A 57,671-nucleotide genomic window follows, 5' to 3' on the forward strand; every position below is an offset into this window, starting at 1 on the left:
GTTACCAACGAAACCTTTCGCTTACTCAACAGCCCCGCTTGGAGCCCAGATAGCCAATTTATTGTGGCGCGTAAACACTTTACCGCCAGCCGCTCTTTAGGGGCGGGTGAGGTATGGCAATACCATATCAGTGGCGGTAGCGGTGTGATGTTAACCGAGCGACCTGATGATCAAAAAGATCTGGGTGAGCCCGCCTTCTCACCCGATGGCCGCTATATTTATTTTTCACAAGATGATACGCCAGGCAAAACCTTCCACTACAGCAAAGACTCAGAATCGGGTATTTACACCATCAAACGTTTTGAACGTGAAACCGGTAAAATGGATATCATTTTAACAGGCCCGGGCGGTGCAATTCGGCCAACCCCCTCACCTGATGGCAAATATTTGGCATACATTCGTCGTGTCGACTTTCAAAGCACGCTGTTTTTATATGATTTAACCAGTGGCGAACACATCAAACTCTATGATGGATTAGATCGCGACATGCAAGAAACCTGGGCCATTCACGGTGTTTACCCTACCGTCAGCTGGACACCTGATAATAAACATCTGGTCTTTTGGGCAGGGGGCGAAATTAAACGCTTAGCGCTTAGCGATAAAAAAGTGAGCACCATTCCCTTTGAAGTGAATACCAGCAAGCAAATTCAAACGGCAGTACGGGTTAAACAAAACTTAGACCAAGACGAATTTGACGTAAAAATGTTACGTTTTACTCAGATTTCGCCTGATGGTAAACAAGCGGTCTTTACCGCGCTTGGCCATCTCTACATCACCGATATTAACGATCCTAAACCGCGTCGTTTGACCCGTCAAACGACCGATTTTGAGCTATACCCGCAATTTTCTCGCGACGGCCGCGAGCTGGTTTTTGTGAGCTGGAATGACCAAACGCAAGGTGCAGTTAATATTATCAACTTGCGCAACAACCGCGTGACCAAACTGACCAATGAGCCAGGCAAGTATATCGAACCGACGTTTAGCCCAGATGGCAAAACCGTGGTGTATCGTAAAATCGGTGCTGGCGGTATTTTGCCACTGCAATGGTCGCTACAAACCGGTTTATATAAAATCAGCAATCGCGGCGGCGATGCCACCCTGATCGCTCGTAATGGTCGCAGCCCCATGTTTGGCGCCAATAATGACAAAGTGTATGCGATGGATTATGGCAGTGCCCCTAGCTTAATCAGCATTGACCTGCAAAAACACACGCAACAAACACTGTACACCGCAAAATTTGGTACAGAATTTAAAATCTCGCCAGATGGCAAACATTTAGCCTTTGCCGACCGCTTTAAAGTGTTTGTTACGCCGTTTACTGAACGTGGCAGCGCTATCGCGATTGGCGCCAACGATAAGCAATTCCCAGTGAAACAATTGTCGGTACGCGCAGGTGAGTACATCAGCTGGAATGGCGACAGTGACAAACTGTATTGGACATTAGGTCCTGAGTTATACCAAGCTAGCATCGATGGTCTGTTCGCCCCAAGTGCACAGCAACACAGCCCCACCGAGCAAGCCGTATCTTTAGGTTTTAAAATGCCCGTTGATATGCCTCGTGGGATCGTAGCTTTTGTCGGTGGCCAAGTGATTACCATGAACGGCGATCAAGTGTTACAAGACGCGGTGGTTGTAGTTGAAAACAACAAAATCCAAGCCGTTGGTAGCCGTGCGGATATCGCTATTCCCAAAGGCGCCAAAGTGTTCGACATTACTGGTAAAACGTTGATGCCCGGTATTTTTGATGCCCATGCTCACGGCAGCCAAGGTGTGCAGCAAATTACCCCGCAGCAAAACTGGGAAAACTATGCCGGCTTAACCTTTGGTGTCACCAGTATTCATGATCCGTCTAATGATACGCGTGAGATCTTCAGTGCCAGCGAGTTACAACGCAGCGGTCAAATTGTTGGCCCACGTATTTTCTCTACGGGTACGATTCTTTACGGTGCGGAAGGCGCAGGTTATACCTCGCATATCGATAGCCTAGAAGATGCGAAGTTTCACTTAACGCGCTTACAAAAAGTCGGCGCCTTTAGTGTGAAAAGTTACAACCAGCCACGCCGTAATCAGCGCCAGCAAGTGATCCAAGCCGCGCGCGAATTGAACATGATGGTAGTACCTGAAGGCGGTTCATTAATGCAGCACAATCTCACGATGATTGTCGATGGCCACACCACTATTGAACACGCTTTACCTGCAGCAAAAGTTTATGATGATATTAAACAATTGTGGCAAGCCAGTGGCACCGCTTATACCCCCACATTAAACGTGGCTTATGGCGGTATTTGGGGCGAAAATTATTGGTACGATAAAACTGAGGTTTGGAAACACCCTCGGTTAAGCCAATATGTCCCGATGGATCGCCTAGCGCCGCGCAGTATGCGCCGGCCAACAGCACCAGAGCATCACTATAACCACTTTAATGTGGTAAAAACGGCAAATGAACTGAAAGACGTCGGGGTGATTGCTAATATCGGTGCCCATGGGCAACGTGAAGGTTTGGGCGCACACTGGGAAATTTGGATGTTTGCGCAAGGCGGTATGACACCGTTAGAAGCCTTACGCACCGCCACGTTAAACCCTGCCAAAACCTTTGGTATGGATCATCTACTTGGCAGTATTGAACCAGGCAAATTGGCTGACTTAATCGTCATCGACGGTAATCCACTAGAAAATATCCGCGTGACCGATAAAGTGGTCTACACCATGGTCAATGGTCGCTTATTTGATGCCGCAAGCATGAATGAAATTGGTTTACGTGAGCGCAAACGTCAGCCGTTCTACTTCGAACCACGTTAAGTTAGTTTTCAGCGGAGTGTGTTGATCACACTCCGCTGATGCTTTACCCGCTTCTTCCCCCCTTCTTTATTTACGTGCTAATGACTGAGCATTTGCGAAGTAACCTCAGTGCAAACTCTGCATCACAGTTTAGAAACCATGCTAAATTTAATTTACATCAATTTTTCTGCGGTTTTTTTCAGCCGTTGCCGCTTTTAATGCTCTAACATTAAGCCTGATATTGTCACAACGCTATCGGGGAGGTGTCTTGCTACACCCTTTTTTACAGCAGCTTATTCATGCGCTTAAAAACCTGCTCCCCATCGTGCTGGTCGTATTGCTATTTCAGTTAGTCATCTTCCAAACCTTGCCAGCCGAACCACTGAGCCTGCTAATAGGTTTATTAATTGTTGCTGTGGGTATTGCCTTATTTTTACTGGGGTTAGAGCTCAGTATTTTTCCAGTAGGAAAAAATTTAGCCAACCAATTTGCGCGTAAAGGCTCGCTACCGCTATTAATGTGTTTTGGCTTTGCCATTGGTTTCGCCGCCGTCATTGCTGAGCCAGCCTTAATTGCCGTGGCCGAGCAAGCCGAGCGAATTAGTCAGGGCCGGATCCAAGGTGTAACACTGCGCCTTATTGTGGCCAGCTCCGTTGGCTTTGTGATGGCAGTGGGCGTATTACGCATTATTTTAGGCTGGCCAATCCATTGGCTGATGATTGGCGGCTATGTGCTAGTGATCTTAGTTACCTTCTTTGCGCCAGCCGAAATCGTTGGGCTGGCCTATGACTCTGGCGGTGTCACCACCAATATCGTGACTGTACCGCTGATTGCGGCCTTGGGTTTGGGCTTAGCTAATTCCATTAAAGGCCGCAGCTCGCTTACCGACGGCTTTGGCCTGGTGGCGCTGGCCGTGATGGTGCCGATGATCAGCGTGCAGCTTTATGGTATTTGGGTGTATCGCTTTGCTGAAACCGCCAGTACGCTTAGCCTTACTCTTCAAGTGGAAAACGGGCATTGGTTGCTCACTGCGCTAGTTGATTTAGCCACCTTAGTAAAAGATATCTTACCCATGATGCTGGTGGTTTTAGTCTTTCAGTATTTCATTTTACGCCGACCACTGGCTAACCCATTAAAAATCACTATCGGTTTTATGATGGTGCTCTGCGGTTTGTATGCTTTTGTGCTGGGTTTAAAATTAGGCTTATTTCCTATTGGCCAAATGATGGCGGAGCAATTAATTGCTCGGGGCGCGGTTCAGTTAATCTTACTTTTCGCTTTTTTGATTGGGTTTGCTACCACCATGGCAGAGCCCGCGTTGATCGCCATCGCTCAACAAGCTGAAGAAGCAGCACAAGGTAAGTTACGGGCCGCCGTGATCAGGCTCATTGTTGCTTTAGGCGTAGCACTGGGCATCACACTGGGGGTGTATCGCATTCTTAGCGGTGATTCAATTCATTACTATATTATGGCAGGCTACTGCATCGTGGTGATATTAACCGCATTTGCACCACGCTATATCGTGGCGCTGGCCTTTGATCTCGGTGGGGTTACCACCTCAGAGGTCACCGTGCCTTTGGTTACCGCCTTGGGTATTGGTTTAGCCTCAGCGATTGACGGGCGAAATGTGTTAATTGATGGCTTTGGCTTAATTGCCTTCGCCTCAATTTTCCCCATTATAACGGTTATGCTGTATGCCATTATTGTTGAACATATCAGGTTATCCAGGAGTGCTGACGTATGAAATTTTCTGCCATTTTGGTCATTGCGCCAACAGAGCTTGAACAACAAGCAATCAGCGCAGCCAAGGCTGCTGGTGCCAGTGGCATCACATTGCTATCAGGCCGCGGTATGGGAGGTGCAGAGAAAAAAACTTTTTTCGGTATGATCTTCGAAGGTAGCCAAACCATTTTACTCATGGTTGTCGCCAAACATTTATCACTGCCTATTTTAAAGCAAATGCAGGCATTGTTGGTGCAAGATGGCGAGTCACGAGGCATTGCCTTTACCATGCCGATTGATCATCTAACCGGCTTGGATATGGGGCAAATCATGCAGTTCGAGCAACACCTTCGTGAACAGCAGTAGGAGCGGAATATGTCGTTAAAATTGGTTAAAGATTTAATGCAACAACAGGTCATCACTATTTCCGCCTTTAGCAGTTTGCGAGATGCGCTAAAGCTAATGAAACAGCATAAAATTAAGTCGTTAGTGGTCGAGCGACAAAACGCACATGATGCTTTTGGTTTAATTACTTACAGCAACATCTTAAAAACCATTATTGCTGAAGATGGCGATATTGATCTGATCAACGTTTACGACGTCTGTGTGAAACCGACCCTGGGTGTTCATCCCGAACTGGCGGTAAAACACGCGGCGGCCATTATGAGCCAGCATAACTTAAAACGTTTAGTCGTTACCGATGCCAATCAATTAGTTGGGCTCATCACCATGAATGATGTGGTCAGTGATATTTTTAGCTTATTAGATTAAGACTGTTGGCAAGACGTTCGTGCTCAGAGTATGGATAAGGGGCAAGCACGCTTGCCCCAAAAAAGGTCAGCCGCGCTTAACGGCTGAATAGTAAAATCAGTTGATTGCGTAACTCGGCATCATCTAAGCTATCGAAAGGTAAAACCAAATCTTCTTTGTTATCCCCGTTCAGATCAATAACCTGTACCCGACTGGCATCACGAGGTAAGGGCATCTGCACTTTATCACTATTACGCTTAAACAAACGGCTGCCATCTGGTGCAAAAAAGCGTAATTCATTACCCCCCTCGCCTAGTAACAACGATTTACGACCATCGCCATTCACATCAATCAGTTTAAATAACGGCATGTCGAAGCGCAGATTGCTGATGCTAACATCAATCTTGGCTTGTTGTCGAAAATCGGCTTTCGCCGCATAACTCCGGTTTTCAGATAACAAATAAAAATCGACATCTAAATTGGCACTGCCGCGCAGCAGCACACGCACAATGGTGCCGACACCAATCTTGGTGGTCGGAATATAAAAGTCTTTTCGACCATCGCCATTAAAATCGCCAATCACCACTTCTGTAGGCACTGAATCAATACTGATTTCGGTATCGGCGACGGTTGGATAAGTGACACCATCATCCGCTGCTCGCCCAAAAAAGATTTGAAAGCGACTGCTGCGCTCTAAGGCATCGGCTATTTGCTCCACATTCAGTACCAGATCGGGCAGCCCATCCCCGTCTAAATCGGTGATATCTTCTAAGGTGGTGATATTTTGGCCCGAGTAGCTGCGCCCCGCATCCGAGCGTTGGTCAGCTTGGCGTTCGGTTGAGAGCAACACCGGCCAACTGGGATAATAAGGCTCTAGTGCGAAACTGCCATCCGCTTGCTGCAGAAATACACTAAAACGGCCTTGTTGCACAAACACCAGATCTAATAAACCATCTTGATCCACATCTATCGCATAATGGCGGCGGCCTGAGTAATCGGCTCGATTATTGCCCCAAGTTTGTATTCTTGCGCTAACGGGTAACGCATAATGCACAAACTGCCCATCCGCTTGCTGGCGATACAGGTGCATATGTTGAAAATCGGCAATTAAAAAGTCGCTGCGCCCCGACCCCAAATCAAGGGCAAATTGACGTTCGCGTAAACGCACCTCATCAATCACTCGAAACATTGAACTGCTGGCCAGCAAAGGTTGAAAGCGCCCGGTGGATAATGAACCGGCACTGGCTTGTTGGTAATGCACAATGCCGTCAGCGGTTAAAAAAACTAACTGCTCGGCCTCATAGCCGACTAATCGCGCTTTACTGAAAAACTGCGCGTTGGCTGGAATAGGCACGGCTAACGTTTGATATTGCTCCAGTTCCACGAGGGTTAACCAACGCTCGAATTGACTAAAGCCAGACACCAGTAATTGATTTTGGCCTTGCAGCATCATGATACTGCCATTTGCTGGGTGGTTTAGGGCCACATGTACCCGATCCATTTCAAAGGCTGCACTAAAGGGGGCATAAATACCCGGGATAGCAAGCGTGATCCATATACCCAGCGCGGTAATAAAGCGCATAATGTTCTTCCCTTAAATAATCTGCGTTAACTACGTGTCATAGAGCCAAAAAGTTTAACTTTGCACCTGGGTATCAGCGGCGGTGTCAGCAGTTAAGCTGCGCAACACTCTACCGGGATTACCTGCCACAACAACATCAGCAGGCACATCTTTAGTAACAACGCTGCCTGCAGCAATAACGCTTCTTGCTCCAATGCTCACGCCAGGACAAATAATCACACCCCCGCCGATCCATACATCATCGGCAATGTTAATGGGTAACGCTTGCTCGATACCGCTGCGCCGCTCATCTGCCGCTAAAGGATGATTAACCGTATAAATTTGCACTGCAGGACCGAAAAACACGTTGTTACCAATTGTCACCCAACCGACATCCAGCACCACGCAGTTAAAGTTAAAAAACACCTTATCGCCCAGTCGAATGTGCTGACCATAATCACAGAAAAAAGGCGGTTCAATAAAGACATCACGGCCCACTTCAGCAAATAAATCTTGTTGCAGCGTGCGTCGAATTTTCACTTGTTCAGGCGAGGTTTTGTTAAATTTATATAACAGATGTCGAGTGGCTAAACGCAATTCACGTAAGGTTTTATCTAATGGGTTATACCATTGAGCATTAAGCATTTTCTCATATTCAGTCACAGCGGCCATCTCACTATTACAAAGGCCTAGACTAACAAAGTTATTTGAGTTTACCCAGTAAAATTAACAAACCGTCAGGCTTTGCACCGCACTAAAAAAGCCCCGCACTATAGAGCATAGTGCGGGGCCTTATTCGTAAATACGATGCTTAGCGGGCGTTGGTGCTTTCAAAAATCTTGTCGGCTGAAGCCGCGACAAAACCGGTGTACAGCTTGCCATTGGGCAGTGTATAACGGCGAGCAAATTCATAGAAACAGCTTGGGATCTGCGCTTCACCATCGCTAAACTGTACCGGCACAATATCGGCTAACGTTGAGGATTGCTCTAAATACACCTCTGGCGTACCTTTAATTTCGCCGCCTGACGTATTCAATAAAAATCCTGCGCTTTTTAACGCTTCATTCACTTGTTCTAGGCTATCGAACTTCTGTAAATCATTCACGTTAACCGTAAAATGATTTGCGCGATAACCCCAAGCGGCGGTCCATGCTGCGTATTCGCTCTCAGCTAATAAAGCGGCATAGGTGGCGCTGTCAATTTGCCAATGCGTACCCGAGTATAAAAAGTTATCCGCGGTTACGGCATCTTCAGGGATCTGTGCCACTAATGCGGTGATCCTATCACGCAGCGAGGCAGAGCACTTATCTAATAACAATTCAGAAATAAACACTTTGGGTAGGCTGGTATCCGCATGTTCAAAATGCTTGGCATAAAGCTTTTTAGCTTCAAAATGGTACTCACCACACTCGGTATAGCCCAGCGCCAGAAAATGCGCTGCCAGCTTATCTAAACTGACTTTCGGTAAATTAAAGGTACGTAGCGCAATATGGTCATTAATCACATCATCTTTTTGTGATGAACCCAACAACTGGTGCACTTGACGAGCTGATGGCGTTACCGTCAGGTAATTTTGCCATAAATTTTCAAATAAGCTTTTTACACAAGTATGCATTGCAACTCCCACTAATGGCTAGGCTGGCACAGCCGCGTGTGTTGATAGTAACAAACGCGGCTGCACCGACATTAATCTAAATTAATAAAACGTGCAAAATCACCTTCGGCCAATTGCAAGGCGGCGGCTAACTCTGCGCTGATCTGTAACTGTTGTTGTTGTTCATCAAACTGGGCATTTTTACCAAAACTGGCTCTAAACTCACTCAGGGCAGTGTTCGCCACAGCTAAAGTGCGCTCACCACGCACTTCTTTAATGGTCACCGGTACACGGCGACTTAACGCGACCGAACGAATATCTTGTAAGCGGGCTTCTACCGTTGGGCCAGCATCAAACAAGTCAATGTACCCCCGATGCTTAAAGCCTTCTTTTTCCAGCATTTTTAACGCTGGCTTAGTATTTTCATGCACCTGACCAATCACTTGCTGCGCCTCAGTAGGCAGTAAGCCAACATAAATAGGATGACGCGGCATCAACTCAGCAATAAAAGCCTTTTTGCCGACACCAATCAGTTTATCGGCCGTAGGAAAGTCGATGGTTAAAAACAAGTTCTGCAACCAATTCCAAAAAGGCGGCTTGCCCTCGGCATTGGTGGCACCCCGCATTTCGGCAATCACGATGTCAGAAAAGCGCTGCGGATGCTCGGCCATAAATAAAAACCGCACCTTAGACAGAAAGCGCCCAGCATGGTTACGTCGATAACTTTCACGTAAAAATAAAGTACAAATTTCTGATGCACCGGTGTAGTCGTTACATAGCGTCAAGGTTTTTAATTGGTTTAATACATTCAACTCTGCGCTGTGATGGATCACGGTGTTTTGTTGAAAGTGATACAGCGGCGTATGCAAGCCAACGGCCGCTTCAATACCGGTGGTACCGACAATTTCACCTGTGTTGCAGTCTTCTAACACAAATAAATAACCGTGATCGCCTGGTGCAGAAACATCCACATTAAAACTGTGCGAAGCATGGGCAATTTTGTGTTGTAAACGCTCATCATGCACCGGTAAAGAGGTAAAGCCAGGGCCGGATTCCACCGCAATTTGTTTTAAGGCGGCAAAATCAGCCGTCGTAATCGGTCGGATCAATAACATACACAAAGCCTCAGCGAATAAGCGAGAAAACAGTAACTCGTCGAAATGCCATTATATTCGCCATAGCTGACATTTTGCAGTATCATTTTTAACAGAATAAAAGAGTTATATTGCAATTTGCTAAGGACATAATACAAAGTGATAAGCAAAGAAGATGAAAAACTGCTCGCACTGCTGCAAAAAGATGCACGCGCGAGTATTTCCGATCTGGCACGAGCCTTATCCTTGTCTCGCGCCACGGTGCAAAATCGTTTGCAAAAATTGCAAGAAACCGGCGTGATCAAAGGCTATACCGTTGAGGTGGGCGAAAACTGGTTAGCCAGTTTAGTGGCAGCACACGTTAGCATCAAAGTGAAACAAAAGCTGACAGCACGTACCAATAACGAATTGAAACACATTCCACAAATAGCCGCTCTTTATGCCATCAGTGGCGAGTACGATTTAATTGCGATTGTGCAAGCTCAGAGTACTGAGCAACTGAGTCATTTACTTGATGATATTGGTAATTTAGAAGGCGTTGAACGTACCACCTCGTCGGTCATTTTAGAAACCAAATTTAAACGCCAAGCGTTTTAAGTCTTATGAATGAGAGGAACGGCCCTAATATGAACAGCAGCAAGTTGCCTCAGCGTTGTTAAATTTACAGCATCCTAAACAAAAGCAAGTGCTATTGATTGCACTGCCCATGATTGCCTCCAACCTCACCATCCCATTACTATCGTTGGTCGATACCGCCGTGGTAGGGCATTTAGCACAGGCATGGTATTTGGGCGGTGTGGCGCTGGGGAGCAGTTTAATTAGCTTAGTGTTTTTGTTACTCGGCTTTTTACGTATGAGCACCACCGGTTTGACGGCACAAGCTTTAGGCCGCAATAACCAACAGGCTTTGCGCCAAAGTTTACTGCAAGCAGGCTTAGTGGCGCTCTGCTTAGCGATACTTTTGTTAATCGTGCATCCATGGGTAATGCCAATCGTCTATAAGCTCAGCAGTGCGAGCACGGAAGTGTTAACACAGGCTGAGATCTATTTTCAGATCCGTATTTGGAGCGCCCCTGCCGCCCTGCTGAATATGGTGTTACTCGGATGGTTTTTGGGCCTGCAAAACGCCCGTTATCCCATGTGGCTACTCCTGCTGAATCAAACCATTAACATCTTGCTTGATCTGTTATTTGTCTTAGGCTTTGACTGGAAAGTCAGTGGTGTCGCGGCAGCATCAGTTTTGGCCGATTACAGTACGCTGGCCGTTGGGCTTTACTTGGTGCGCCGCTTATGGCGACAACAGCAACTGGGCACTTTAAACTGGCCGCAACTGCTCTCAACCGACGGTTATAGCCGACTCTTTGCTTTAAACCGCGATATTTTTATTCGCAGCCTATGCCTACAACTGGTGTTTGTATTTATCGCTTTTCGGGGTGCCAGTTTTGGCGATACTATAGTTGCGGCAAATGCAGTGCTGATCACCTTTTTAATGCTGGTATCTTATGCCTTAGATGGCTTTGCCTATGCCGCAGAAGCACTGACAGGTAAAGCGGTTGGTGCAAAAGATCAAAGCGAGTTGCGGCTGTTGCTTAAGATCTTGGCCGGCTGGGGATGGTTATTAGGGATGCTATTCAGCGCGCTGTTTTGGCTGGCAGGCTCGACGATTATTAGCAGCTTAACTTCTATTACCGCGGTGCAACAGCAAGCAAACCTGTATCTGCCTTGGCTAATTGGACTACCACTGTTAGCCGTTTGGGGCTACTTGCTTGATGGCATTTATATTGGGGCAACTCAAGCACGCGCGATGAGAAACAGTATGTTGCTTGCCTTTAGTGGCTTTGTGCTGTGCTACCTGCTGCTACAAAATTTAAATAATCATGCGCTTTGGCTAGCCTTGTCGCTATTTATGTTATTACGCGGTTTAAGTTTAGCCTGGCCGCTGTATCGCCAAGGCATCGTGGTGCTATTTCGTTAAAGCAAAAAACCGCTAAATTGTGCTATGCTGCGCCACTATTTTTTATTCAATGACGAGCAGCAGAGTTGTTTATGCGTGTGATCATCCGTTTATTTTTTCGCTTTATTCGTTTGGTATTAACCCCTGTTATGTTACTGGCTGAAAAACTCAGCACCCCAAGCCCTATGCCTCATAGCGCCGAGCAACAACAGCAATTAACTCAAGCCTGCCAGCAATTGGCGCTGTATCAATTTGCCGCCTGCCCTTTTTGCATTAAAGTGCGTAAAGAGATGGCCCGTTTAGGCTTAAACATCCAAAAACGTGACGCCCAGCACCATGCCGAGTACCGGCAACAACTGCTTAGCGGTGGCGGTAAAGTGAAAGTACCTTGTTTGCAGATCAAAGATGACTTGGGTGAAACGCAGTGGCTGTATGAATCTGATGCGATTATCTTACACTTACAAAACCTAGTGGCCGCCAGCCGTTCTTAATGATAATAGCGCATTGAATATGCGCTATTTTGAAATCCCCAATGTGATGAGCTGACGATGGCCTTACTGGGCATCGTTGACACAACGGTTTTAACGGCTAATCAACTGTATGCACATAATTGCATTGCTGCTCAGCCTTAGTCAGGTTTTTAGAACCACTGACCGTAAAATCAAATTGGATTGAAGTTAGCACCGGTTGTTTAGCACTGTTCTTTGCACTGGCGACCCATTGCCAGTGCGATAAGGCTTCTATAGCGTTTGCATCAAAAATGCCCTTGGGATAAGACGTGATAATCGATACCGCTGTAGCTTTGCCGTCTTTATCAATACCCACAAGCATATCGACACAACCTGATAGCTGGTTAAACGCAGCATCAAGCGGATAACGTGGTTCTTGTTTTTTTTCGGCTATCCAATATTCATCTAATAAATCTTTTTTATCTTCAGCCGTCAGATTGAGATAATTCAGCCCAGCCAGTGCGGCGGCGTGATCAGTACCTTGTACCGAATCATTGGCTTTACAACCGATTAAAAGCACACCTAACACGCTTAAACACACGACTTTTTTCATCACTAATTCCCTCTAGTTTTTGATTTATGACGCCAAACTTCGGCTTAAATTGTTTCACTGATATGCTTTATGCTAAATGCTTAACGCCGCTTGCGTATTACCGACACAGAACTGTGCAAGCTGAAGGCAGCTTGCTGTGTGCATAAACACAAACTTGCCGCCCGAGCTATCGCGGGGCTTGAGCACCCTCTGAACTGCCGTAAAAATTTATTAACAACATATTACAGTTAAGGGTGGCAAATGCAACAATACAATCCGTTAACAACTCGGTAGGTTTCAAAATCATGCTTGTCAGTTGAACACTAAACTGATCGCAATAACCAACTAGCGCAGGTTTTTGCTTCGATAAACTGAAAAAGTATTGATAACCGCACTGCACGTATTGAAGGAAGATAAAATAATAATAACGTTTTCTTCATGTTAATATGCAAAGTGATAAATATACTCATTTCATTTAAACGAGACGGTTATGATTAATCAGTTACAGCAAAAATATCAACTGTCGTTGCTGTTGTTACTTGGTGTGGTTGCTGTGCTGGGCGTTTTACCTTTCGCCGTAATACGTTACCTAGAAGGTAACATGATAGCAGCGGTCATCGATATCACGCTGGTTTTGGGCATTATCGTGTTAGTTGCTTATGCCTATTTCAGCTTGCATATTCGTATGGTCAGCATCATCATTGCCATCTTTATTAATGCCGGGGTTGTTGCTATTGGCAGCGCTAATGGTATAGACAGTTTTTTATGGATCTACCCAGTTTTCGCCAGTACTTTTATTTTAGTTAAGCCAGTTGAAGCCTTTAGTATTAATATGCTCGCCGGTATTGCGCTGGCGCTGCTCTCCGACATTTTTGTGATTGTGTCACTCGACTCGTACATTATTTCCATTTTAATGTTGTCTCTAAGCTCCTTTGTTTATGCCAGCCATAGCGCTAAACAATTTAGTTTATTGGAAACCCTCAATACAGTCGATGCACTTACCGGCGCCTTTAATCGCCGAGCCATGAGCGTGGATATAACAGCCGCCCTAGCAACCGCAGAACGTAACGGTGGCAAACCCTTGTTAGCCATTCTCGATTTGGACTATTTTAAAGCTATCAATGATCGGTTTGGCCATGCGGTCGGCGATCAGGTACTCAAAGATTTTGTGGCTTTTACCACGTCGCAAATAAGGCAATATGATCGGCTGTATCGGTTCGGTGGTGAAGAATTTGTGTTATTGATCCCGCAAATCAATGAGCAGCATCACACCTTTATTCAACATCTGAGAACGGCGATTAAAGGCGCGTTAAAAACACCTGATGGCCAAGCAATCACCGTGTCATTTGGCGTAGCAACATGGCTGCCAGGTACGACGGAAGATAGCTGGTTAAAACGTGCCGATGAGGCGCTATATTTAGCTAAAGCTAACGGGCGTGACCGTGCAGTGTTTAGTGACGAGTGAAAACGGTGCTCAGCCTATACTAGCCAGAAAACCACTCGCCTTTAACGCGCTTTGCGGCATAAAAAATAGCTCGCACTCAATCAACACCAATACCTGGACCATTCTCGTGCTAGGTTTTACAGTTGCACAGCAAGGATTGATGGTTTATTGTACAAATCTGTAGGGTAATTTAAGCGGCTTAAAAGCGTTTACCGCCCCGTTACTCGCAGTATCACCATCAGCAGCAAACACACCTATCGTGTTAGTGCTCTCCTCTCTTTCTGACTGTCACTAACGTATTCCTTAGATTATTGGCTATTACAGTTGCATACCAATGATCCAAGGTAATCCCGCACCTAAACCAACGGAAAGAATACCAGGAATGAATTTTTGGGTATTCATCGAACTACACTTAGAATACATATACACACCCGCAATAATAGCGGCAACAGACCATAAAACAGTAGCAAGAAAATACACGGCAACCGCCCCCTGATTGATTGACGTGGAATAGCCTGGCCCAACGACTAGGTTCAATAAAATAGTAACAATCAGGCCTGCCACGGGCAAAGTCGCCAGCATCATTATTCTTTTCTTGGTCATCCAATTACGCATTTGTGAACTCCTTTAAACTTTACACGCCATATCCGTCATAAAGCAACTTGCTATCTTTTAATTAACCATCATTAACAATATAGCTCAACGCGATTTTTTAACAATTTTATTAATGAAACAACAACAAAAATCGACGATCATTTAAACAATTACAGCTCTGAAAAGTGTTCAGACAGAAGCTGTACCACCAACAGCATATAGCTTCTAACTATGCTATATAACAAAATGGCATTACTAACTCTCTTGTAGTAACCAATACGCATATTAAACTAACACCCCTGATCATGAAGGAGTGAATGACAATGCGTAACCTATTATTGGCTGTGGTGCTTAGCAGCAGTGTATTAAGTCCGGCGTTAGTGGCTAAAGAGTTGCTCAATAGCAGCTATGATATCGCCCGCGAACTCTTTGCTGAAATTAACCCGTTGTTTGTGGCGCACTGGCAAGCTGAAAGCGGTGAAACATTAACCATTAACCAATCGCATGGCGGTTCTTCACGCCAAGCGCAAGCCATTATTCAAGGGCTGCGGGCGGATGTCGTCACCTTTAACCAAAGTACCGACATCGATATTTTGTACAAGCGCGGTAAGTTACTGCCGCAGAATTGGCGTGAACGGCTGGCCAATAACAGCTCACCTTACTACTCCACCATGGCGTTTTTGGTTCGGAAGAGAAACCCAAAGCATATTCAAGATTGGGCCGACCTCACTAAAGACGATGTCGCCTTAGTCTTTCCTAACCCAAAAACCTCTGGCAATGCCCGTTACACTTATTTAGGGGCCTACGGTGCAGCCAAGTTGCGGCTTGCTGATGATCAAGCCGCGCGAAATTGGATGGTCGATTTTTTACGCCGCGTAGTCGTGTTTGATACCGGCGGTCGCGGCGCTACAACCTCTTTTGTTGAGCGGCAATTAGGCGATGTACTGATTACGTTTGAATCGGAAGTGAACAACATCATCAAGCAATACCCCGAGTTACAGCTGGAACGCGTGGTACCGAAAACCAATATTTTAGCGGAGTTCCCGGTAGCGTGGATCGACAAAAATGTTGAGCGTAATGGCACCACTGCACAAGCAAAAGCGTACTTAAACTTTTTATATTCTGAGCCAGCCCAGCAGGTGTTAGCGAGTTACTTCTATCGAGTACATCACCCAAAAGTGCAAGCTAGCAGCCAAGCACAATTTCCAGCAACGGAATTGTTCACCGTTGAGCAACAATTTGGCAGCTGGGAGCAAGTGAATAAGCAGCACTTTGGCAGTAACGCAGAACTGGATAAAATTTTAGCTGAAGGACGCCGCAACTAATGGCTGCTTACCAAACCAAAAGAGTGTTACCGGGTTTTTCCATTAGCTTAGGCAGCAGTCTATTTTTTATCGGTTTGGTTATTTTATTGCCATTAACCGGCTGGGTGATGGAAGTAGCGCAACTGAGCCTAGCCGAATATTGGGCCATTATTAGCGATCCCCGCGTGGTGGCCACATACCAAGTCACACTGTCGGCCGCCTTAGTGGCCAGCATACTGAATTTGTTTTTTGGCTTGTTGATGGCGTGGATCTTAACGCGCTATCGCTTTCCTGGCCGGCTGTTACTTGATGGCTTAATGGACTTACCCTTCGCCTTACCCACGGCGGTAGCCGGCTTAACCTTGGCGGCATTGTTTGCTACTCAAGGTTGGTATGGCCAATATTTTGCGCTATGGGATATCAAGGTGTCTTATACCTGGTTGGGTATTGTCATCGCCATGCTGTTTACCAGCGTGCCTTTTGTGGTACGCACCGTTCAGCCCGTTTTAGAAGAGTTTGGCCCTGAATACGAAGAAGCCTCGGCGACGCTGGGGGCAAGCCCATTACAAACTTTTACTCGGGTGATCTTACCGGAAATTAAACCCGCTTTATTAACCGGTACCGCCTTGTCGTTTACCCGCAGCTTAGGAGAATTTGGCGCGGTTATTTTTATTGCAGGTAATTTACCCTGGCAAACAGAAGTGACCTCTCTGATGATCTTTGTACGCTTACAAGAGTTTGATTATGCTGCTGCCGCGGCGATTGCGAGTGTGGTGTTACTGAGTTCATTACTATTGTTATTTATTATTAATGGTATTCAGCAGCGCTATCAACACATTACTGGAGCATTAAAATGACGGCTCAGGTAAAACAGCCCTTAAAATGGTGGCTAATTGGTACCGGCATGACCTTGAGTGTGCTGCTGCTGTTGGTGCCACTGATCTTTATCTTTATCGCCGCCTTTGCTGCCGGTGTTGGCGGTGTTTGGCAGAATTTGCAAGATGCGGATATGTTGCATGCCATCGGTCTAACCTTATTAGTGGCAGGTTTAACCGTGCCCATTAATGTGCTGTTTGGTACCTTAATTGCGTGGTGTGTCACCCGTTTTACGTTTCCTGGCCGCCGCTTATTGCTAACGCTGATAGATATCCCTTTTGCAGTGTCACCCGTGGTCGCCGGTTTATTGTATTTATTGCTTTATGGAAGCAACGGTCCTTTTGCCCAGTGGCTAGACGCCGCCGATATGCAGCTGATGTTTGCATGGCCAGGCTTAGTGATGGTCACCGTGTTTGTGTCTTGCCCTTTTGTGGTGAAAGAACTCGTGCCCTTAATGTCTACTCTGGGCACCGAACAAGAAGAAGCCGCGGTGTTGCTAGGCGCCAGTGGTTGGCAAGTGTTTTGGCATATTACCTTTCCGAATATTCGTTGGGCACTGTTATATGGCGTAATCCTCACTAACGCGCGTGCGGTCGGTGAGTTTGGTGCGGTCTCCGTCGTTTCAGGTACGATACGCGGCCAAACCAATACCTTACCCTTGCATATCGAGTTATTGCAGCAAGATTACAATACGACGGGAGCCTTTATTGCCGCCGCTTTATTAACCTTGATGGCGATTGCCACGCTCATCGTCAAAGCCGTTTTACAATGGCGCCTGCAACGGCTTGAATAAGCGTTTTAGTTAAAATGGCAAAGCTAAACACGAAATTGGCGCTAATACCCTCAGATTGAGGCTTTTTATCGGTATTTTTAAACATTGCTAAGCTGAAAAGGCAGCCAGTAATGCTAAGATGGCAACACCTTAGTGGCAAAGACAGGTCAATGCCTTTGCGGGCGTAAATACCTACTCTCTATACTCTTTATTTAACAGCAGATATTTGCAAGGAGCGAAATGCTACTGTTACTGATTTTACTGCCCTTTGTCGGCGCGCTTATCGCGGCCTTTATGCCTGCACATGCGCGAAACCGCGAAGCCTGGTTTGCCGCACTGATTGCACTGAGTGGTTTGCTGCTGACCTTTTCTCAATATCCGGTTATTGCCGAAGGGCTGAGTTTACGCCAAGAAATCCGTTGGTTCACGGCTATCGATTTAAACTTGGTGTTTCGGCTTGATGGTTTAGCCTGGCTGTTTACGGCGTTAATCCAAGGGATCTGTTTACTCGTGGTGGTTTACGCTCGCTACTATATGTCACCTAAAGATCCGGTACCGCGCTTTTTCGCTTTTCTGTTGGCCTTTATGGGCGCGATGCAAGGTATCGTGTTATCTGGCAACTTAATACAGCTGGTGATGTTTTGGGAGTTAACCAGTCTTACCTCCTTTTTATTAATTGGTTATTGGCATCATCGACCCGACGCTCGCCGTGGTGCTCGAATGGCTTTTACCGTTACCGCCTTTGGTGGCTTGTGTTTATTTATTGGGGTGTTATTACTTGGCCATGTCGCGGGCAGCTACGACTTGGATCAGGTGCGCCAAGCCAGCACGGTCATTCAGGCACATCCTTGGTACTTGGCTATAGTGCTGTTAGTGGCAATAGGAGCCTTAAGTAAAAGCGCACAATTTCCATTTCACTTTTGGTTACCGCATGCCATGGCCGCCCCTACGCCGGTTTCGGCCTTTTTACATTCCGCTACCATGGTTAAAGCAGGCATCTTTTTATTGATGTTACTGTGGCCGGTGCTCGCGGGCACACCAGAATGGACATGGATCATCGGCACTGCTGGGGTCTGTACCATGTTGGTCGGCGCTTTTTTGGCGATTTTTCAACATGATTTAAAAGGCCTACTGGCCTACTCTACTATTAGTCATCTTGGCCTGATTGTATGCTTACTGGGCATCGGCACGCCTTTAGCCATGGTGGCGGCTATCTTCCACACGTTAAATCATGCCATCTTTAAAGCCTCGTTATTTATGGCCGTAGGTATCATTGACCATGAAAGCGGCAGTCGTGATATGCGCGCGCTCAGTGGCTTACGCCACGTGTTACCCTACACTGCCACGTTAGCCATCGTGGCCAGCGCAGCGATGGCGGGTGTGCCGTTGTTAAATGGCTTTTTATCCAAAGAAATGTTCTTTGCCGAGGCGTTGTTAGTCGGCTCAAGCTCAAATTGGTGGATGTCGGCCGCGGCGGTGTTAATGGGGATTTTTGGCGTGGCTTATTCGCTACGCTTTATTCAGGTGTTTTTTGGCCCAGTGCAAACGGTTAAAGCCAACCCGCATGAACCGCCACGCTGGATGCGCTTTCCGGTTGAGTTTTTAGTGCTGTGCTGTTTTGTGGTGGGGGTCTTACCTGAATTAAGTATCGGGCCGGTGTTACACGGCGCCGCACAATCAGTGTTGGGTCAAGCCCTACCCGCATACTCGTTAGCCATTTGGCATGGCGTTAACCTGCCGCTGGTAATGAGTGTATTGGCCTTTGTTGGCGGTATCAGTTTTTATTTTTGGCTCAGCCGTTACTGCCAATTGCATCAGCGTGATCGGGTGCCGTTATTGCATCGCTTAAATGGTAAAGCGGCTTACGAAACCACCATGCTGATCCTCGCTGCCAGCGCCGCACGCTTAGAGCGGCAGCTCAGTACCCGCCGCTTACAACCGCAATTAATATGGATGATTTTAGCGGGGTTAGCGGCATCGATATGGCTGTTATCAGCTTGGCCAACACTCAGTGTCAGTTGGCCAAACGACACGCTCAGTTTGGCTTTTGCATTGCTATGGTTAGTGGGCTGTAGCTGTGCCATTGCCGCGGCCTGGCAGGCAAAATTTCACCGTTTAGCCGCCCTTATTTTAGTGGGGGGTACCGGTATCGCCACCAGTGTCACGTTTTTGTGGTTATCGGCACCCGATTTAGCCTTAACACAACTGATGGTGGAAACCGTCACCACGGTATTATTACTGCTCGGTTTACGCTGGCTGCCGGCGCGTATTGCGGCGAAAAAACTGGATTTACAGGCATCGGCACGCGATCGGTTACGCCGCATTCGCGATTTAATCATTGCCATCAGTGCTGGTACTGCTTTAGCTGTTATCAGTTATATTATTTTGCGCCAGCCAGATAACGCCACCTTAAGTCGTTTTTACTTAGAAAAAGCCATACCTGAGGGCGGCGGCAGCAACGTTGTCAATTTACTGTTAGTGGATTATCGAAGTTTAGATACGCTGGGCGAGATTGCGGTATTAAGCATCGTGGCATTAACGGTCTATGCCCTACTGCGACGTTTTCGCCCTGCTATTGAGAGCATTAAGATCCCACCGCAACAACGCAATCCTCTGGACCCGGCTTATTCACAACTGCCCAGTGAACAAGCCATCAGCGGTTATTTACAGATCCCAGGCGTCTATTTACGCTTGCTGTTACCTATTATTTTGCTGGTGGTCGCCTACTTCTTTTTACGTGGCCACAACCTACCCGGCGGCGGCTTTATTGCCGGGCTGATTTTCTCGGTAGGGTTAATTATTCAATATATGCTGTCTGGCACGGCCTGGGTTGAAGCCCGCTTCAAACTACAACCGCACCGCTGGCTCAGTTTTGGCTTAGTGCTAGCGGCACTAACCGGGGCTATGGCTTGGTATTTTGACCATCCGTTTTTAACCACGCATACCTTGCACCTCGATTTACCCCTGCTGGGCAAGCTGCATTTACCCAGTGCGATGTTTTTTGATTTGGGCATCTTTGCAGTAGTGGTTGGCACCACCATGCTGATCTTAATCGCTATCGCCCACCAAGCTGTGCGCAGCCATCGTATCCCGGGTATTAAAACAGAGACAGACACCGCAGAGGAGCGCCATTAATGGAACTGATTTTAGCAACTAGCATCGGCATTTTGTTTGCTTCAGGTATTTGGTTGATCTTACGGCCACGCAGCTTTCAGGTGATTATTGGCCTGTTACTGTTGTCTTATGCGGTGAATTTATTTCTGTTTATTACCGGCAAAATTCAGGTCAATCGTCCCGCTTTTGCCAGCGAAGCCGTCAGTTTTATCGAAGGGCTCTATGCCGATCCGTTGCCGCAAGCCTTGGTACTCACCGCCATTGTGATTGGCTTTGCGACCTCGGCGTTATATCTGGTGGTGTTATTAGGCTCTCGTGGTTTAACCGGTACCGATCACGTCGATGGTAAAGAGCTGGAGCACGACGAATGAGTTTGCTTTTAGCCGAGATCATCGTATTACCGATTTTGTTGCCGTTATTCACCGGCGCCTTGCTGCTGCTAATAAACGAACGCCATCACAAACTTAAGTTTTTTATTAATCAAACCAGTACCCTACTGCTATTCTTTCTGGCCGTCCTGCTGCTGGGTATCACCGATAGCGCCCCCGCCGAACAAGGCTTGCTGGTAGTATTGTCCGCTAACTGGGCTGCGCCTTTCGGTATTGTGCTGGTCGGTGATCGTTTGGCTACGCTATTTTTATTAGTCGGGGCATTACTGGCCAATGCCGCGTTAATATTTTCTTATAGCCGCTGGGCGCGTTTAGGTGTGCATTTTCATACCTTGTTCCAGTTTTTATTAATGGGTATTAATGGCGCCTTACTGACCGGCGATCTATTTAATTTATTTGTGTTTTTTGAAGTGATGCTCGCCGCATCTTATGGGCTGTTATTACATGGTTACAACATCACGCGGATCCGCGCCGGTATGCAATATATCGTGGTGAATCTGCTGGCGGCGGTGTTTTTCTTACTGGGTATTGCTTTAGTCTATTCTGCAACTGGCACATTAAACTTTGCCGATTTAGCGGCGAAAATGCCAACACTAGCGGACGAACCACGGCAATTACTGCACGCAGGTGCTGCCATGCTGGCGGTGGCTTTTTTAACAAAAAGTGCCATTTGGCCTCTTGGGTTTTGGTTGCCGACGACCTACTCGGCCGCATCCCCGCCAGTGGCCGCCATGTTGGTCTTTTTAACCAAACTGGGGATTTATATTCTGCTGCGGCTGTATTACCTTTTATTTGGTGCCAATAGCGGTGCCTCGGCCGGTTTTGCTGCTGATTTCCTACTTTATGCCGGCTTAATGACCTTGGCTTTTGGCGCGCTGGGTTTACTCGCGTCACAGGAGTCCAGTCGCATAGCCAGTTACAGTGCGGTGATATCTTCAGGCTTATTGCTCACCTTATTAGGCTTAGCCGAGCCGAGTATGCTCAGTGCTATGCTGTTTTATTTGATCAGCTCTACTTTAGCGGTAACCGCTTTTGTGTTGTTAACTGAATTGATTGAACGGATCTACACGCCGGCCGATAGCGTGTTTGCATTAAGTATGGAGTTTTTTGCCCCAGAGGAAGAAAAGCAGGAGTCAGCTGGCGTGGCGATCCCTGCGGCAATGGCCTTTTTAGGTATGAGTTTTGTAGCCTGTGCGCTTATTATTGCAGGCTTACCGCCACTATCGGGCTTTATCGCCAAATTTAATATCTTGCATCATCTGTTGCAGCTACCCTTTAGCTTAAGCCATTGGCTGTTGCTTATTTTGCTCATGCTGGCAGGGTTAACCGCTATTATTGCCTTTATGCGCTTTGGCGTGCGCAGCTTTTGGACAGCACAAGCCACCACCAGCCCGCGCTTAAAATTAAATGAAGCAGGCCCCGTGCTACTGCTGTTAGTGCTTTGTATTAGCTTAGCTTTTTTTGCTGAGCCGCTACATAACTTACTAGAGCGTATTACTGCTGACTTACAACATCCACAACGTTATATCGAGCAGGTCTTAAGCACTTTACCGACACGCAAGGAGGCACCATGAATAAACTGCTGCCTAGTCCATTGTTATCGGTTAGCTTAATCGTGATATGGCTATTACTTAATCAATCATTGGCCCTTTCTCAACTGCTTTTAGGCGGCCTGCTCGCATGGGTTATCCCTATGTATTGTGCGCCGTTAGCCATTAAAGGCTCTCGTATTCGCAAGCCTTGGGTACTATTTCGTTTACTGGCATGGTCGGCTACTGAAATTGTCCGTTCTTGTATTAATGTCAGCCGCATCATTTTATTTCGGCGCCAACATCAACTGAATTCGCAATTTATTCGTGTGCCATTGCATTTACGGGATGTCACAGGGCTTGCCGTTTTATCGTGTATTATTAATTCAACCCCTGGCACCGTTTGGGTAGAAATTCTGCCAGATACACATGAGTTATCTTTACATGTATTTGATTTACATGATGAAGCCTGGTGGATAGACACCATTAAACAGCGCTATGAACAACCTTTGATCGAGATTTTTGAAGGGGCAAGCCAATGAGCCTGTTACTGACAGTGGCATTATATTTTAGCCAATTTTGTTTACTGCTTGCCATGCTCTGCTGTGGTATTCGCTTGATCCGTGGCCCCGCTGCTCAGGATCGGGTGTTAGCCTTAGACACTTTATGGATGGTGGCCATGCTATTTATTCTGGTGCTCGGTATCAGTTTTGGCAGCGTGTTGTATTTCGAAATCGCATTGTTAATTGCTCTAATTGGCTTTGTTTCTACCTTGGCCTTAGCGAAGTTTTTATTACGTGGAGAGGTGATCGAATGATTGAATTAGCCGAGTCGATCCCTGCGTGGATCGCAGTACCGGTAACCTTGCTGTTAATTGCCGGTAGCCTAATCACCTTAATTGGTACCTTATGCTTAGTGCGTCTACCGCATTTTTATCAGCGCATCCATGGCCCGGCGATCAGCATTACTTTTGGTACCACCTGTTTTGTGCTGGCGTCGATGCTGTATTTTAGCGGTTTAGGGCTGCGACCTGTGCTGCATGAACTGTTAATCAGCGCTTTTGTACTGCTCACGGCCCCAGTCAGTGCCATGTTGTTAATGCGCGCGGCGGTTTATCGAGATTTACGCAACACCCACAAACAAGCACAGCACGACAGCGCAAAGTCTAGCCAACCCCCATCAGCCTAGCAGGCCTTGGTGTTGGTAAGGTATTAAATACCTTCGCCTAAAAACACTTTACTATACCGAGGTTGGATCCAAGCTGGTGCTCCGGTCACTAAATTCAGCGTATTAAATTGCGCTTTGGGCAGTTCAATGTGCACCAGCTGTGCCAGCTCGGTCGCTTGTACTTCTAAGCGCACTGTCGGCCCTACCACCGTAATTAAATCAATGGTTACCGGTATCGCATCGGTTTGCGGATGATTAAAGACGTCAATTTCATGCGGCCTGACATACGCTAAACCGGCCTGCTCAGCAGCACTGCTATGCTCTGGCGCGGGCATCGCGGCTTTGCCGATATGGGTTTGACCTTGATTAACCCTGGCATGGAACAAATTGACATTACCCAAAAACTCATACACAAACGGATTGGCCGGATGATCATACACTTGCTCAGGCGTACCGTGCTGCTCAATTTGGCCTTGATTCATCACAACGATACGATCCGCAACCTCTAGTGCTTCTTCCTGATCGTGCGTAACAAACACGCTGGTTACATGGATCTCATCGTGTAAACGGCGCAGCCAACGGCGTAACTCAGCACGCACCTTGGCATCGAGCGCACCAAAAGGTTCGTCTAATAACAACATTTTAGGTTCTACCGCGAGTGCTCGCGCTAAGGCAATGCGTTGGCGTTGCCCACCGGATAATTGCGCTGGATAGCGGTCGGCAGTCCAGCCTAGTTGCACTAACTCGAGCAGGTTATGCACTTTTTTTGCAATGTCGGCTTTGCTTGGCCGCAGTTTTTTCGGTTTCACCGTTAAACCATAAGCCACGTTTTCAAACACCGTCATATGCTTAAACAAGGCGTAATGCTGAAACACAAACCCAACACCGCGCTCAGACACATGTTGCTGACTAATATCTTGCTGATTAAAGCGAATAAGGCCGCTATCGGCCTGCTCTAAGCCCGCAATAATTCGTAATAAGGTGGTTTTACCCGAGCCAGACGGGCCTAGTAGCGCCGTGAGCTCACCGGTATTCAGTTGCAGATTAATCTGGTTTAACGCCTGAAATTGCCCAAAACGTTTACTGATCTGTTCAATATGGATACTCATTGCAGCCTCTTCGCGGCCAGCTCTGCAGCTGGACAACCCCCTAGCAGGCGCAGTAGGTTAAGCTACGCCTAAAACCGTATCTTAAGGCGAAAACTCAATAACAATAAAGTTCGATTTTCTTCTTCGCTATTCCAAGTTGGAATAAGAGCGCTCAGTTCAGGCCATCGCTCTGCGCAACCATCAAGCGAAGCGCCCTATGGTGCGCGCTGAAGCGTCACCGTTGCAAGCCTTGTCTGTTGCCATAGCGCCGGATGATCTTGCAGATAACGAATAAACGCCTCGGCCGGTACTTTACAATCCGTGTTAGTTTGCTGACAAGGTAAGCCAGCCGCTTGTGCATATTCCGGTATATAAGCTGTTTTACCACTGGCATCTTGCTCGGCGCGCACCCGTTTAACCGCAAACGCTTTTGGCTGACCGTTCAGCAAAATAATATCTCGCCGATCGCTGCCGTTTTGTTGTACTTGTTGCAGCTTATGCCAGCCATCATTGCCATTGGCTAAATAATCCGTTGTAGCAAGACGATACTGCCGCTCGGGCAGCAGTGCTTGCCATTGCCCTTGTTGTAATACCGCAACATCTGTAAGCACTAAACGGCCATCCGCTTGCTCTGTTGCGGTATATCGTAAATGACTGCTGTACGGAAACTTCCCAGCATGCGCACCGGCCGGTAAGGTAGCGCTGATGGTTTGCTGCAATAATGCCAGCACATCGGCTCCGCTTACGGTTAAAACACTGAGCGCAGAAGCAAAGGGTAATACTTCTAAACGAATATGCCCTTCGAACACGGCACCGGCGGTTAAATCACTGCGAATATTGCCCGCCCCCAGCAAAGTAAAATCAACCGGCTGCCCCAATTCCGCTCGCGCACGGCTATTTAACCAATATTGGATGCCATCGGTGATATGCGCCGCTAAAAGCGAACCATGTTGATCACTGCCGCCCGAACCCGGTAAACGCACATGGGAAAGGGTTTGCTCCAGTGCACTGATTTGCTGCCCATAGGCTTGTTGCACGGCAGGTAAATAAACCTCATCCAGCACTTGGCGTAAGTTAGCATCTTCTTCAGTAATGGCCGTGCGCGCTAACGCGGCAATAAAACCTAATTGCTCAGCCAGTGGCTCGCCTTGTAACTGGCTATCGGCTTGGCGCAAAGCCGAGTGATATAACTGCTGACTGGCCAGTAAGGTGTTTTGCCCATCGCAACGATGGATGTGGCCTTGCCGATCAAAGCTCACCGTTAAAGCACCGACGGCTTGCGCAAACTGTCCGGCTTGCACCACGCAGGTGATGGCCTTGCCATCGGCATTACGAATTTGCTCGGCATACGGCGCTTGCTGGCCTAGCGACCACTGCCGAAAATCGCCAAGTAAGGTATGCGAATGCCCGCCAACAATCACATCAATACCATTCACTTTAGCGGCCAAGGTAAGATCACGCTGATGCCCTAAATGGGTTAACGCTACGATATGTTTGACACCCTGTTGTTGTAAATAATCTACCGTTTGTTGGGCAGACGCGACTTCATCGGCAAACACTAAGGCGCCGGTATCAGGCACCATTGCGCGCATATCCTCAAGTGCCAAGCCAAACACCGCCAGCACCGGTTCATCAGGGTTAATCGGTAAAGAGGTCGGTTGCCATTGCTGATCCACTAAACGAAATAATTGAAACGGCTTTAAATTCTCGACCTTGGCTAAACGCTGCTCGGCGCGGCTATCGACATTAGCGGCTAACACCGGGAAATTAACTTGGCTGGCAAATTGCGCTAATTTCTCAAGGCCGATATCAAATTCATGGTTTCCCAGCGCCATCGCATCCAGCTGCATGCGATTAAGAATGTCGATATTAATTTCATGCTCAAACAATTCAAAATATGCACTGCCTTTAAAAGCATCACCACCATGTAAAAATAAACTACTCAACCCCTCATTGGCAGCTTGCTGGCGTAACGTGCGCGCATGGCTGAGTACCCGAGGATGACCACCAATAAAGGTATAAAGCGGCTGCTCTGCCGCCCCAAATAACTTAGCGGGTGAGGCATCAAATTGGGAGTGGGTATCATTAATATGAATAATTTGCAGCTGCAAGCCCGTTGTTGCCGTTACAGGTGTAAACCGTTCGGTTTGATGAGTACAACTGCCTAACAGCAGCGTTAAAGCCAGTAGTATGACCGTTTGCTTTTGCATCAGTGGTTTCCGTATTTTTACACCTGAGTTAGCCGCTTACCTTGGCGATGGCCACTGCGGTTAATCTGCGCTTATTGCGTTAATAACTTTGCCAATTCAGCCGCTTGCGCTTTGATATGCCCCATATCACCTTGCTCAGCACCGTGGCGTTTTAATTCGCTTAAATGCGTTGGGATCAGATGAAAATGCAAATGCGGCACCGTTTGCCCCGCAGCAGTACCATTGAGTTGCATCAAGACGATGCCTTCCACTTTTAGCAGCGTTTTTTGCGCAGCCATCACTCTTTGCACCGTCGCGAGCAAAGGAGCTGCATAATCTAAAGGAAGTTCAGCCAATGTTTCTGCCGGGTATTTGGGGATCACTAAAGCATGACCATCCGCCTGCGGCATAATATCCATAAAGGCTAAGCTGTGTTCATCCTCATAAATTTTAAAACAGGGTAATTCACCACGTAAAATTTTGGCGAAAACGTTGTTATCTTGATAGCTCATAAGGTGCTCCTGGCTGGGTTTATTAACGTTTACCGATTATGCCAGCATGAACGGCAACAAGGTAGCAGTGCACTGCGCTTTGTTATGCACTAGCCTGAAAAATCGCCGGTGCAGTGACGACATGTTGTTGCTAATACCCAGTGTGCAAGGCCCATTAACGGTGGGGGTTAACTAGAAACCGCGAGCACAGGGCCTGTGAAGGTGACGGCATAACACGATACCGTCACTGCTCATAAAACAAAGCTCGCTAAGCGCCAGTTAAGCCTAAATGACGGGCATGAAAGCGCAAATGCTGCTCGATAAAACTGGCGATAAAGTAGTAGCTGTGATCATAGCCTGCTTGCAAACGGATTTCAGCGGCCACGCCTGCTTGCTCTGCGGCTTTAACCAGGCTGTCGGTTTGCAACTGTGCCGGATAAAAGTTATCACTGAGCCCCTGATCAACTAAAATCGGCAGCTGACTGCCCTGCTTCGCCAGCAAATAAGCAGCGTCGTATTGCTGCCATTTTGTTTCATCGGCCCCGAGATAACCGCGCAGCGCTTTTTGGCCCCAAGCACAATTCATCGGATGACAAATGGGTGAAAAAGCAGAAATACTGCGATACTCGGCATTGTTACGCAGGCCAATGACCAGAGCACCGTGCCCGCCCATCGAGTGACCACTGATTGCTTTAGCCGCGCTCAGTGGTAACTCTGCCTGCAGCAGTGCCGGTAATTCCTGCAAAATATAATCATACATCTGATAATTCGCAGCAAAAGGCGCTTCAGTGGCATTAACATAAAAGCCGGCCCCTAAGCCAAAGTCATAAGCCCCATCTGGATCATCAGCAACATCGGCGCCACGAGGGCTGGTATCGGGCATGATTAGCGCCAGCCCAAGCTCTGCAGCCACACGCTGCGCCCCGGCTTTGCTGGAAAAATTCTCGTCGGTACAGGTTAAACCTGATAACCAATACAGTGCAGGTACCTTGTGTTGCTCTGCTTGCGGCGGTAAAAATACTGAAAATTGCATTTCGCAGTGCAGCACCGCAGATTGATGTTTAAATCGCAGTTGTTTGCCACCAAAACAGCGTTGTTCGCTAACAGCGATAAGTGCAGAAGAAGTTGTCATACGCGGCCTCTTAATATCGAAAAGCGCAAGATGCCTATCGGCCTAACACGCCAAAGCAAAAGCGCTAAGGCGTGTTAGTGATAAGCTTTAGAAGTGGATTACGGTGCGGATCGACTTGCCTTCATGCATTAAATCAAAGGCTTTGTTGATGTCCTCTAACGGCATGGTATGCGTAATAAAGGTATCAAGTTCAAACTCACCGTTTAAATAACGCTCGACATAATCCGGTAATTCGCTGCGACCTTTTACGCCACCAAAGGCCGTACCGCGCCATACGCGGCCAGTAACCAACTGGAATGGCCGGGTTGAGATCTCTTGTCCGGCACCCGCCACACCAATAATCACCGATTCGCCCCAGCCTTTATGACAACATTCTAAAGCGGAGCGCATCACGTTGACGTTACCAATACATTCAAACGAGAAATCCACGCCACCATCGGTCATCTCAACAATCACCTCTTGGATCGGTTTGTCGAAATGCTTCGGGTTTATCACATCAGTCGCGCCCAGTTGTTTGGCGATCGCAAATTTATCTTCATTAATATCAATGGCAATAATGCGGCTGGCTTTGGCCATAACAGCACCAATGATCGCCGATAAGCCGATGCCGCCTAAACCAAACACTGCGACGGTATCGCCTTCTTTTACTTTGGCGGTATTCATTACTGCACCCATGCCGGTAGTGACACCACAGCCGAGTAAGCAGACTTTTTCCAGCGGGGCTTCTTTATTAATTTTAGCCAGTGAAATTTCTGGTAATACCGTGTACTCAGAAAAGGTGGACGTGCCCATATAGTGATAAATTGGCTTACCGTCTTTTGAAAAACGGGTGGTGCCATCAGGCATCAAGCCTTTGCCTTGAGTGGCACGAATGGCTTGGCACAGGTTAGTTTTGCCCGACAAACAGAATTTACATTTACCACACTCTGGGGTGTACAGTGGGATCACATGATCGCCTACTGCCACTGAAGTGACTCCTTCTCCGACGGCCTCGACAATACCACCGCCCTCGTGCCCTAAAATAGCCGGAAAAATGCCTTCTGGATCTTCACCAGACAAGGTAAAGGCATCGGTATGGCACACGCCGGTAGCCACGATACGCACTAACACTTCGCCTTTTTGTGGCGGCATTAAATCGACTTCTTCAATGGTTAACGGTTGACCTGGGCCCCAAGCGACGGCGGCACGTGTTTTAATCATGTTCATCTGTTGATCCTTTTAAAAAGTTACACAGGAAGATTTTACTATGGGGTTAAGTGTAACCTGATTTTGATTTTTTCCATATCAGGTTGAATAGCATTAAAATGCAAATCAGTTTTTCATTTTTGCAAAAATGTAGCGCTTTGTACTATGATCAAGGCGATTGACGCAAAAAGTGACAAGCGTTCTGGCGAATAACAATAACAATGGCATTTTAATGAAACAATGGATCGGCATTAGTGAGTTTGTGGCCGTGGCTGAGCAACAGAGTTTTACCAAGGCCGCTAAACAGTTAGGCATTTCGGTCGCACAAGTCAGTCGTAACATTGCTGAATTAGAGGCGAGTCTTGCCATTAAACTGCTGTATCGCAGTACCCGCAGTGTCAGTCTGACTGAAGAAGGCTTATTGTATTTACAGCATTGTCGGCATTTGGTTGCCAGTTTAGATGAAGCAAACCGCACACTGGCCAACCTCAAAGCGACGCCTCGCGGCCAAATTAAACTGACCGCACCGGTTTTTTATGGTGAAACCCGAATTGCCCCACTGCTACATGATTTTATGCTGCGCTACCCCGACACTGAATTAGATTTGCAGCTTAGCAACAACAAACTGGATTTGGTGCAAGGCGGCTATGATCTGGCTATTCGACTTGGCACCTTAGAAAGCTCAAGTTTGATTGCCCGCAAACTGGCCAGCCGCACACAATATGTGGTGGCAGCGCCGGCCTATTTAGCTCAGCATGGCACACCCACTAGCCTAACAGCCTTAGCGCAGCATCAATGCCTCACCGGCACCGTAGCGAATTGGCGCTTTATGCAGCAAGGAAAAATCGTTCAGTTTAAGCCACAAGGCCGTATTGTTTGCAATAGTGGCGTGGCACTGCGCGATGCCGCCCTCAAAGGGCTGGGTTTAGTGCAATTACCTGACTACTATGTCAGTGACAATTTGCAGCAAGGCGAGTTGGTGGCGGTTCTTAGTGAACTGCGGCAACCGGATGAGGGTATTTGGGCTATCTATCCACAAAATCGGCATTTATCCGCTAAAGTGCGGGTCCTCGTGGACTATTTAGCATCAAAGCTGAGTTGAAACGCGCGCCTGTCGCCCTCATCGTTCTGTTATACACATTGTTTCACTGGCTTTTAACATCACAAGGATCTAGCTGCATGACGCCGTTAAAAATCGATTTAGTTTCTGATATTGCCTGCCCATGGTGCGCTATCGGCTATGCCCGCTTAGAGCAGGCATTAACACTGGCACCGGAATTAGCCGTCACCTTAGAGTGGCACGCCTTTGAATTAAATCCGGATAAAAACGCGCCACAAGAAGCAATTTTACCGGCACTTAGCCGTAAATACGGTAAAAGTGAAGAAGAAATGCGCCAAGCGCAAGCCAATATGATGCAAATCGCCAGCGGCCTCGGCATCAATTTTAGCCAGTTACAGCAGCGCAAAACCTGTAATACCTTTGATGCGCATCGCTTAGTCAAATGGGCCGACACACAACAAAAAGCCACCGCCATGAAGCTGGCACTGTTTGATGCCTATTTTGGTGAAGCAGCCAATGTGGCTGATAGATCAGTGCTGGCAGAATGTGCGAAAAATGCCGGTTTAGATCAAACGCAAGCAGAACAGATCTTAGCCAGTAATGACTTCGCCGATATCGTATCTGCTGATATTGCTAAGTACCAACAAGCCGGTATTTCCTCGGTGCCGGCCTTTATCATTAATAACAAATACCTGATTTCTGGCGCACAAGAACCACAGCAATTAGCCGCTTCACTGCGTCAAATTGCTGCTGAAACACCCTAAAAATCATAAAAGAAAAAACCACAACAGCAGGCACGCTGTTGTGGTTCACCAAACACGGTAAGGTTGGGATTATTTATTGTGCCATCAGCTGATGCAAGGTGGTTAATGACATGGCCAGTGCAGCACGGCTCGACGTTTCATTTGGCGAGAAGTGCGCTTTGATCACCGGCTCTGCATCAAAAGGTCCTTGAGTCAGGCTAAACTGCACATTCATTAAACCGAGATCTAAGGCTTTTTGCACATAACCTTTTAACTCAGGACTGATCAGTGCGCTGTCTGCCACATCAATCCATTGATTAAAGGCGAATACTTTCAAGTTTGAGGCGGGGTTAAAGTTCGCCGCATCGGCTTGTTTCGCCAACGTTTGCACCAACGAATAGGCCAGTTCAGCGCGCGTAACTTTATTATTAACGCCAAACTTGCTGCTTGATACCGGTTTAATCACTGGCTGTTGCACGAAGCGTAAATCTTTTAATGCACCACCTTTCATAGTCACCGCATTCGCTGCAGCAGCCGTATCACCATTGGTATCAGTGTAATTTAACTGATCGCCCTTATTGCTCTGGCGCACCGCACCCGCTAATACCATCGTATCAGCTAATTGGGCTTTAGTGATTTTGCTATCAGGATCAAAGCCATAGCTAAAACCGTCCATCAACTGCTCTGCTACTGCATACTCAATAAAGCCTTGTGCAGGATGGCCAATCACATCACCGAGCCCCACGTAGCCATCGGTACGCACCAATTTTATTTGCGCATTAATGGTGTCAGGTATACCAAAACCATTAGTCACACCCAGTGGATCTAACGCTACGCCACTTAAACCACCGACGCCACGCACATAAATTTTCCAAGTACCCGCCACACCTGCGGCCGATAAACCAATATTTTCACCTAATACTGGTAGCGCCACACCTGAGCCATAACGTTTACCATTGGGATCTTCAAGTACCAGCGCAACAGTATTGTCACTGACACGTGCTTTAACACTGACCAGCGAAATGCTGCTATCCACTTCAAAAGTTTCAACCTCAGGTTCACCAACAGGATTGAAATTTACCGGTTGCGTAAAGCTGGCGGCAATCGACGTTAATGCTTGGGCATTAAACTGCCGGTTTTGCTTTACCGTATCACCAAAACGATTATCCATCGCCCGTGCTGCTTGCACTGCAGCATGTGCATTGACATAACCGGCACCCACTTCCCATGACTCACGCCCTGACATATTGGTTGCGGTATCCCGTAGAATACGTTTTACATCTCGCCAGTTTAAATTAGGATTCGCTTCCAGCATTAAGGCCACTACGCCTGAGATATGCGGTGCAGACATTGAGGTGCCACTGCTCAGCGTGTAGTACGGTAAGTGTTGCGGTTCAATAATTTCACTGTCATCGGTTAGGCTTAACGCACTTAAACTCGATAACGAGGCGCGCACCGATACAACATCGACACCGGGTGCAGTAATAGTCGGCTCATCGACCCAATTAAACATTTCGCCACCGACTTCAACCTGCCCGCCATTCCCCTTGGTACCACGTGAACTAAAACTGGCTAAAGCACCACTTTTATCGCCAGCGGCGACTGTGACGACCCAAGGCGCTTTTTTGAAATTACCGGTAATAGTTGACTCGCCAGAGCCTGAGTTACCCGCAGAAAACACCACAATCACGCCATTATCACTTAATGCTTTAGTCGCAACGTTGGTAGGATCATCAGGATTAAAAGGGGTACCGACATCACCGGTATTACCAAACGAGTTGGAGATTACCCGAATGTTGTAGTCATACTGGTGCGTTAAGGCGTAGTCAAAACCGCCCAAGGTATCCAGGATAAATAAGCCTGCGCCTGAGCCATAACCAATAATTTTGGCACCGGGCGCCACACCGGCATACTTGCCAGAAGACTGCGCGCCATTCGCACCAATGATCCCAGCAACATGCGAACCGTGCCCACCTGCAATATCGGTGTTTTCAACATTTTCTTGATAAGTGATCGGCAGAATGCCCGAGAAGCTATTTAAATTAGTTTGTGCTAGCACGTTTTGCACGGTGTGGTTAGGAAAGCGGATATCCGGATGAGAACCATCAACGCCGGAGTCATTCACCACCACGCCGATGCCGCGACCGGAAAACGGCATACCGCTGCTGCGTAGGCTTTGATCCGCGCGTAATTGTTGTACACCGGTAATGGCGGTTGATTCATTATTTTCTAAGCTCATAGGCGCGTTGTGCCATACAGACAACACATCATTACGGGCATAAATTTGCTGAATTTGCTCTGCAGTGGCCACTGCGCCGACGATAGGTAAATTATGTAAGCTAACACCACTGATGCCCATTGAAGACAACATATTCAGTTGGCTGTTATGCGGTGCGCCTTGTTGATCAAACGTAATGATCACTTGATGTAAGGTACCGGCGGGCGCTTGTTGCATAATGCTGACCAGTGCAGGGTCTAATGTTTTAGCGTGAAGGCTAGAGGCAGACAGCCCCATAGCCAAAGAGAGAGATAACAAGGTTAATTTAGTTTTAGTTTTCATATGTGCCTCGGACGACTAGGAAGTTCTATTCCAGAGTCACATACTCTATTTGACTATCCCATAGGGGCTTCCCCCTAGCAGCAGTAGCTTTTCTACCTAGTATGTGTATTTTTAATCCAATAAGCCTTTTTTAGCAGCGTAACGCACCAACTCAATAGAGTTATGCATATTTAATTTTTCTAACACTTTACCGCGATGGTTTTCTGCCGTTTTTACACTAATGTCCAGTAGCCTAGCGATATCCTTAGTTGAAGCGCCAGAAATAACCAAGTGAAACACCTCGCGCTCGCGCTCAGTCAAATTTTTATACGGGTCATCCAGGTTCTCATTCGGGTTGCGATACTGCTCTGCTAACGCCTGTGAGGCAAACTGGCAATAATAGGTTTTACCCACCGCCAAATGCCGCACCGCACTGAGTAAATGCTGGCCGGCACTCGATTTCACTAAATAACCACTGGCGCCAGCACGCACCATGTGGATCACGTACTCTTCTTCTTCATGCATGGTTAGCACTAACACCTGACATTGCTTAAAGCGTTGATTCGCTTGTCGTACGACTTCCAAGCCATTCACCCTAGGCATACTAATATCGACCACTAACACATCGGGTGATAGCTGCTCTAACAACGCCAGTGCTTCAACACCATCCACGGCTTGCCCCACCACCTTACAATCATCAGCCTGATCAATAATACTGACTAAGCCTTGGCGCACGATATCGTGATCGTCAGCAACTACCACACTAATCATTTTGACCTCGCTCTCTCGATGTTTGTTCATGGGGGATCATAATACTAATTTTGCAACCTTGAGCGGCAGCCGCTTCAATTAAACAGCGACCACCAAAAGACGCGGCACGATCTTGCATACTGCATAATCCGACGCCTTTTTGCGACTGTTCGTCTAGTTCAAAACCAATACCATTATCAGTGATGATCAGTTTAAGGCCTTCACGATCTTGTTTAATGGCGACCTGAGCTTGTGTTGCCTGTGCATATTTCACGACATTGTTCAGGGCTTCCTGACATATTCGGAACACCATAATTTGTAACTCATCAGCTAACTGCAAATCCGCCGCAATAACTAAGCTGATGTTGAGCGTAGGACAACTCTCTGTAATTTGTCGAACTAACCAGCTTAATGCCGCGTGTAACCCCAGATCATCCAGCACCGGCGGGCGTAACAATCGTGATATATGCCGGGTATCTTTTAACGCCAACTCCGCTAATGCTAAAGCGCGTTGTAGTTGCGGGTCTGAATTATCAATAGCGGTTAACTCGTTGACCAATGCAGTGAGTACTTGACCAACACCATCGTGTAAATCATTGGCAATGCGTTTTTGCGTGGTGTCATTTAATTGCCAAACCCGCCGCAAAATATGCTGCATACGGCTATTATTTTCAGCTAACTGTGTTTGCAGTTGCTTTTGTTGAAAGTGCAGCCGAGTTAACTGCTGTTGGATCTGTTGCTCGTTGTTATTTGACATAACCTGACATCATCGCCTTTTCTCGTGTTTGAATAGCCTGTCGATAAGGCTCCGGCGTTTGTTGCAGTAATCGTTCAAATTCTGCCGTATCCGCTAAATTAAAGGTGTGATCAGCCCGATCGGGCTGGTTAAAGCGTTGCTGTAAATATTCAAAGGCAAAACTGCGCCAATAACTGGTGGCTCGGCGTAATAAGGGTAAGGCTTGATTCAGTAATAGCCCTACCACTTCTGTTTGGCCCTGTTTCGCCGCAGCTAATGCCTGCAACTCAAGCCACAGTAAGCGCTCAGGTACATGATGGCGCATAAAGGTTTCATAAGCGACCGGTAAACTATCCAGTGGTTGTCCTTGCATAAACTGAATATGTTGCTGGGCAATAAAGGCTTTTAGCTCTAATCGCGGCAGTGGCTGTGCTTGCAATGTGTCCTGTAGTCGTTTGACATGCAGCTCGGCTCGTTGGATTTGCCCGGTACCAATCAGTTGATTAACGGTCAATAAACTTAGGCTTTGTTTTTGTTCATTATTCGATGAAACGGACATGCTGTCACGCAGCAGGGTTAGCTGTGTCTCTGCCTTGTCGTACTGCGCACTATTTTGATAAAGCTCGGTTAACCATAGTCTAAATTCAAGCACCGCTCTGGGGTCTTGCTCTGCCTGCGCTTGCTCAATAAACACAAGTAACTGTGTTTCTGCTTGCATAAAATTACCATGCAACGCCGCTAACTTAGCTAAAAAAGCTTCAGCAATTAACTTATCTTCAGTCAGATCTAAGGCTTCAGCATCTTCACTGGTCGATTTAAATAACCGAAATGCTTGGCCCCACTCCCCTTGCTGAATTTTTAGCTGGGCTAAGCTTTGCCGTACTTTAATTAAACTGAGCGCATCATTGTTGGCAACCGCATTTTGTTCGGCTTGTTTTAAATAGACTTGCGATTGCTCAAACTCCGATAACACAAAATAAATGTAACCAAGATTGATCAAACTTTCAGTAATTTTCCAGCTATCGCCTAATTGGTTTCGGATACTAAAAGCTTCAGCGTAATAGCGTTGTGCTTGCTGATACTCGCCAAGTTCTTCTGCCAGTAAACCTAGGCTATCAATAGTCCCTGCCACACCATTGTTATCATTTAATTGTTTAAAATATTTCATAGCCTGCTGCAACATTTGCCGAGCTTGATGCACCTCGCCTGAAACAAATAAAACAAAACCTAGATTTGAGGACGCTTTTGCCATGCCAGGTAAATCATTTACTTGCTCAAATAAAGCTAACGCGTCGTAATAATGTGGCACGGCTTCGCTAAACTTGCCTTGCCGTTGCATCGCTACACCAACCGCATTTAAGGCATCAGCAAGGCCCGCTTTATTTTTTAACCGGGTAAACAACACTTGCGCTTGCAATAAATACTCATCAACCGCCCGGCTAATATCGCCCGTGCGAATGGCCAACTTGCCTAGCTGCAAAAATATTTCTGGGTTGGTTTTATCTACTGTCGCCAAAAGCTGTAATTGTCCGCTGGCATCTTGATAGCGGTTTTGCAGCGATAAGAAGTTGGCGTACTCCATCGTCAACGCCGTATCAAATGGTTTTGCTTGGAGCAAAAGCTGGTAGTTATCATCCGCTAACGAGTACTGCTCTTGTAACGCAGCTAAGCGAGCATTCGATAATAAATGCTCATAACTGTGAGGTGTCGATTGCTGCACGGCTTGAGCATACAGATTTTCTGCTTGCAGCCAATTTTGCTGTTGTTCATGCCATTCTGCTGCCAATAAATAGCCAATAGCCAGCTGCGGAAAACGTTGCTGAAACTGCTGTAATAAACTCTGTAGCTGCTGTGTGTTGTTATTCGCTTGCGCTAGCATTAGTTGGTTGTATAACTGCTGGGCAGCATCGGGTAAAGGCTGCACTTCAGCAATAGCCGGATCACTTTTGGTGTTTAACGCCATAAGCATGGCATTCATTTGCTTAAGCACACCTGCTGATACCGAGTCTAAAACGATGCTTTGTCGATCAGACCACAGCTGCGGTAATAGCGGTTGCCGCATATCAGTTAAGGTTGCGGCTAACTCCACTTTACTGTCTAACACAGTAATTTGATTGGTCAAAATAACATCCACACCGAGCAAGCTGGCTAAATCTTGCAGCTGCTTATCATTTAGCGGAGTAACAAACCCCAAATGCTGTAAGGTGGTTTGCACCCGCTGCGGCGGGATCAAGCGGATATTTTTCGATCTTAATTGTTCAAAGATAACTTGCTGCACTAAGCCTTGCACCGCAGTTTGTTGTGGATTATCGGCTTGAACAGCAAAAGGTAACACCGCCAACGCGATAGGCAGCGTTAAGGCTTGCTCGTCTTGCGTTGCATTAGGGGCTTCCTTACGCGGTAACAGCATAAAAAACACAATACCGATGACCGCAGCCAACAACAATAGACTAGCAATATTAACCTGTCTTTTTGCTTTGTTAGCCGCCGTTTGTGTTAACCACAGCTGTTTTAGCTGCTGACCTGTTTGACTGCGTTGTTGCGGGTGCGCAGCTAAATTTTGTAAAAAGAAACTGCGCCAGCGCGGAAAGTCTTTGCTGATTTTATCCAGTGGCGGATTACTTTGTAATTTGGCCGCGAGTTGCTGGCCCATATCAGCTTGATTGAAAGGCAAATCTGCAGTGAGCAACTGATAAAGTGTAACGGCAACAGCATAATAATCACTCTGAGCGCTGTGTTGGGCGCTTTGTAACACCTCAGGGGCGCTATAGAGCGGGGTGCAACTTTGGTGTGACACTTCACTTAATGCTGCCGCTAAGCCTAAATCAAGAAGATACAGGCGATTATCGCCATCAAGTAAAACATTTTGTGGGGTAATGTCACAGTGCACTATGCCTTGCCGGTGAATAGCTTCTACGGCATCAATTAATTGCGCACCAATGTGTTCGGCTACCGCTTCTTGATGTTTATCTTGCGGCAAGCGGTATTGTGCTAAGGAAATACCGCTAATGTAGTCCATCGTATAAAAAGCACAGTCTGCTGCTAAATAAAAATCATGGACGCGGATCACATTAGGGTGCGAGATACCCCGGGCTAATAAGATTTCTTGACGGACTTTGTCCGTAGTTACGGTGGAGTCTAGTAGGCTGTTATGCAGGATTTTTAACGCGACATTGCAATGCAGATGCAAATCTTCGGCTAGAAACACGCTGCCATTATTGCCATTGCCCAGTAATTTTACTAAACGAAAGCGCTTGGCCAAGACATCGCCGGCGGCTTGTCCGGTAATAGCAGGTAACTCTTGGGTGTGATCATCAGTACTTAACAACAGCATGCCTCAGTAATACATTGGGCTCTATGATCAATACTAATGGTTTTTTAACTGAATTGCCGGTTATTTACCGAGAATTTTTGTAATTCTTCATCTAACTGTTGGCTAAATAAGGTCAATGTCAGGTTATTAACCAGCGTTTGCAGCAACTCAAAGTCGAGTGCTGACAGGTATTTACTTGGCTGTTGGCTGTCAACATAAAACAGCCCTAACAGCTTGCCCTGACACAGTAAGGGTAAGCATGCTGTGGCAGAAAGTTGCTTTAATTTAATACTGGCACGTTGCGACAACGCTTGGTGTTGCGAAATATCATTTGCTACCAACGGTTGCTGACTATTGAGTACGCTTTGTAATGCCCCGACACTACCAAAGAAACTGGCTTGATCTTGCGCTTCCTTGCTAACCCCCAAACTGCAATGCAATTTCAGTGAGGTTAAATCCGAACCGAGTAACAATGCCGCGCGCTGCATTTGGCAGAGTTTTAACGCCTCAGACAACAGATGTTGCAGATCGGCTTTACTGTTGCTAAGCACTTGTGCATTCAGTTGAGCGGCTTGCTGCACACGCCAATCATCATATTGCTGCTGGCGTAGCAGTGCTGATGGCTCGATAGCGTTAAATAGCACAGGCACATTACCTACCACAACAATGCTGCCATCTTCCAATAAACAACATTGCTGCTGAATCCCCTGACTGCGCAAACCGTTCATACTGTTCAGATCAGACATCAACCAAAATGCTTCACTGTAGACGAGCTTGGCATGCTGGCGAGAAACCGACGGTTCTTGGATCACAATGTCGTTCTCTGGCGCACGGCCCAGATAGAAAGTGGCTTTATCTGCCAACAGAAACTGGTCGGCCGCGCGTTTCGCGCTGATGACGGTCAGTTGCGCATTCATGTCATCGGCCTAGATCGCTAAACGCAGAGAATAAGCTAGCGTTTCAGCTGCACCATCTAACACCCCTGATACATTATCGACATCACGGGCTGAGCGCCAAACATTGGGCATTTGCGCAGCATTAGCGCTACTGATCAGTTTTTGCAGTTTTTTAATTTCAGCAAGCGCCAGTTGATAACGCACAGCACTGCATTCACTACGGATAATACTGACACTTTGTTGCAGTGACACTAACAAATCAGGAGCAATTTGATTAGCAAACTGGCTTAAACGCTGCTCCAACTTAAGCACTTTTTGATTAATGACCTGCGCTACTGGGCGCACATCAGCCACGATAATAAAATCTGATAATTCACCCATTTTACCGCGCGCTCGGATACTACCCGCTCCGGTGGCCACGGTAATATCTTCAAAAGCCGCACCGTCGTGAGATTTATACAGTCGTAACGGCGTATTTAAACTGTATTGCAAATTGTGCGTGTGCAAATCAATGACCAATGGCCCAGAGAAACTAAAACCACTGTTGGCCAGCGGCTCAATTCTTATCACCACAGGGTAAGCCGCTTGCAGAGAAATTAACTGGCTGGCAAGACGACTGCTGATATCGGCAGACAACGGATTAGCCACATAGGCGCTAATATTGAGGTTTTGTGCGGTTAACCCCATCACATTTTCAAAGGTTAATGCCACATCCACTTCATATCCACCAGGCAACGTAATGGTGGTTTCCGCCGTGTTGCCACTGATATGAACGGGGTACGTGCTGGCAAACAACGACATGCTGCTTAACAACATTAAAGATCCTAGCAGAATTGTTCTTAACATAATGACTCCGTTAATAGGCGATTACAGTGCAAACTGTCAGTTCGAGTAAAGCTTACTATGCATACTGCAGTATTAACACGAAGAAATAAATAGGGGATTTCCCCTAGGTCGATAATTACAGCGCCCACACTGTATTTATCGATAAAAAAAGGCAACCGAAGTTGCCTTTATCATCACGCTGTTCGCTTAGTTTAGATAATAATCCGCTAAGGCGCCTGCTGAAACCGCATATTCGCCGCGTTTTACCGCCCGAGCGGGTTCAAAATAAGCAACCAAGCGTGGTTCTAAATCAAATGGCCCTTGCTGTACTGCAAAACGCACATTCATCAAGCTCAGATTTAACGCTGTTTGCACATGGCCGCGCATAGCTACCGCAATATCTTGCGTATCCAGCACAGGCACCCGTTGTCCGCGATAGTCTACCGTGATCTCACCACTAAAGGCGGCCGCTTGCTGTTGTAACCCCAATGCTTGCACCATGCTATACGCCAAGACATCACGTGTTACGGCAGCGCCGGCATTAAATTTACCATTTTGCAGGGGTAATACCGGGCTTTGCTGTTGTACTCGATCTTTTAACGCACCACCGGTGGCCAATACCGCATCAGCAAAAGGTTTAACACTGGCCGGAATCGTATCTGCCGTGACAATAGCGGGCTCATTTAAGTGTGCCCGATATTGGCGAACTGAAGCGCCCATCACTAAATATTGCGCTAAGTCGCCACGCTTTAAGGTGTGATCGGGTTTAAATACTTTGGTGTTAAAACCATCCATCAAGCGCTCATTCACCGCATATTGCACCGCATTTTCAGCTGGATGACCTTGCATATCATTTAAACCGGTATAGCCATCAGACAATAAAAAGGTAATGTTGCCACTGACAAACTCAGGCGCACCTGGGCCATTGGTTAAACCTAATGGATCCGGATTGACACCAGACAGGGAAGTCAAGCCATAGACCGATAATTTCCAAGTACCAGGGGTAGCGGGCGCAGAGACTTTACTGACATCACTGAGTACCGGAGTAGATAAGCTACCTAAGTATTCTTCACCGGTTGGGCTAGTCAGTTTTAATTTTACGGTATTGGCTAACGGTGCCGCTGAAGCAGAAATTCTGATGACATCAGCACCGACTTCAAAAGGAAATACTTCTGGCTCACCCACTGGAGCATACAGTAACTCAAAAGGCAGAGCTTCATCTGCAGGACGCAATAAAGCATTAGCATTAAAGGTATTTATATTATTAACCGTAGCACGATAGCCCTCTTTTTCACCCAAGGCTGCAGCCACTGCAGCATGTGCGTTGACATACCCCGTACCCACTTCAAAGCGCTCATAGCCAGGCATGTTGGTCGCCGTTTCCTGTAATATACGCTTAATATCCAGTGGTTGAAGATCGGGGTTAGCTTCTAACATTAAGGCGATAATGCCAGAGACATGCGGTGTTGCCATTGAGGTACCCGAGATCATGGTATAAAACGGTAAATACTCTGGTTCAATCGCCTCGATATCAGCATCACCACCATTCGCAGATAAATTTGTTTTAGCGCGGCTAGAAATAATATCGACACCCGGTGCGACTACCGTCACTTCATTACGATAAGTCCACTCACTGCCATCTGGCATAGTGAAATCGCCGGTTTCGAAACGCTCACCGCGTGAAGAAAAACCAATCAACTCACCGCTTTTTGTACCTGCACCGACAGAAATACCCCAAGGGATTTGTGCATAAGGGTTATGCGTGTCTTCACCTGGGCCTGAGTTACCGGCGGCAAATACCGTGGTGATTCCTAATTTGTACGCTTTATAAGAGGCAATACTAATGGGGCCGTTTGGATCATATTTACCACTGCTGCCCCATGAGTTGCTTATGACACGGATCGGGCTTCTAAAATCAAACACGCGGGTAATCGCGTAATCAAAGCCACCCAAGGCATCTAAAATGGCGATACCGCCACCTGAACCATAACCGACTAAATCAGCATCCACGGCGACACCTTTGTACTTGCCATCTGAATGACTGCCGTAGCCTGCCACCGTGCCCGCAACATGAGTACCATGTCCAGAGTTGGTATCAGTATTCAATTGATTCTCAATTAACACACCCGAGACACCGGTTAAACTAATCGCTTGGGCATGCGTGACCGCTTGCACATTTTGTACAACTTTGTCGCCATAGGCTAAATCATCCAAGGTGGCATCAATACCGGAATCGTGAATCATCACGGTGACCCCTTTCCCGGTGTAACTTAACCCATTACGATCGATATAAGCTTGAGATTGCAGACGATCAACGCCGGTTAACTCGCGTGCCTCGGCATTAAAATAGTCTAACTTCGAGTTAAGAAAGACCGAGCGCACATCGCTCATCGCGCCAATTTGATTGATCTGCGCTGGGTTTACCAGCACACCAATAATCGGCAACGACTTAAATTGCACCGCTTGGGTGACGCCTAAATTGATTAAACGCTGTAATTGCGATGTATTTAAAGGGTCGAGTTGATCAAAGGTCACTACCACCATCATTTGTTCGGTGCTAGGTACTGTTTGCAGTTTTTCAGATAACTGTGAACCGATAACAGCTTGAGCTGCTGCAGATAATGAAAAACCTGCCAGCGCCACGGTAAGTAAGGTATTGGTCAGTTTACGATAAAGCATAAGGCTCTCCTGGTATTTTAACTGTTGTGTCTTATGCACAACCTAGCCTTTACTGTGCCTTGCGCGATCAATCTTAAACATCGGGTGTATCCCCTAGCTCAATAGGTAAAATCCCCTAGCCAATCGGTATTTAACAACAAAACAAGGGCGTTACCGCTAGCCTTTTTGAAAACGTATCACCGCAATTAAAAGTGTTTGGGTGCAGCTAAACTCATTCAGTAAAAATAGAACTTACTGTTTTACCTGTATAAACATCATTTATTAGTCAGTCTGTTATTTTGTCTTTCTCATAACGAAAAATATATCGAGAAGTTTGACTTGCTCGTTGCTACGTTTTGTTACATTTACCTTTTGTGTAAACAGCTTAAAACTGATTAAATTAGCGGTAATATTGTTATAAAGAGCTGTTTATGCTGTTATCTCGCGTTAAGTCACCGTTATTCTTAGCTATCTTACTTACTCTGCTTTTAGCGCTCTGGTTAATCTTTGCGGATCATCGCCAAGCCTCCCAGCAAGCGCCAGAAGCCGCCGCGCCTACCCCTTCTGCTGCTTTTACCGTGCAAACACAGTTATCGAATGCCTCAGCCTACCCTGCAACGCAGCAGTTACAGGGGCAAATAATGGCTTGGCACAGCATTGACATAAAAGCCCAAGTTGCCGGACAGCTACTGCAATTAAACGTCGAGCAAGGCGATAAGGTCAAACAAGGGACAAAGCTACTGCAATTAAGTGATGAAGGACGCACCGCCCGCTTACAGCAAGCCAAAGCACTGTATCATTTACGACAAAGTGAACTGCAAAGCGCTCAACAATTAACCCGCCAACAATTTGTGAGTAAAACCGAATTAGCACGCTTACAAAGTGACTTAGCCAGTGCAGAAGCCAATTTAGCCGAGGCGGAATTAAATCTTGCCCACACTCAGCCTACGGCTCCCTTTGATGGTGTGCTAGCACGTCGTTACAGCGATCCGGGTAGCCGAGTACAAGTTGGCGATACACTGTTTCAATTAGTGGATATCAGTCAATTACGAGTAACGGCGCAAGTGCCACAACAACGCGTAGCAGAGTTATCGCTGGGTCAAACCGTAGCAGTCAACTTAATGAACGGCCAACAGCTTAACGGCAGTCTCAGTTTTATTAGCCCCGTCGCTGATGCACAAAGCCGCAGTTATTATATTGAAGCTACCGTGGCGAATCCTCAGTTACAGCCACTCGCTGGTGCCAGTGCGACCTTGGTGATTGCCTTGTCGGCAGTGGAGGCTCATCAGATCTCACCGGCGTTATTACGACTTGACCCACAAGGTCGGCTTGGTCTTTACACGGTAGAAAACGGTGTAGTGCAGTTTTACCCCATCAGTTTATTAAGCACCGACAACAATAGCGCTTGGATCACAGGCCTGCCAGCACAAGCGGAATTGATCATACAAGGCGCAGGTTTTGTTGCAGTCGGCCAAGCCGTGACAGTACAGCGCGGAGTCAGCGAATGAGAGCGTTAATCGCCGCGGCGATTGACCGCAGTCGAGCCAGCATTATGCTGTTGCTGTTTATTTTTGCTGCAGGCCTAACCGCCTATATCGTCATCCCAAAAGAAGCCAACCCCGATGTTGCCATTCCGATGATGTATGTGTCGATGTCGCTCGATGGCATCAGCCCAGAAGACGGTGAGCGATTACTGGTGCGGCCGATGGAGCACGAATTACGCTCGTTAGAGGGCATTAAAAAAATGACCTCCACCGCCAGCGAAGGTCATGCCTCGGTGATGCTAGAGTTTGATGCGGGTTTTGATGCAGATAAAGCCTTGGCGGATGTTCGAGTAAAAGTAGATGCCGCTCGCGCGAAACTGCCAGCAGAAGCCAAAGAGCCCACGGTCAATGAAATCAACGTGGCGTTATTTCCGGTGCTGTCAGTTGGGTTATCGGGGCCCATCGCCGAAGAAGTTTTGGTGCGCATTGCCCGTGCATTAAAAGAACAAATTGAAGCCATTCCGGAAGTATTAGAAGTCGACATTGGCGGTGATCGGGAAGATTTACTGGAGATTGTCGTCGATCCACAAGTATTGCAAAGCTATGGCCTGGATTATCAACAGCTGTTCTCGTTAGTCAGCAACAATAACCGCTTAGTCGCCGCCGGCAGTTTAGATACCGGTGCGGGGCGTATGGCATTAAAAGTGCCTGGGATCATTGAAGATCTTACCGATGTGCTGGCGATGCCCATTAAAGTCAGTGGCGATACGGTCATCACCTTTGGCGATGTTGCGACCGTCAATCGCAGCTTTAAAGATCCACAAGGCTTTGCCCGCATCAATGGCCAGCCCGCCGTGGTACTCGAAGTAAAAAAACGCAGTGGCGCCAATATTATCTCCAGTATTGAGCAAACCAAGGCGTTATTAACCGAGGCCAGCAAACAATTTCCAGAGGGGCTGCAAATAGACTACATCATGGATCAATCTGTGCAGGTTGAAACCATGCTGTCGGATCTGCTTAACAATGTGCTGACCGCCGTGGTGTTAGTGTTAATTTTGATTATCGCTACCATGGGGCTGCGCAGTGCCTTATTGGTGGGCATCACTATCCCTGGCGCTTTTTTTGCGGGCATTATGCTGATCTGGGTACTGGGTTTTACCATGAATATTATCGTGTTGTTCGCGCTAATCTTAGTGGCAGGCATGTTAGTTGATGGCGCGATTGTCGTATCTGAATTAGCTGACCGTTTCAGTAAAGAAGGGCAAGATCGCAAAACCGCTTGGCTCAATGCCGCCGATAGAATGGCATGGCCTATCATCGCCTCTACCTGCACTACCCTTGCTGTGTTTGTGCCCTTGTTATTTTGGCCAGGCATGGTCGGGCAATTTATGAAATACCTACCGGCGACCGTGATTGTCTGTTTGCTAGCATCCATGGCGATGGCGCTCATTTTCTTACCGGTGATGGGTAGCCTTGGCCGTTATCGACCACCGGCACCCGATATTGCTGAACCGGCAAACCGTTTTAGCGCGGGCTATCGTCGCGCGTTAAGCTTAGTGTTACATTGGCCTGGTCGCAGCTTGGCTTTTACGCTATCGGCAATTATTTTGGTGTATTTTGCTTATGCCAAATTTAACTATGGTACTGAGTTTTTCCCTGCCGTAGAGCCAGAATCGGCGCAAGTCTGGGTGCGGGCACGCGGTGACATGTCCATTTTTGAAAAAGATGCTTTGCTGCAAAAAGTGGAGCAGCGTTTATTGCATTTACCTGAAGTGAAAGCCTTATATGCACGCTCAATGGCCAGTGCGGGTGGCGAGCTAACGGCTGATGTCGTCGGCACCTTGCAGTTTCAATTTATTGATTGGGATCAACGCCGCCCTGCGGCAGCTATATTACACGATATGCGGCAACTGACCGCCGATATCCCCGGCATTATGCTGGAGTTTCGCCAACAGCAAGAAGGCCCTGCTGCGGGTAAACCGGTGGAGTTATTAATTACCTCACAAGATCCAGCGCAAATTGATGCGGCAACCGCGTTGGTCATTGCCAACATGCAGCAACTCGGTGGTTTTGTCGATATTGAAGATGATCGTAATTTACCGGGTATCGAATGGCGAGTAGAAGTGAACCGCGCCGAAGCCGCCCGTTTTGGTGCGGATGTATTAACCGTCGGCAATGCCATTCAATTGGTCAGTAATGGCTTATTACTGGCTCGGTTTCGTCCTGAATACGCCAGTGATGAAGTCGATATTCGGGTACGCTTTCCTCATAACGAACGCTCGCTCAGTCAGTTAACACGGTTAACCGTAGCAACCACCTCAGGTCAGGTGCCGCTGAGTAACTTTGTCAATGTGGTGCCCTCCCCCAAAACCAGTGTAATTAAACGCGTTGACAGTAACCGTGCCATCACCATCAAAAGCGATTTAGCAGAAGGTTATCAGTTAACAGAACGTTTAAGTGCACTGCGCTCTGCCGACATTACGCTTCCCGACGGGGTGATGATTCAAACCGCCGGTGAAGATGCCGATCAACAAGAAACCATGAGTTTTTTACTGGGCGCTTTTGTGATTGCTATCTTTATTATGCTGATGATTTTGCTGGCGCAATTTAATAGCTGGTATCAAAGTTTACTGATTTTATCCGCCATTGTACTGTCTACCGCAGGCGTTTTGTTGGGTTTGCTGATCAATGGCCAAAGTTTTGGCATTGTGATGGTGGGCATGGGAATTATTGGTTTGGCCGGTATCGTGGTAAACAACAATATTGTGTTAATTGATACCTACAATCAATTTCGCGCGGAAGGCCATACTGCGGTCAGTGCGGCGTTAGAAACAGGCTGTTTACGCCTAAGGCCGGTGTTATTGACGTCAATTACCACGGTGCTGGGTTTAATGCCGATGGTGCTATCAGTGAATGTTAACTTACTGGAACCCAGTTTAGGTTTTGGTGCACCCTCGACCATGTGGTGGACACAGCTATCGAGTGCCATCGCCGGAGGTTTAACCTTTGCCACGATATTAACGCTGTTTCTAACCCCTGCTCTGCTGGTGTTGGGCGATAAATTTCGCCGCAACCCAGCAATAGCAACCACGGCAGAATAACAAATTTAACGCTTAAGGTTGTTTCGCCGACTGTGTCGCCTTGTCAAACAAGCTGGCACTGTCGGTTAAAAACATTTCTGGATTTTTGGGCGTGCTAATGAGCATAGGTTGTGACAATAATTCCGCTTGATACTGCGGCATTAATTGCGGCCCAGCCGCTTGCATGTAGGGCACTAACCAATAAGTACTCGCTAAGGCAGTGGTTAACACTAGCTGTAAACTTTTACGTTGCATACCCGCCAGTTTAAAGCCATTCCAAAACAACACCACAAGCAGTACTGCCGGCAGCGTTAATTGCAACACCTCGACCAACACGGCCTGACTAAAGTTAAAACTTAACCAGCGGCTCAATTCTGACCAAAGTAGCCAACTCGCGGTAATGAGCAGGATCAGCGTCACCTGCGGTCGAAAGTTTGACTCTTGCGAGCGCAGCCGCGCCCATAACGCTAACAGTGCAGGCCACAGCAGCAAAGCCAATAAAATAAACGGAATACTTAATAACTGTCGATGCCAATTCTCAGCTGCCTCACCGATGGCACCCAGCCACATTTCATAAGAAAAGTACGCAGATACCAACAACAATAATAAGATCAGCAAGGGTACTGACGATAATAATTGTAAACTGTGCCAGCCTTTAGCGAGTATGCGCGTTGGCGCGACACTGGCCGCCGCAAAAAACACCCGTAAACGTTGCTTGCCTAAGATAAATTCTTGGCCAGAATGCGGGATCGCTGTTTGCTGAATACGCTGCCCTGAGCTACTTAAAGTGCCATTTGCAGAATCCAGATCGCGCAACTGCCACTGCCCCTGCTCATCGCAACTGAGCATGGCATGCTCAGCGCAGCTGTGCGGATCCAGTAAGATAACATCGTTATCATAACTGCGACCAATCCGGATAGCGTTTTGAGTAAATTTATGGATCCCAATACTTTTTCCCTGATTATTTAACAGCTCAATAATTACTGCCATTTCACTGTCTCCATAAACTTACGGGTAAACGCATCGGCATTTTGTTGACTAACGCCCGCTAACGAAAAGTGACTCACAAAACCTTGTTGCTCAGCAGGCACGGTTCCAGCTAAAAACAACACATCAAATAGCTCGGGGTAATCTTTGTAGGCACGCACACAATAGATGGTGCGAGCTGCAACTTGCTTGTCGCCGACAATGTCACTTAAGCAGCTATATTCGCCAACATCACGCACCGAAGCGCGATTGTCTGGGCGCATTTGTTTAAGTTTGTTCGCGTAATGATGCACGAATTTTGTCATGGCTAACGCCGAGCCATCAAACCACTCAAATTGCATTTGAATTTTGCCGGTGGTGAATTGATGGCTAATAAACACATCTTCCGACAAACCACAAAACGCGGCAGAAGCGCGAATTTCTTGCTCTACGCGGGGGGGATTAGTGCGAGCCCAACAAGTGATATAAGGCGCGATACTCTCTGGCACTAAACCCCGGCCTAAAGCTTTCATTTGCCAGTTAGCGTTTAATAAGGGTTCGAGCATTTGTTGTTGGTTGGCCAATAACTGTTGGCCAATTTGTGTTTTTAATAGCTCAACTGCAGGGACCTCGGCAGGCTGTGTATTCACCAGGGCTTTAACCTGCGCCATCGGCACCACAAAGCCTAATTGATTACCGCCGGTTGACACATTCACCCCAACCACTTGGCCAAGCTCGTTAACACTAGGGCCACCACTCATACCCGGATTAATCGAGCCCGTGACATGTAAACGCGGATAAAAGCTTTGTTGTTTCATGCCGTTATAGGTACCCGGCACCACTACCATGCCTAAATCATGCGGATTACCTAAACTGAACACCTCCGCGCCCTGCTCCGGTAAGGCATCGGCTAACGCAAAAAAATGTCCTACTCTGGCCGGGGCTTTCAACAAGGCTAAATCGTTTACCACATCCAGGGCTAAAATCTCTAATGGCTGTAAGCCATCATCACCAAACTTTGCCATTAATTGATAGCTATCTGGGGTGGCAACGCGGCTTGCAACCACATGATAATTGGTGATCACCAACTCGGGCGCAATATAAAAACCGCTGCCAATTGAGGTTTTGTGCTGAGTTTGTTTTTCAACGACCTGCACCTGCAGTAAGGCATCTTGATATTGGCTAAAGACCTGTTGCGCATTGTCCGCTTGTACCTGAAAGGCTGCCAAGCCGAAACAACACGCCATGCTAATGAAAAAACGCCTATAAAACATCCTGATAACTCCCGACATAACAAGATTTGACCTTAGCACTACCTATTTTTTTTACAAGCTTAATCTGCCGGTCATCACGCTAAACACGGCTATTCTCTTTAGAGATTCTTGATCCGATAACCAATGACCGGAAGTACATCCTCGCCTGGGCATTTCGATGGCGCAGCAAAAAAGGCTTCATTGCAGTGCCCACTGTTATCTTCTAAACAAAATTCAAAACGCACGGCGCTTTTCACCGGTGCATTGAGCAACCCTGCCGGTAAATGTTGCCATTGCCACTTAGCGATGGCTTTGCGCGCTTCACGGGCAAATCGATGTGAGGACGCATGCAACACCTGCACATCCGTTAATTGATTAGTGGGCGTCACCACATAAGAAAGGCTGGCACAACCCTCGGTACCCTCTATGGCTTCTTCGACCGGATAAAGCGGTTCAATCGGCTTGACCACCTGCCACGACGGCTGATTCAGCAAACCTGGCGTTAGCGGTAAATCAGAATAGGTTGAAGGCGCTGGGGTTTGGCAAGCACCGAGCATAAGTGCCGCGAGTATGATGCTGAGCTTGATACCTAACTGGAGGTTGCTAACAATAACCATTCTAGTTCCTTTAGATTAAATTCAAACAAACACTGACAACACGCTGTGATGACGCCTGATGGATAAAACATAAACAGTCAGCAATTTAACGCAACACTGCAAAAAAATAAAGTTTACATTTCAGTTTCAATTCACCAAAAACAAAACCCCAGCAAGCTGGGGTTTTAAATCGACTTAAAATGCACGGTTTAGCGCATAGCCACCAGCATACTGCTTGGCTGCTCTAAATACTGTTTCCACAAATTGGTAAAGCGTGCAATGGTACCACCATCTATAATGCGGTGATCGCCTGACCAGCTCACTTGCATAATTTGCCGAGCGACCACTTGGCCTTTGGCATCAAAGCGCGGTAAAGACTGCACCTTACCTAGGGCGACAATTGCCACTTCCGGTTTATTGATGATGGGTGTCGCTACTGTGCCACCAATGGCGCCAATATTACTGATGGTAATCGTGCCGCCTTTTAAATCAGCAGGACTCACTCGGCCTTCGCGAGCGGCCTCCGTTAATTTAGTTAAGGCATTGGCAATTTCCACAATAGACTTTTGCTCACAACCTTTAATATTAGGCACTAACAAACCGACTTTAGAGTCAACCGCAATGCCAATATTGTGCGCACTAAAATAAGTTAATTCAGTGCAGTCGGCATTCGGCTGACTGTTCATTACCGGAAACTCATTGATCGCCAGCGATAAGGCTTTCATAAAGAACGGCATCATGGTCAGTTTCACGCCTTGCTTGGCATAGTGATCTTTTAACTGGCTGCGCAGGGCAATCAATTCCGTTAAATCAATTTCTTCGCAATAAGTAAAATGCGGAATAGTCGATACCGACTCGGTCATTTGCCGAGCCATGGCTGCTTTAACCCCCCGAATAGCTTCAACGCGATGAGACGCTGATGCTGCTGGCGCTGCAGAGGCTGTCGTGTTGCTCACGCTGCTGGCGGTTGCTTGCGTCGTGGGCTTCGCCTCACTGGCAGTAAAGGCACGGACATCGTCTTTAAACACCCGGCCTTTATCACCAGAGCCTGGTACCATATGAATATCCACACCCAGTTCACGTGCTAAACGCCGCACCGCAGGGCTAGCTAAGGCTTTACCTTGAGGCGCCTGACGACTTACCGCGGCATGATTACTTTTAGCCTGAGCAGTCACTGCGCTGCTGGTGGTGGCTGCCGGGGCTGCGGTAACCGCATTGCTGCTGTCAGATGGCGCATCCACTGCACGACTGATGGCAAATAACGGCGCATGCACCTTGGCAATCTCACCTTTGGCATAATACAGTTTACTGACTACACCCGAGTGTTTTGCCGGGATCTGCACTAAGGCTTTATCAGTCATCACATCACAAACCGGTTGATCTTCGCTGATGGTCTCACCTTCAGCAACTAACCATTCTACGATTTCACACTCGACAATACCCTCACCGATATCCGGTAAAATAAAGTCTTCACTGATCGTGCCATTAGCTTGTGGCGCAGCAGCAGGCTGAGCTGGGGCCGCTACTTGGGTGGCCTTCGCGGGTTCAGCATGGGCAGCGGTATTGCCATCGTCAGCAATCTCCATTGCAAATAATGGCGCATGTACCTTAGCAATCTCACCTTTGGCATAGTACAGTTTACTGACCACACCGTTATAAACCGCGGGGATCTGCACTAAAGCTTTGTCGGTCATCACATCACAAACCGGTTGGTCTTCTCTAATGGTATCGCCTTCAGCAACCAGCCATTCCACGATTTCACACTCAACAATACCTTCGCCAATATCTGGCAGAATAAAATCTTGTTTCATCCGGGGCTCCTTAGAAGTTAACCGAGCGTTTAATCGCTTCGAAGGTTTTCAGATGATCGGCGACATATTCTTTTTCTAGCGCCAGCGGATAAGGTGTATCCATACCGCACACCCGTTCGATGGGGCTTTCGAGGTGCAAGAAACAGCTGCCTTGAATGGTCGCGGCAATTTCACCGGCGAAACCACCGGTTAATGGCGCTTCGTGGTTAATCACTAAACGGCCGGTTTTTTTCACGGATGCGGCAACGGTATCCGCATCCCATGGCAGAATGCTGCGCAGGTCAATCACTTCACAGGAAATACCTTCGGCAGCGGCCATCTCAACGGCTTTTTGAATAATTTCCATTTGCGCGCCCCAGCCCAGTACCGTGACATCCTTACCTTGTTGTAGGATCTCAGCTTTACCGATAGGTAACTCATAATACTCTTCTGGTACTTCGCCAATGGAGGCACGATACAGTTTCTTAGGTTCAAAAAAGATCACCGGATCCGGACAAGCAATCGAGGCTAAGAGTAAGCCTTTCGCTTGATAAGGGTCGCGAGGTACCACGATTTTTAAACCCGGGGTGTGCGCAAAGTAGGCCTCTGGGCTTTGGCTGTGGTAATGTCCACCAGCAATGCCGCCACCGTAAGGCGTACGGAACACCAAGCCACCAACATTAAATTCATTACCCGAGCGGTAGCGAAACTTGGCGGTTTCATTGACGATTTGGTCAAAGGCGGGAAAGATATAATCCGCAAATTGAATTTCAGCGACCGGCTTCATGCCCTGTGCCGCCATACCATTGGCAAAACCAGCGATACCTTGCTCAGTCAGTGGCGTGTTGAAACAACGAGCTTTACCATACTTTTCTTGCAGTTTACTGGTTGCACGAAATACACCACCAAAGTGGCCAACATCTTCACCAAAACAGACCACGCCATCATCTTTAGCCATTGCCAAATCTAGGGCATTGTTAATGGCCTGCAACATGTTCATTTTTGCCATTAGTCTAATCTCCCCGCCGTGATCGGATACGCATCTGGATATTTCCGGATATGCTGTTTTAATTCGTCTAATTGTTGCTGTAATGCAGGAATAGGCTCGGCATAAACATCAGAAATTAAGTGTTCGATACCTGGTTTCGCCACTTTTTCAGCCACTTTAAGCGCATCTAAGATATCAATACGTAACTGCTCAGTTTGCGCTTTGTCGGCCGCTTCATCCAGCCAACCTTGCTGTAATAACCAGGCTTTGTAACGGGCGATAGGATCGTTCTTGCGCCATAAGGCTTCTTCTTCCTTAGAACGATAGCCACTTGGATCATCAGAAGAGGAATGGGCACCTAAACGGTATGCCATCGACTCAATTAAAACCGGCTCGTTATGCTTTAACGCATATTCACGGGCCATTTGCGTGGCCTTAAACACCGCCAGAATGTCGGCCCCGTCAACACGAATCGACTTCATGCCATAACCTACCGCGCGACAGGCAATACCGTCACCGACAAACTGTTCATTCGCTGGCGTAGAAATGGCATAGCCATTGTTGCGACAGAAGAAAATCACCGGTGCTTTGTGCACCGCTGCCATATTTAAACCGGCATGGAAGTCGCCTTCAGAAGCCGCACCTTCACCAAAATAACAAATTGTTACGGCTTCCAATCCACGCAACTTTTGCGCATAAGCGTAACCACTGGCCTGTGGGATCTGGGTGCCTAAGGGTGACGAAATCGTCATATAGTTGATAGCATTGCTACCATAATGCACCGGCATCTGCCGGCCTTTACCCAAGTCTTTCTCGTTGGAGAACAACTGGTTCATAAATTGTTCTAGCGTAAAGCCACGATAGCGCAAAGCACCTTGTTCGCGGTATTGCGCCATAATCATGTCAAGATCCGTTAACGCTGCCGCACTGCCGACAGTGGTTGCCTCTTCGCCTAAGCATTGCATGTAAAAACTGATGCGACCTTGGCGCTGTGCAGCCAACATCCTTTCATCTAGCACTCGGATAAACACCATAGTGTCATACATTTTTAACGCGGTTGCCTTGTCTAACGTGGGTGCCTCTGCTTCTGCATAAAGGCTACCATCGTCTTTCAGGATCCTTAAGGTAGGGATTTTTAACGCGTCACTGGCAGTAAACTCTGCGCGATGCACCGTGGTAATGGTGGCGTTATTTGGATTGGTCATAAGGACTCTCTTGGTTGTAATGACTCGTTTTTCCGCTAGACTTTACCTTTACGTAAACTGCAATGCAACCGCGCGCTGGCATAAAAAAACCTAACAGCACACAGTACTGTCAGGTTATATTTACTGGCTAAGGTCGTTAAGACGTTAGATCAGGTTATGTTGAATGTCTGTGGGTACCACCATCAGCATAGCACGCTGCCCAATGGCCACTTTAGCGTTCGGGAAAATTAACGCCTCGCCCTCGCGCTCTACCCGATACTCTAAGTCACCATCGGTAGCCAATAAGCTTCCTAACGGATAACTGGTGAAATTCTGGACATCGTCAGCAAAATGCAACTTGAAATCTTGAGTTTGCTTATTAATGGCGCGATACACTTCATAAAGATGAAAATCTTCTGCCGCAAAAGGTTTCGGCGCAGGTAAACGGTCGGTAATCAGTGCACGTAAGGCACTGTCTGCTTGGGCAAAACGTGACATATCATTTTGGCCAAACGGCTGCACTTTACCCAGTTCTATGGTGAAGGCATTCGCGCCATGGCTGTGCGACGCATAATAGCTAAAGGTACTGGCCGGCGTTTGCATCATCAGCACCGTGTGCACATCGCAAGCCGCCAGAAATTGTAACTGTTGTTTGCGCCAAGGCTTACCATGTAAAAAAGGATACACGGCGAACTTCTCAAAACGAGAGCCACGAATGGCGGTGTGTAAATCATATAAACAACGCGGCTCATTGGCCGGGGCGCCGTCATAAAATCGTGTAACATACTGCTCTAACGCTTGGGCACGTTGCCGCTCGGCGTTGATTAAACCCGCCCCCTTACTATGATGCCCCGAAAATAACCGATTTAAATTCTCAGTCACTTCACGACGGCCTAAATTTATGGCGGCAGGATTAGCGAATAGCACTAATACCCGCTCAGTAGGTGTTAAATGCCCCTGTAAAATATCTTGCACGATAGTGGCACACAGTTCGATGGGAGCCGTTTCATTACCATGCACACCACAACTGAGAATAATATGCTGTCGAGCGGCTTGGGCGGGCTGAAAACAGATCACACCAGTATCCCAGATCTCGACAGTAACGCCTGAGCCTAATTCAAACTGACAAGGGGCTAAACCATTAGGATTGGCTAAGGTAAAAGCTAAAAAATCGCCGCTATGACGAAACTGCTCCATCATCATTGCTGTTACTCCTGTCGATAAAATGTTAATTCTTAGTAGTGTTTTTTCTGATAGTAACCCGAGAAAGCCTGATCACCAAACGCCGCGGTTAGTACGAAGCCATTTAAGGTTGTAAGGGGCTGGCATTATAAGCAGGATTGGCCAAATGCAGTTTATTGAATTCTAGGTAAGCAGCAGGATCTTGCCCTGCCCACAATTCCAGTACTTTTAAAAAGGCGGGATCTTGTCTTATTTGCGGCATTACCGCGTTGATCTCGGCTAAGACCGCTTGGCCCCATGCCGTTTTAGCACAGCCAATGGCGCCAGGCATGTGCGTTTGATCATTCTCTTGCAGTGGGGTTAACGTTAACTCGCTATCAAACACTTTATGAAAGTAATTGGCAATAATGGGATAATCCATCGTGTAATCTAAGCGATCTGCCACAATCATCTGCAGGATCGCAATAGCACCGCCACTGCCAGTTCGTGCGAGAAACGGTGGGGTTTTATCTAACAAGGGCTGCAAAATACTATAGCGCCGCCCCGCCGGATAACCTAAGCGGTAGTGTTTATCGGCCAATAAGGCGGCAAACGCTAATGGATTACCATAGCGCAATTGTATTTGTGCCGCTTTGGCTTTGGTGGTGATCAATTGATAAGGGTAATAGACATGGGTCGGTAAACTGAAATAGGCTCGCTCATCATGTCGGCCATGATAAATCATACAGGGGAAGCATAATTCGGATTGTTGTTTTAATAAACTACTGATGCGCGCTTGTGGCATTAACCACACTGAACGTTGTTTATCTGGCAAGGCGCGATGTACCGCATCCATTAATCCATCACACAAGCCTAAGCCTTGATAGGGCCCGTCAATAATATGAAAAGGCGGTGCATCATTGATGGCCCACTGCAAAGTGTTGGCCAATGACTCGTTAGCACTGGCCATTTTACTAAAGCAGAAAAAGCATATTACCACGCAAAGAAAACGCATAAGCTCTCACACTACGCCATCGAACTTGGCGCTAGCATAAAAGAAAGCAAAACAAGTTTCGAGCATTAAATAAAAACGGCAGCGAAAAGCGCTGCCGTTTAAACTATGAAGAAACGCAATCAGACGTTTACTTTCTTTTTTCTTTTACTTTTTAATAATGTCGCAAGACTTCAGTTTCCACACCCGTTCAACATAATCGTTGATAGAGCGATCTGAAGTAAACTTCCCGACCGATGCGGTATTGATAATGGCTTTCTCTGCCCAAAGCGCAGGATCACGATACCATGTATCGACTTTTTGCTGCGCCGCTAAGTAAGACTCAAAATCAGCCAATACTAAGTATGGGTCGTTGCCATCTAACAAGCTGCGTTTAATTGCCGCTAACTCACCGGGTTTACCTGGCGTAAAGTAATCGGTTTCTAACCAATCCAGGATCGCTTTCAGCTCAGGGTTATTATGGTAATACTCGCTGCTATGATAGCCCTTCTGATGAAGCGCTTTAACTTCATCTACCGTTAAACCAAAGATCGCGATATTGTCTTCACCGACTTCTTCGGCAATTTCAATATTAGCCCCATCCAAGGTCCCTACTGTAATGGCACCATTTAACGCCAGTTTCATATTACCGGTACCCGAAGCTTCTTTACCAGCCGTAGAGATTTGCTCAGAAATATCTGCTGCGGGGATCAGTTTTTCAGCCAAGGTGACGCGGTAGTTCGGCATGAACACCACTTTAATACGGTTTTTAACTCGCTTATCGTTGTTGATTTTTTCAGCGACTTTATTAATGGCATAAATAATGTCTTTAGCCAGCTTGTAACCGGGTGCGGCTTTAGCACCAAACAAGAACACACGAGGCACCATAT

Annotated in this window: 48 protein-coding genes (2 of these 48 running past the window's edge); 21 read left to right on the forward strand and 27 right to left on the reverse strand. The window is 47.2% G+C overall.

What is annotated here, in order from left to right; all coding sequences use genetic code 11:
* The 4 genes from L1N97_RS10450 to L1N97_RS10465 form a co-directional block, all read left to right on the forward strand.
* On the forward strand, nt 1-2,799 hold the 3' portion of the coding sequence (locus tag L1N97_RS10450) for an amidohydrolase family protein (RefSeq protein WP_236129751.1). Its footprint begins 372 nt before the window's first position; the window shows 2,799 of its 3,171 coding nt (coding positions 373-3,171); its start codon lies beyond the left edge, outside the window; it ends in the stop codon at nt 2,797-2,799.
* A gap of 247 nt (nt 2,800-3,046) precedes the next feature.
* Nucleotides 3,047-4,522, forward strand: a complete 1,476-nt coding sequence (locus L1N97_RS10455) for a DUF1538 domain-containing protein (RefSeq protein WP_229585935.1) — start codon at nt 3,047-3,049, stop codon at nt 4,520-4,522.
* Nucleotides 4,519-4,866: a P-II family nitrogen regulator gene (locus L1N97_RS10460; RefSeq protein WP_229585934.1), complete on the forward strand. Its 348-nt coding sequence runs from the start codon at nt 4,519-4,521 to the stop codon at nt 4,864-4,866. The genes L1N97_RS10455 and L1N97_RS10460 overlap by 4 nt, the downstream gene beginning before the upstream one ends.
* A 9-nt stretch (nt 4,867-4,875) precedes the next feature.
* A complete protein-coding gene (locus L1N97_RS10465; protein WP_229585933.1) occupies nt 4,876-5,271 on the forward strand; it encodes a CBS domain-containing protein in 396 nt (131 codons plus the stop codon).
* 76 nt (nt 5,272-5,347) lie between these two features.
* On the opposite strand, the gene L1N97_RS10470 is transcribed toward L1N97_RS10465, so the two are convergent.
* From L1N97_RS10470 to astA, 4 genes are all read right to left on the reverse strand, one after another.
* Nucleotides 5,348-6,832: an FG-GAP repeat domain-containing protein gene (locus tag L1N97_RS10470; RefSeq protein ID WP_236129752.1), complete on the reverse strand. Its 1,485-nt coding sequence runs from the start codon at nt 6,830-6,832 to the stop codon at nt 5,348-5,350.
* 54 nt (nt 6,833-6,886) lie between these two features.
* Nucleotides 6,887-7,483 (reverse strand): sugar O-acetyltransferase, encoded by a 597-nt coding sequence (locus tag L1N97_RS10475; RefSeq protein WP_236129753.1) that lies wholly within the window; start codon nt 7,481-7,483, stop codon nt 6,887-6,889.
* 139 nt (nt 7,484-7,622) lie between these two features.
* A complete protein-coding gene (locus tag L1N97_RS10480) occupies nt 7,623-8,426 on the reverse strand; it encodes a DUF1338 domain-containing protein (protein ID WP_236129754.1) in 804 nt (267 codons plus the stop codon).
* Between the two features lie 71 nt (nt 8,427-8,497).
* On the reverse strand, nt 8,498-9,520 hold the full coding sequence (gene astA / locus L1N97_RS10485) for an arginine N-succinyltransferase (protein ID WP_236129755.1): 1,023 nt from the start codon (nt 9,518-9,520) through the stop codon (nt 8,498-8,500).
* Nucleotides 9,521-9,658: 138 nt separating this feature from the next.
* Between astA and L1N97_RS10490 the strand changes: the two genes are divergently transcribed.
* The 3 genes from L1N97_RS10490 to L1N97_RS10500 all read left to right on the forward strand — a co-directional run bounded on the left by L1N97_RS10490 (nt 9,659) and on the right by L1N97_RS10500 (nt 11,944).
* Nucleotides 9,659-10,096 (forward strand): Lrp/AsnC family transcriptional regulator, encoded by a 438-nt coding sequence (locus tag L1N97_RS10490; RefSeq protein ID WP_229585928.1) that lies wholly within the window; start codon nt 9,659-9,661, stop codon nt 10,094-10,096.
* A 55-nt stretch (nt 10,097-10,151) separates the two neighbouring features.
* Nucleotides 10,152-11,474, forward strand: a complete 1,323-nt coding sequence (gene dinF, locus L1N97_RS10495; protein WP_229585927.1) for an MATE family efflux transporter DinF — start codon at nt 10,152-10,154, stop codon at nt 11,472-11,474.
* 71 nt (nt 11,475-11,545) lie between these two features.
* Entirely contained in the window at nt 11,546-11,944 is a 399-nt protein-coding gene (locus L1N97_RS10500; protein ID WP_236129756.1) for a glutaredoxin family protein, read from the forward strand.
* A gap of 97 nt (nt 11,945-12,041) precedes the next feature.
* Here the strand turns inward: L1N97_RS10500 and L1N97_RS10505 are convergent, their stop codons facing one another.
* Entirely contained in the window at nt 12,042-12,515 is a 474-nt protein-coding gene (locus L1N97_RS10505; protein WP_236129757.1) for an energy transducer TonB, read from the reverse strand.
* 469 nt (nt 12,516-12,984) lie between these two features.
* On the opposite strand from L1N97_RS10505, the gene L1N97_RS10510 reads away from it, so the two are divergent.
* The gene (locus L1N97_RS10510) at nt 12,985-13,959 is read left to right on the forward strand and encodes a GGDEF domain-containing protein (protein WP_236129758.1); all 975 of its coding nucleotides are present in this window, start codon (nt 12,985-12,987) and stop codon (nt 13,957-13,959) included.
* Nucleotides 13,960-14,256: 297 nt separating this feature from the next.
* Here L1N97_RS10510 and L1N97_RS10515 read toward each other — a convergent pair whose 3' ends face one another.
* Complete coding sequence (locus tag L1N97_RS10515) at nt 14,257-14,553, reverse strand: hypothetical protein (protein WP_236129759.1); 297 nt, start codon at nt 14,551-14,553, stop codon at nt 14,257-14,259.
* A 302-nt stretch (nt 14,554-14,855) separates the two neighbouring features.
* On the opposite strand from L1N97_RS10515, the gene cysP reads away from it, so the two are divergent.
* From cysP to mnhG, 9 genes are all read left to right on the forward strand, one after another.
* Nucleotides 14,856-15,857 (forward strand): thiosulfate ABC transporter substrate-binding protein CysP, encoded by a 1,002-nt coding sequence (cysP, locus tag L1N97_RS10520; protein WP_236129760.1) that lies wholly within the window; start codon nt 14,856-14,858, stop codon nt 15,855-15,857.
* The gene (gene cysT / locus L1N97_RS10525) at nt 15,857-16,693 is read left to right on the forward strand and encodes a sulfate/thiosulfate ABC transporter permease CysT (RefSeq protein ID WP_236129761.1); all 837 of its coding nucleotides are present in this window, start codon (nt 15,857-15,859) and stop codon (nt 16,691-16,693) included. The genes cysP and cysT overlap by 1 nt, the downstream gene beginning before the upstream one ends.
* Complete coding sequence (gene cysW, locus L1N97_RS10530) at nt 16,690-17,505, forward strand: sulfate/thiosulfate ABC transporter permease CysW (RefSeq protein WP_236129762.1); 816 nt, start codon at nt 16,690-16,692, stop codon at nt 17,503-17,505. The genes cysT and cysW overlap by 4 nt, the downstream gene beginning before the upstream one ends.
* Nucleotides 17,506-17,724: 219 nt before the next feature.
* A complete protein-coding gene (locus L1N97_RS10535; protein ID WP_236129763.1) occupies nt 17,725-20,619 on the forward strand; it encodes a monovalent cation/H+ antiporter subunit A in 2,895 nt (964 codons plus the stop codon).
* Nucleotides 20,619-20,969, forward strand: a complete 351-nt coding sequence (locus tag L1N97_RS10540) for a Na+/H+ antiporter subunit C (RefSeq protein ID WP_236129764.1) — start codon at nt 20,619-20,621, stop codon at nt 20,967-20,969. The genes L1N97_RS10535 and L1N97_RS10540 overlap by 1 nt, the downstream gene beginning before the upstream one ends.
* The gene (locus L1N97_RS10545) at nt 20,966-22,561 is read left to right on the forward strand and encodes a monovalent cation/H+ antiporter subunit D (protein WP_236129765.1); all 1,596 of its coding nucleotides are present in this window, start codon (nt 20,966-20,968) and stop codon (nt 22,559-22,561) included. The genes L1N97_RS10540 and L1N97_RS10545 overlap by 4 nt, the downstream gene beginning before the upstream one ends.
* Nucleotides 22,558-23,058 (forward strand): Na+/H+ antiporter subunit E, encoded by a 501-nt coding sequence (locus L1N97_RS10550; protein ID WP_229585913.1) that lies wholly within the window; start codon nt 22,558-22,560, stop codon nt 23,056-23,058. Before L1N97_RS10545 ends, L1N97_RS10550 begins: the two co-directional genes overlap by 4 nt.
* Nucleotides 23,055-23,333, forward strand: a complete 279-nt coding sequence (locus L1N97_RS10555) for a K+/H+ antiporter subunit F (protein WP_229585912.1) — start codon at nt 23,055-23,057, stop codon at nt 23,331-23,333. The genes L1N97_RS10550 and L1N97_RS10555 overlap by 4 nt, the downstream gene beginning before the upstream one ends.
* Nucleotides 23,330-23,704, forward strand: coding sequence for a monovalent cation/H(+) antiporter subunit G (mnhG, locus tag L1N97_RS10560; RefSeq protein WP_236129766.1), 375 nt, complete (start codon nt 23,330-23,332; stop codon nt 23,702-23,704). Before L1N97_RS10555 ends, mnhG begins: the two co-directional genes overlap by 4 nt.
* A gap of 23 nt (nt 23,705-23,727) precedes the next feature.
* Here mnhG and L1N97_RS10565 read toward each other — a convergent pair whose 3' ends face one another.
* The 5 genes from L1N97_RS10565 to L1N97_RS10585 all read right to left on the reverse strand — a co-directional run bounded on the left by L1N97_RS10565 (nt 23,728) and on the right by L1N97_RS10585 (nt 29,780).
* Complete coding sequence (locus tag L1N97_RS10565) at nt 23,728-24,792, reverse strand: sulfate/molybdate ABC transporter ATP-binding protein (protein WP_229585910.1); 1,065 nt, start codon at nt 24,790-24,792, stop codon at nt 23,728-23,730.
* 194 nt (nt 24,793-24,986) lie between these two features.
* On the reverse strand, nt 24,987-26,981 hold the full coding sequence (locus L1N97_RS10570) for a bifunctional metallophosphatase/5'-nucleotidase (RefSeq protein WP_236129767.1): 1,995 nt from the start codon (nt 26,979-26,981) through the stop codon (nt 24,987-24,989).
* A 71-nt stretch (nt 26,982-27,052) separates the two neighbouring features.
* Nucleotides 27,053-27,472 (reverse strand): HIT family protein, encoded by a 420-nt coding sequence (locus L1N97_RS10575; protein ID WP_236129768.1) that lies wholly within the window; start codon nt 27,470-27,472, stop codon nt 27,053-27,055.
* Nucleotides 27,473-27,719: 247 nt separating this feature from the next.
* The gene (gene fghA / locus L1N97_RS10580) at nt 27,720-28,583 is read right to left on the reverse strand and encodes an S-formylglutathione hydrolase (protein ID WP_236129769.1); all 864 of its coding nucleotides are present in this window, start codon (nt 28,581-28,583) and stop codon (nt 27,720-27,722) included.
* Between the two features lie 87 nt (nt 28,584-28,670).
* Nucleotides 28,671-29,780 carry an S-(hydroxymethyl)glutathione dehydrogenase/class III alcohol dehydrogenase gene (locus tag L1N97_RS10585; protein WP_442967236.1) on the reverse strand — a complete coding sequence of 370 codons (1,110 nt, stop codon included), beginning with the start codon at nt 29,778-29,780 and terminating at the stop codon, nt 28,671-28,673.
* 220 nt (nt 29,781-30,000) lie between these two features.
* On the opposite strand from L1N97_RS10585, the gene L1N97_RS10590 reads away from it, so the two are divergent.
* Nucleotides 30,001-30,870, forward strand: coding sequence for a LysR family transcriptional regulator (locus L1N97_RS10590; RefSeq protein WP_226751503.1), 870 nt, complete (start codon nt 30,001-30,003; stop codon nt 30,868-30,870).
* A gap of 77 nt (nt 30,871-30,947) precedes the next feature.
* A complete protein-coding gene (locus L1N97_RS10595) occupies nt 30,948-31,592 on the forward strand; it encodes a DsbA family oxidoreductase (protein WP_236129770.1) in 645 nt (214 codons plus the stop codon).
* 73 nt (nt 31,593-31,665) lie between these two features.
* Here L1N97_RS10595 and L1N97_RS10600 read toward each other — a convergent pair whose 3' ends face one another.
* The 7 genes from L1N97_RS10600 to L1N97_RS10630 all read right to left on the reverse strand — a co-directional run bounded on the left by L1N97_RS10600 (nt 31,666) and on the right by L1N97_RS10630 (nt 43,309).
* Complete coding sequence (locus L1N97_RS10600; RefSeq protein WP_236129771.1) at nt 31,666-34,131, reverse strand: S8 family serine peptidase; 2,466 nt, start codon at nt 34,129-34,131, stop codon at nt 31,666-31,668.
* Between the two features lie 111 nt (nt 34,132-34,242).
* On the reverse strand, nt 34,243-34,881 hold the full coding sequence (locus tag L1N97_RS10605) for a response regulator (protein WP_229585903.1): 639 nt from the start codon (nt 34,879-34,881) through the stop codon (nt 34,243-34,245).
* A complete protein-coding gene (locus tag L1N97_RS10610; RefSeq protein ID WP_236129772.1) occupies nt 34,874-35,617 on the reverse strand; it encodes a sensor histidine kinase in 744 nt (247 codons plus the stop codon). The genes L1N97_RS10605 and L1N97_RS10610 overlap by 8 nt, the downstream gene beginning before the upstream one ends.
* The gene (locus L1N97_RS10615) at nt 35,607-38,930 is read right to left on the reverse strand and encodes a serine/threonine-protein kinase (protein ID WP_236129773.1); all 3,324 of its coding nucleotides are present in this window, start codon (nt 38,928-38,930) and stop codon (nt 35,607-35,609) included. Before L1N97_RS10615 ends, L1N97_RS10610 begins: the two co-directional genes overlap by 11 nt.
* Nucleotides 38,931-38,974: 44 nt before the next feature.
* Entirely contained in the window at nt 38,975-39,826 is an 852-nt protein-coding gene (locus tag L1N97_RS10620) for a GAF domain-containing protein (RefSeq protein ID WP_236129774.1), read from the reverse strand.
* A 9-nt stretch (nt 39,827-39,835) separates the two neighbouring features.
* A complete protein-coding gene (locus L1N97_RS10625; protein WP_236129775.1) occupies nt 39,836-40,651 on the reverse strand; it encodes a DUF6689 family protein in 816 nt (271 codons plus the stop codon).
* 186 nt (nt 40,652-40,837) lie between these two features.
* Complete coding sequence (locus tag L1N97_RS10630; RefSeq protein ID WP_236129776.1) at nt 40,838-43,309, reverse strand: S8 family peptidase; 2,472 nt, start codon at nt 43,307-43,309, stop codon at nt 40,838-40,840.
* Nucleotides 43,310-43,719: 410 nt separating this feature from the next.
* Here L1N97_RS10630 and L1N97_RS10635 point away from each other — a divergent pair, with 410 nt between their 5' ends.
* Nucleotides 43,720-44,796, forward strand: coding sequence for an efflux RND transporter periplasmic adaptor subunit (locus L1N97_RS10635; protein ID WP_236129777.1), 1,077 nt, complete (start codon nt 43,720-43,722; stop codon nt 44,794-44,796).
* On the forward strand, nt 44,793-47,873 hold the full coding sequence (locus tag L1N97_RS10640; protein WP_236129778.1) for an efflux RND transporter permease subunit: 3,081 nt from the start codon (nt 44,793-44,795) through the stop codon (nt 47,871-47,873). The genes L1N97_RS10635 and L1N97_RS10640 overlap by 4 nt, the downstream gene beginning before the upstream one ends.
* 12 nt (nt 47,874-47,885) lie before the next feature.
* Here the strand turns inward: L1N97_RS10640 and L1N97_RS10645 are convergent, their stop codons facing one another.
* From L1N97_RS10645 to L1N97_RS10685, 9 genes are all read right to left on the reverse strand, one after another.
* Nucleotides 47,886-48,842, reverse strand: a complete 957-nt coding sequence (locus L1N97_RS10645; protein ID WP_236129779.1) for an FHA domain-containing protein — start codon at nt 48,840-48,842, stop codon at nt 47,886-47,888.
* A complete protein-coding gene (locus L1N97_RS10650; RefSeq protein ID WP_229585894.1) occupies nt 48,833-50,092 on the reverse strand; it encodes a S1C family serine protease in 1,260 nt (419 codons plus the stop codon). The genes L1N97_RS10645 and L1N97_RS10650 overlap by 10 nt, the downstream gene beginning before the upstream one ends.
* Nucleotides 50,093-50,190: 98 nt before the next feature.
* Entirely contained in the window at nt 50,191-50,688 is a 498-nt protein-coding gene (locus tag L1N97_RS10655; RefSeq protein ID WP_229585893.1) for an energy transducer TonB, read from the reverse strand.
* A 188-nt stretch (nt 50,689-50,876) separates the two neighbouring features.
* Nucleotides 50,877-52,478 (reverse strand): dihydrolipoyllysine-residue acetyltransferase, encoded by a 1,602-nt coding sequence (locus tag L1N97_RS10660; protein ID WP_236129780.1) that lies wholly within the window; start codon nt 52,476-52,478, stop codon nt 50,877-50,879.
* A 10-nt stretch (nt 52,479-52,488) separates the two neighbouring features.
* Entirely contained in the window at nt 52,489-53,466 is a 978-nt protein-coding gene (locus L1N97_RS10665) for an alpha-ketoacid dehydrogenase subunit beta (RefSeq protein ID WP_226751495.1), read from the reverse strand.
* Nucleotides 53,466-54,650, reverse strand: coding sequence for a thiamine pyrophosphate-dependent dehydrogenase E1 component subunit alpha (locus tag L1N97_RS10670; protein ID WP_229585891.1), 1,185 nt, complete (start codon nt 54,648-54,650; stop codon nt 53,466-53,468). The genes L1N97_RS10665 and L1N97_RS10670 overlap by 1 nt, the downstream gene beginning before the upstream one ends.
* Before the next feature lie 144 nt (nt 54,651-54,794).
* A complete protein-coding gene (astE, locus tag L1N97_RS10675; RefSeq protein WP_236129781.1) occupies nt 54,795-55,832 on the reverse strand; it encodes a succinylglutamate desuccinylase in 1,038 nt (345 codons plus the stop codon).
* 103 nt (nt 55,833-55,935) lie between these two features.
* Complete coding sequence (locus tag L1N97_RS10680; protein WP_236129782.1) at nt 55,936-56,805, reverse strand: hypothetical protein; 870 nt, start codon at nt 56,803-56,805, stop codon at nt 55,936-55,938.
* 144 nt (nt 56,806-56,949) lie between these two features.
* Nucleotides 56,950-57,671, reverse strand: the 3' end of a protein-coding gene (locus L1N97_RS10685; RefSeq protein ID WP_236129783.1) for a glycogen/starch/alpha-glucan phosphorylase. Its footprint extends 1,765 nt past the window's final position; the window shows 722 of its 2,487 coding nt (coding positions 1,766-2,487); the start codon falls outside the window, past its right edge; the stop codon is at nt 56,950-56,952.

This window comes from Rheinheimera sp. UJ63 (genome assembly GCF_021568285.1).
Classification (GTDB): Bacteria; Pseudomonadota; Gammaproteobacteria; order Enterobacterales; family Alteromonadaceae; genus Alishewanella; species Alishewanella maricola.

Bases quoted from the DNA above. Each gene is read 5' to 3' on its own strand.
- cysP (WP_236129760.1), top strand. From the start codon at position 14,856: ATGCGTAACCTATTATTGGCTGTGGTGCTTAGCAGCAGTGTATTAAGT.
- L1N97_RS10595 (WP_236129770.1), top strand. From the start codon at position 30,948: ATGACGCCGTTAAAAATCGATTTAGTTTCTGATATTGCCTGCCCATGG.
- L1N97_RS10505 (WP_236129757.1), bottom strand. From the start codon at position 12,515: ATGAAAAAAGTCGTGTGTTTAAGCGTGTTAGGTGTGCTTTTAATCGGT.
- L1N97_RS10515 (WP_236129759.1), bottom strand. From the start codon at position 14,553: ATGCGTAATTGGATGACCAAGAAAAGAATAATGATGCTGGCGACTTTG.
- L1N97_RS10665 (WP_226751495.1), bottom strand. From the start codon at position 53,466: ATGGCAAAAATGAACATGTTGCAGGCCATTAACAATGCCCTAGATTTG.
- astA (WP_236129755.1), bottom strand. From the start codon at position 9,520: ATGTTATTGATCCGACCGATTACGACGGCTGATTTTGCCGCCTTAAAA.
- L1N97_RS10470 (WP_236129752.1), bottom strand. From the start codon at position 6,832: ATGCGCTTTATTACCGCGCTGGGTATATGGATCACGCTTGCTATCCCG.
- cysW (WP_236129762.1), top strand. From the start codon at position 16,690: ATGACGGCTCAGGTAAAACAGCCCTTAAAATGGTGGCTAATTGGTACC.
- cysT (WP_236129761.1), top strand. From the start codon at position 15,857: ATGGCTGCTTACCAAACCAAAAGAGTGTTACCGGGTTTTTCCATTAGC.
- L1N97_RS10460 (WP_229585934.1), top strand. From the start codon at position 4,519: ATGAAATTTTCTGCCATTTTGGTCATTGCGCCAACAGAGCTTGAACAA.
- L1N97_RS10670 (WP_229585891.1), bottom strand. From the start codon at position 54,650: ATGACCAATCCAAATAACGCCACCATTACCACGGTGCATCGCGCAGAG.
- L1N97_RS10500 (WP_236129756.1), top strand. From the start codon at position 11,546: ATGCGTGTGATCATCCGTTTATTTTTTCGCTTTATTCGTTTGGTATTA.
- L1N97_RS10480 (WP_236129754.1), bottom strand. From the start codon at position 8,426: ATGCATACTTGTGTAAAAAGCTTATTTGAAAATTTATGGCAAAATTAC.
- L1N97_RS10550 (WP_229585913.1), top strand. From the start codon at position 22,558: ATGAATAAACTGCTGCCTAGTCCATTGTTATCGGTTAGCTTAATCGTG.
- L1N97_RS10610 (WP_236129772.1), bottom strand. From the start codon at position 35,617: ATGTCAAATAACAACGAGCAACAGATCCAACAGCAGTTAACTCGGCTG.
- L1N97_RS10660 (WP_236129780.1), bottom strand. From the start codon at position 52,478: ATGAAACAAGATTTTATTCTGCCAGATATTGGCGAAGGTATTGTTGAG.
- L1N97_RS10600 (WP_236129771.1), bottom strand. From the start codon at position 34,131: ATGAAAACTAAAACTAAATTAACCTTGTTATCTCTCTCTTTGGCTATG.
- L1N97_RS10605 (WP_229585903.1), bottom strand. From the start codon at position 34,881: ATGATTAGTGTGGTAGTTGCTGACGATCACGATATCGTGCGCCAAGGC.
- L1N97_RS10465 (WP_229585933.1), top strand. From the start codon at position 4,876: ATGTCGTTAAAATTGGTTAAAGATTTAATGCAACAACAGGTCATCACT.
- L1N97_RS10540 (WP_236129764.1), top strand. From the start codon at position 20,619: ATGGAACTGATTTTAGCAACTAGCATCGGCATTTTGTTTGCTTCAGGT.
- L1N97_RS10620 (WP_236129774.1), bottom strand. From the start codon at position 39,826: ATGAATGCGCAACTGACCGTCATCAGCGCGAAACGCGCGGCCGACCAG.
- L1N97_RS10575 (WP_236129768.1), bottom strand. From the start codon at position 27,472: ATGAGCTATCAAGATAACAACGTTTTCGCCAAAATTTTACGTGGTGAA.
- L1N97_RS10535 (WP_236129763.1), top strand. From the start codon at position 17,725: ATGCTACTGTTACTGATTTTACTGCCCTTTGTCGGCGCGCTTATCGCG.
- astE (WP_236129781.1), bottom strand. From the start codon at position 55,832: ATGATGATGGAGCAGTTTCGTCATAGCGGCGATTTTTTAGCTTTTACC.
- L1N97_RS10630 (WP_236129776.1), bottom strand. From the start codon at position 43,309: ATGCTTTATCGTAAACTGACCAATACCTTACTTACCGTGGCGCTGGCA.
- L1N97_RS10650 (WP_229585894.1), bottom strand. From the start codon at position 50,092: ATGTTTTATAGGCGTTTTTTCATTAGCATGGCGTGTTGTTTCGGCTTG.
- fghA (WP_236129769.1), bottom strand. From the start codon at position 28,583: ATGACAACTTCTTCTGCACTTATCGCTGTTAGCGAACAACGCTGTTTT.
- L1N97_RS10545 (WP_236129765.1), top strand. From the start codon at position 20,966: ATGAGTTTGCTTTTAGCCGAGATCATCGTATTACCGATTTTGTTGCCG.
- L1N97_RS10590 (WP_226751503.1), top strand. From the start codon at position 30,001: ATGAAACAATGGATCGGCATTAGTGAGTTTGTGGCCGTGGCTGAGCAA.
- mnhG (WP_236129766.1), top strand. From the start codon at position 23,330: ATGATTGAATTAGCCGAGTCGATCCCTGCGTGGATCGCAGTACCGGTA.
- L1N97_RS10655 (WP_229585893.1), bottom strand. From the start codon at position 50,688: ATGGTTATTGTTAGCAACCTCCAGTTAGGTATCAAGCTCAGCATCATA.
- L1N97_RS10680 (WP_236129782.1), bottom strand. From the start codon at position 56,805: ATGCGTTTTCTTTGCGTGGTAATATGCTTTTTCTGCTTTAGTAAAATG.
- L1N97_RS10555 (WP_229585912.1), top strand. From the start codon at position 23,055: ATGAGCCTGTTACTGACAGTGGCATTATATTTTAGCCAATTTTGTTTA.
- L1N97_RS10570 (WP_236129767.1), bottom strand. From the start codon at position 26,981: ATGCAAAAGCAAACGGTCATACTACTGGCTTTAACGCTGCTGTTAGGC.
- L1N97_RS10615 (WP_236129773.1), bottom strand. From the start codon at position 38,930: ATGCTGTTGTTAAGTACTGATGATCACACCCAAGAGTTACCTGCTATT.
- L1N97_RS10635 (WP_236129777.1), top strand. From the start codon at position 43,720: ATGCTGTTATCTCGCGTTAAGTCACCGTTATTCTTAGCTATCTTACTT.
- L1N97_RS10475 (WP_236129753.1), bottom strand. From the start codon at position 7,483: ATGGCCGCTGTGACTGAATATGAGAAAATGCTTAATGCTCAATGGTAT.
- L1N97_RS10510 (WP_236129758.1), top strand. From the start codon at position 12,985: ATGATTAATCAGTTACAGCAAAAATATCAACTGTCGTTGCTGTTGTTA.
- L1N97_RS10565 (WP_229585910.1), bottom strand. From the start codon at position 24,792: ATGAGTATCCATATTGAACAGATCAGTAAACGTTTTGGGCAATTTCAG.
- L1N97_RS10645 (WP_236129779.1), bottom strand. From the start codon at position 48,842: ATGGCAGTAATTATTGAGCTGTTAAATAATCAGGGAAAAAGTATTGGG.
- L1N97_RS10640 (WP_236129778.1), top strand. From the start codon at position 44,793: ATGAGAGCGTTAATCGCCGCGGCGATTGACCGCAGTCGAGCCAGCATT.
- L1N97_RS10625 (WP_236129775.1), bottom strand. From the start codon at position 40,651: ATGTTAAGAACAATTCTGCTAGGATCTTTAATGTTGTTAAGCAGCATG.